The organism is Marinobacter zhanjiangensis, assembly GCF_014651935.1.
Taxonomy (GTDB): Bacteria; Pseudomonadota; Gammaproteobacteria; order Pseudomonadales; family Oleiphilaceae; genus Marinobacter; species Marinobacter zhanjiangensis.
This window is the reverse complement of the sequence record NZ_BMXV01000010.1, coordinates 1-57,025: the sequence shown is the minus strand read 5'-3', so window position 1 is coordinate 57,025 and position 57,025 is coordinate 1. Positions and strand designations below refer to the sequence as shown.

Genomic DNA, 57,025 nt, shown 5'->3' with positions numbered 1-57,025 from the left:
TTCCAGTGTCCTTCACAAGTATGTCTCCGGCGGCCTCAAGGACATCTCTGCTAACAAGTCAGGCCAGCGGACGCGCTGATGCGCGCCGCTGCCTTCTAAGTCCTTCTCGGCCTACTCGGGGTGAATTTAATTACGAAAGCCGAGAAGCGCGGATGTATGGCTTGGAGCTATTTGAGGGCTCCTGGTTTTTCATCATGGTATTGAGCACAAGGATGGCAACACCGGGCCCTGATCCCGACCCCGCCTGACAGTCTTCGGACGCAAGGCATAATTCAGGGCCCCCGGGCCATCTGACCGGTTCATTTCTGGCTCAGGGCACGTACAATACGGGGGATGCCATCAAGGAGCTCAAGAACTCCTTAACCATCAACACCTTCTTTACGTCACGGAACCCATAATGCGAGCTAGCCGTTACCTGATTGCCACCCTGAAGGAAAATCCCTCCGATGCCGAGATCGTCAGCCACCAACTGATGCTGCGAGCCGGCATGATCCGCAAACTGGCTTCAGGCCTGTACACGTGGCTGCCACTGGGCTTGCGGGTGCTGCGCAAGGTCGAGCGGATCGTGCGGGAAGAGATGGACCGCAGCGGTGGCCAGGAGGTGCTGATGCCCGCCATACAGCCGGCGGAACTGTGGCAGGAATCCGGCCGCTGGCAGCAGTATGGCGGTGAGCTGCTGCGCCTGAAGGACAGGCATGACCGGGACTTCTGTTTTGGCCCCACCCACGAGGAGGTCATTACCGACCTGATCCGTAACGAGCTCAAGAGCTACAAGGAACTGCCCGCCAACTTCTACCAGATCCAGACCAAGTTCCGGGACGAGCGCCGCCCCCGCTTCGGTGTGATGCGGGCGCGGGAGTTCCTGATGAAAGACGCCTACTCCTTCCACGTCGGCAGCGAATCGCTGAACGAGACCTATGAGGTGATGCACCGCACCTACTGCGCCATCTTTGACCGCCTGGGCCTGGACTACCGCCCGGTGGAGGCGGACTCCGGCGCCATCGGCGGCAGCGCGTCCCACGAATTCCATGTGCTGGCCTCGTCAGGTGAGGACGAGATCGCCTTCAGTACAGAAAGCGACTACGCCGCCAACCTCGAGAAGGCGGTGGCCCTGGCCCCCACCGATGACCGCCCGCAGCCGTCCGAGGACATGACGGAAGTGGCAACCCCGGGCCAGACCACCATTGCCGCCATCTCGGATTTCCTGAAAGTGCCCACAGAGAAGACGGTCAAGACCCTGCTGGTCAAGGCGGAAGCGGAAGACGGCGAGGAACGTGGCCTGGTGGCGCTGATCCTGCGCGGTGACCACACCCTCAACGATATCAAGGCGGAAAACCTGCCGGGTATTGCCGAACCGCTGACCATGGCCACCGACGAGGAAATCCGCAAGGCGACCGGTTGCCCTCCCGGCTCCATCGGGCCGGTCAAACTGCCGGTGCCGGTGATTGTCGACCGAGCTGCCGCGCATCTCGCGGACTTTGTCTGCGGGGCCAATCGTGAGGGTTATCACCTGACCGGCGTAAACTGGGAACGGGACCTTCCGCTGGGCCGTGTAGAGGACCTGCGCAATGTGGTGGAGGGTGACCTCAGCCCTGATGGCAAGGGTGTGCTGGAGATCCGTCGCGGCATCGAAGTGGGCCACATCTTCAAGCTGGGCAACAAGTATAGCAAGGCCATGGGCGCCACGGTGCTGGACGAGAATGGCAAGAGTGCCCTTCTGGAAATGGGCTGCTATGGCATCGGCGTGTCACGTATTGTGGCGGCGGCTATCGAGCAGAATCACGACGACCGGGGCATTATCTGGCCGGACGCCATTGCACCGTTCGAGGTAGCCGTTGTGACCCTCAACGGCCACAAGTCACCAGCCGTGCAGGAAGCCGGGGAGAAGCTGTACGAACAGCTGAGCCAGGCGGGCTTCGACGTGCTGCTGGATGACCGCAAAGAACGCCCGGGCGTGAAGTTCGCGGACCTGGAACTGACCGGCCTGCCCCACCGGGTGGTGGTTTCCGACCGCGGGCTGACTGCCGGCACCCTGGAGTACAAGGGGCGCCGGGATGCGGACAAGCAGGACCTGCCCATAGACGAGATTCTGCCGTTCCTGCAGAACGCTTCCCCCCGCCGGGGCCACTGACCCCGGCACTGGCAAGAGGCGGGCGACCGGGAACACCGTCTCCGGTCGCCCGCTTCAACAGCCTTGCCTCAGTCTCGCGGGGCCAGGCCACAGTCGGCAGGCACCACCCCGGGTTCCACTTCCAGGGTCACCCCATAAGAATCCTGAACATCGTCCCGGATACGCCTCGCCAGGGCCAGCACATCGGCACCGGTTCCCGAGGAATGATTCACCAGTACCAGCGCCTGCCGGTGATGGACGCCCACAGTCCGGTTGCGGTACCCCTTCCAGCCACACTGCTCGATCAGCCACCCGGCCGCCAGCTTGACGCCGTCGTCCATGGGATAGGCCACCATTTCCGGCCATTGCTCCTGCAGGGCCTGCCACTGCGCTCGGGGCACCACCGGATTCTTGAAGAAACTGCCGGTATTGGGCAGCTGCGACGGATCCGGCAGCTTGCGACGACGCAATGCCATGACCGCTTCCGCCACCGCCATGGGTGAGGATGGCTCTTTGTCGTCAAACCACTGGCTCAACTGGCCATAACCCAGCACATAGGGCCGGCTACGGCTCAGGGCAAGACGGATCTCCAGGATCAGGTAGCGGTCAGCTTCCTGTTTGAACAGGCTGTCCCGATAACCGAAACGGCAGTCTGCGGCGGTCAGGGATACTTCCTGCCCGGCCTGCCGGTCCCAGGCAGTCAGGCCGACGAAGGTATCGGACAGTTCCACCCCGTAGGCGCCGATATTCTGTACCGGGGCGGCCCCGGCGGTGCCGGGTATAAGCGCCAGGTTCTCCAGTCCACCGTAGCCCGCGGCGGCGGCATAGAGTACTGCCTGATGCCAGTTCTCACCGGCTGCAAGCACCAGCGTGGCTGAATCCCCTTCCACCGACGCCCAGTGGCGCCCCTTCAACGCCATGTGCAGCACCAGGCCGGGGAAGTCGTCGCAGAAGATCAGGTTGCTGCCACCGCCCACCAGCTGCACCGGAAGCCCTTGCTCCGACGCCCACTCCAAAGCATTCCTGGCCTCGCGGGCATCGCGGGCGGATACAAGGTAGCGTGCCACGGCAGGGGTCGCCATGGTGCTCAGGTTCTCCAGGGAGGCGTTTTCGATCAGGTTGCGGGGCCGCATCAGTCCAGACGTGTCCGGATATCGGCCAGCAGACCGTCACTGGCCTCGGTGATCATGTCCAGCACACGCTCGAAACCATCGTCGCCACCGTAGTAGGGGTCAGGCACCTCATCCTCGTGCTGGCGCGCCAGAAAATCGAGAAACAGCCGTGGCTCGGTGCCGCCCTGCTGATGCCAGATGTCCCGCACATCCGCCAGATTCTGCCGGTCCATGGTCAGGATGTAGTCAAACACCTCAAGATCTGCGGGCTGAAACTGGCGTGCCCGCAGGTGGCCGATATCAATGCCACGGCTGGCCGCAGCCTGCCGTGCCCGCTCGTCCGGCGCCTTGCCCACATGCCAGCTGCCGGTACCGCAGGAATCCACCTCAACATGGTCCGCCAGGCCATGGCGCTCCAGCTGTTGGCGGAACACACCTTCGGCGGTGGGTGATCGGCAGATATTGCCCAGGCATACGAACAGTACGCGAACTCGGTTGCTCATCGGGGTCTCCTCAATCCAGTTCTTCAAGCCAGCTGCCGGCGCACGCGCTCCAGGTCTTCCCGGGTATCCACGCCGGCCGGCGGTGTTTCGGACGCCTCACTGACGTGTATCCGTGCGCCGTTGTACAGGGCCCGCAACTGCTCAAGGCTCTCCATGGTCTCGGTGGGCGCAGGCGGCCAGCTGACAAAGCGATGCAGCAGGCTGACCCGGTACCCATAGATACCGATATGGCGCCACGCCCGGTAGTCATCCGGCAGGGTGTCGGGCATCGTCAGGGGCTGCCACTGGTCGCGCAGCCAGGGCATGGGTGCGCGGCTGAAATAATGGGCGTAGCCATCGTGGTCACGCACTACCTTGACCACGTTGGGGTTGAACAGGTCCGCCGGCCGGACAATACGTTCGCACAGGGTGGAAATGGCAGCCTCAGGATAATCATTCAGGGCGCCGGCCACCTGGTCGATCAGACCCGGCGGAATCAACGGCTCATCCCCCTGTACATTCACTACCCGGGCGTCATCCCCCAGCCCCAGCCTGGCCACCACCTCCTGCAGGCGGTCGGTGCCGCTGGCATGATCCGGGGAGGTCATCACCGCTTCCGCACCAAAGCCCCCACAAACCTCCGCAATACGCTCGTCATCGGTGGCCACCAGTACCCGGCTGGCGCTGCTGCGGCAGGCCTGCTCGTATACGTGACGGATCATCGGCGAGCCGTTGATGTCAGCCAGGGGCTTGCCTGGCAGGCGGGAGGAGGCGTATCTGGCCGGAATCACAACGGTAAAGGACATGGGCCTACCCCAGGGGCCGGTCGAGGCGCTCGTCGGTCGACAGGGTGCGGGCCTCGGTGGCCAGCATGACCGGAATGCCCTCGCGGATGGGGAAGGCCATGCCGTCGCCGTAGCACACCAGTTCGTTGCGATCCTTGTCGAGCTTGAGGTCGCCCTTGCATACCGGGCAGGCAAGCATGGCAATCAGTTTCTTGTCCATGTCAGGTCTCTCGTGAAGAAGAAGGTTGCAGGCCGCGATCAGCCAGTTTACGCCGGAGGGCCTCCGTTACTGCCGGCCCGAAGGTGGCAGGCAGGGTAGGCTCTACTTCCAGCACCCAGCACTGCTCGTGGGCGAATGGCCGGATCTTGACAGCGTCCTTGGCGGTCATCAACAGCGGCCGCTCATCGGCCATGGCGATATCGCCTTCAGTATATCGGTGATGGTCGGCGAATGCCCTACCTTCCACCGTCGCGCCGAGTGCCCGCAACTGGCCGAAAAATCGCTGCGGGTTACCGATACCCGCCAGCGCGATACAGTCAAGGCCGGACAGCCATGACGGTGGCTGACTGGCGCCGGTCGCCAGGTTGCGTACGCGGTGCGGCTCCAGGGTCATGATGAAGCGATGGGGGTGGTCCGGCACGGGGCCGGTGGCCTCGCCGTTGACCACCACGAAATCCACCTCCCGCAAACGCCCGGGCAATTCCCGTAACGGCCCCACCGGCAGGCTGGCACCATTGCCGATACCCCGGGCGCCATCAAAAACCGCCAGTTCCAGGTCGCGGGCCAGGTAGTAGTGCTGCAGGCCGTCATCGCAAAGGATAATATCCCCCAGGTCCTGCTCCATGGCCATACGGGCAGACTCAAGACGTTTGGGATGTACCACCACTGGGCAGCCGGTCTGACCGGCAAGCATTACCGGCTCATCGCCGGCACTGGCAGGGTCGCTCGCGGCTGTCACCAGCATCGGCCGATCAGCGGGCCGGTCAGAGCCGTAACCGCGGGACAGGATCACCGGCCGCCAGCCCTGTGCTGACAGGAAGTGTGCAAGCCAGGCGGTCAGGGGCGACTTGCCGGTGCCACCGGCGGTGATATTGCCCACCACAATCACCGGAACCGGCAAAGGCCGGGCCCGCGCCTGCAGGCGACGACGCCGGTTACGGGCAATACGCTGGTACAGCCAGGCCAGGGGCAGCAGTGGCCACAGCGGGCGTCGTTGCCCGTACCAGAGCTTCCCGGCCAGGTCCACCATTATCCTTCGCTGAACTGCATCTGGTGCAGTTGCGCGTAGGCGCCGCCGGCGTCCAGCAGTTGCTGGTGGTTACCGTCTTCCACAATGCGGCCGGATTCCATCACCAGGATACGGTCGGCCTGCTCGATGGTGGACAGGCGATGGGCGATCACCAGAGTGGTGCGCCCCTTCATGACGGTCTCCAGGGCTTCCTGGATGTAACGTTCGGACTCCGTGTCCAGGGCTGAGGTGGCCTCATCCAGGATCAGTACCGGGGCGTCCTTGAGCAGCGCCCGGGCAATAGCCAGACGCTGACGCTGACCACCGGAGAGCATCACACCATTGTCGCCCACCATGGTATCCAGCCCGTCCGGCATGCGTTCGATGAACTCCATGGCGTGGGCCTTGCGGGCGGCCTCCACAATCTCGTCCCGGGACCTTTCCCTCAGCGAGCCGTAGGCAATATTGGCGCCAATGGTATCGTTGAACAGCACCACGTTCTGGGTGACCAGGGCGATCTGGGCCCGCAGGGCGGTCAGGCTGAAGTCGGTGATGGGGTGATCATCCAGCCGGATCTCACCCTGCTGGTATTCGTAGAACCGTGGCAGCAGACTCACCAGTGTGGATTTGCCACTGCCGGAACGCCCCACCAGAGCCACACTCTGGCCGGCTGGAATCTCCAGACTGATCTGGTGCAACACGTCATCCAGGGTGTCCTGGTAGCGGAAGCTGACGTTGTCGAAGTTAATCGCTCCCCTGACCCGGTCCGGTGAATATCGCCCGGTATCCTGCTCCGGTTCTTCGTCCATGGTGCCAAATACGTCATGGGCGGCCGCAACCCCTTTCTGGATTTTGGCGTGCACCGAGGTGACCTGGCGGATCGGCTTGGCCATGGTAGCCGCCGCCGTGATGAAGGCGACCAACTCACCGGTGGTCATGCCGCCACGGATCTCCGGCGCCAGCATCACCCAGACCAGTGCGGCAAGGGCCAACGCCACGAACACCTGAACCACCGGCGTGGCGATGGCCTGGGTGGATGCCATTTTCAGGCCCTGACGCATGGTGCGGTCGGCCACCTTGCCAAAGCGCTTGCGCTCGTAGTCTTCACCGCCAAAGGTGCGAACCACCCGGTAGCCGGTAATGGACTCCGACGACACATGGGTGACATCCCCCATGGAGCTCTGGATACGGCGGCTGATCTTGCGGAAACGTTTGCTGGCGTAGCTCACCACAAGAGCGATCAGCGGCCCCAGGGCGACAAAGATCAGGGTGAGCTTCCAGTTGGTGTAGACCATGAAACCCAGCAGGCCGACGATCGTCAGCCCTTCCCGCAGGATGATGGTCACTGCGTTGGTGGTGGCGTCCGCTACCTGTTCCACATTGAAGGTGAGTTTGGACACCAGGCGACCCGAGGCATGGTTGTCGAAGTAGCGGGATGGCAACGTCAGCAGCCGGTCAAACAGTTGCTTGCGCAGGGCATTCACCACATGGCGCCCGACATAGGCGATGAAATACTGGCTCATGAAGGTGCCCACACCCCGGAACGCAAATACCCCCACGATCAGTCCCGTGATCAACATGCGATTTTCAGGCGTGGGATTCTCGATGGCCTGGATCACGAATTCCATCGCCGCGGCCATGCCTGTGGACGCGGCCGCATAGATCACGTTGCCCACTACGGCCAGGCTGAACGCCAGCCAGAACGGCTTGACGTACTTGAGCAGGCGACCGTAGGTCTGCCAGTTGGATGCTTCAGCTTGCTTCATTGCCCTGCCAGGTGTTTGCCGGATTCAGTGTACCGTCTGGTTGATTGGTCAGCCGGTTGCGTGACACTTGTGTCAAGGCGCACTAGGAGTCGTCCGATGTCGGATCGGTGGTGAACTTGATCTTCGTAAAGCCCAGTTTACCGGCAACATCCATCGCCCTGATCACAAACTCGTGGGCGGTGCGGGCGTCTGCGGTAATGACGAACGGCAGCTCATCATTGCCACCGGCTGTATCGCGGATGGCCTGTTCAAGCGTTTCCCGCCGATTATTGATCAGGGTACGACCGTTGACAATGTAGTGGCCCTCGGCGTTCACCACCAGGTCGATCAGCTCCACATCCGCCGTCACCGGCTCACCGTCGGCCTCGGGTAGCTGAATATTGAGGTGATTGTCGTCCGGCAGGGTGGTCGACACCATCAGGAAGATCAGCAGCAGGAACACCACATCAATGAGGGGTGTGAGATCCACCCCTACCTCTCGGCTACGCTGGCGTTGGAATTTCACGACCGTCAGACTCCCTCGACGTCAATTTCGCGATCGCCATGCACGACCTCCACCAGACGGATTGCCTCCTGCTCCATGTTCACCACCAGGGCCTCGATACGGCGAATCAGGTAACGATGGGCAATCAGTGCGGGAATGGCCACGGTCAGGCCGGCGGCGGTGGTCACCAGAGCTTCGGAAATACCCCCGGACAGAGTGGCGATGTTGGCCGCCCCTTCCGTGCCCTGCATCTTGGCGAAGACCTTGATCATGCCGATGACGGTACCGAGCAGACCCAGCAACGGGGAGATGGTGGCAATGGTACCAAGAGGGTTGAGAAAGCGCTCCAGGTCATGGATAACCTGGGTCGCTTCCTGCTCGATGCTTTCTTTCATGACCTCACGGCCATGCTTGGCGTTCATCAGGCCGCTGGCGAGGACCCGCCCGGTGGGAGACGACGCCTGCAGTGCCTTGAGCTTGCGGCCATTGAGCTCTCTGGCCTTGATCCAGCGCCACAACTCGGACATGACATCCGGCGGTGCCACCCGTGATGGCCTGAGGGTCCACAACCGCTCCAGAATAATGGCCAGCGCCAGAATGGAGCACAACACAATCGGCACCATCAGAATGCCACCCGCTTTCAGAAGCTCAAACACGCACAGTCTCCCCTGATCTGTTATAAGCGGCGCTACTTTAGCATAGCCACGAAATCAGACCACACCCGAAAGCGACGGATGGGAAGAGTTACTCACTACCGGCCGGCTCCGGCCCCCGGATCCAGAACGGGGCACCTTCCCGCCAGCGGACGACGTCAACCCGGCCAGGCCTCAGGTCCAGTCTCAGAGCACCCGAAGTGGCGGTGTTGAGCAGACTACTGCCAACCGCCCGGTATCGCGCCACCACATCCGGGTGCGGATGTCCGTAACGATGCCGATAGCCCGCCGTGAAGATCACCTTTTGCGGCGCCAGCCGGGCCACGAATGCCTCTCCCGAGGAGGTCTTGCTGCCGTGATGGGGCGCGATCAGGGTCAGGTCATGGTGCTCAGAGGTCATTACTGGCCAGCCCCTGAGCATCTCCTGCTCAGTGCGTCTGGAAATGTCACCGGGCAACAGGATCTGCTGACGGCCGTAGCGGATCAGCATCACACAGGACCGGTCATTGGCATCGTCGGTCACTGCCGGCTCGGCTTGCCAGAATGACACCGCCACCTCACCCACCGGGACCGGGCCATGGCGCTGGCAGGAAACCACCGCGCGCCCTCCGGTAGCCTCCTGCAGCCTGGCAGGCTCGCCCGAAATGATCCTCTCCGGGGAATAGCGACGAAACAGTACCGACAGGCCGCCGGCATGGTCCTGATCACCATGACTGAGCACCAGGGTGTCCAGGGACCGTACGCCGAGCCGGTCGAAGGACGGTATAAGCACGTCCGACACGGCGTTGTAGCCCGAGGCGGACTCAGGCCCGGTATCGTAAATCAGGGTCTCGTCCCGGTGACGGACCAGCACCGACAGGCCCTGCCCCACATCCCAGACCCAGACCTGGGGCGCTTCCTGCCAACGGTTGCCTTTGGGAATCCCCGCTCCCACCAGCATCAGCGCGACCACCAGGACGGCAGACCACCGGAACCGGCGATCCGGCACCCACAAGGCGGCCAGCACCACACAGGCCACCGCCACGGCCAGAAACACCGGAACCCGGCCCGCCGGGAGACCCACGGCCGCGAGATTTTCCAGCACCCACCACAAGGCACCGAGCACACCATCGAACAGCACACCGACCCACGCGCCGGCTTGCCCGGCCGTGACCAGCAGTATCAGACCGCCAATCATCAGCACCGGCATCACCACCAGCGACAGCCAGGGGATCGCCAGTATATTGGCCACCAGCCCTGCCCACGCAGCCCCCTGGTCAAGCACGGACAGCACCGGCCAGAGGCCGGCGAAGACGGCAGCCTGTGCCAGGACCAGTGCCCGCAAGGCACCGGGCTGACCCTGTCGCCGGCTGAATACCAGGATCAACACCGCCACCGCGCAGAATGACAGCCAGAACCCCTGATCCAGCGGTGAGACCGGATCCAGCAACAGCACCGCTCCCAGCGCCAGCAGCCAGCCATGCCAGGTCGTGGACAGGCGCCCCACCAGCAACAGCCAGCCGGCAACCACCACCATGACCAGTGCCCGCCGTGTCGGCACAGTAAACCCGGCAAGCAGTGCATAGCTGAGCGCCACCGTCGCCACTCCCAGCCAGAGCACCGCCCGCAGGCGCCGGGGCTGGGGCTCCCGACGCGGCAACCTGAGCGCAAGCCAGCGCAGCACGACAGCGGCCAGTGTGGCCACCAGCCCCAGGTGCAGGCCGGAAATAGCCACCAGGTGGATGGTGCCCGTGGCCTCCAACACTTGCCAGTGCCGGTTGGACAGCTCTCCGCGATAGCCAAGCAGCAGCGACAATGCCAGCCCGGTATACTCCATGCTGTCCAGCGAGTCATGACCCGCGAGCACCAGCCCCTGGCGCCAGCGATGATAGCGACATGGCAACCCGCAACCGTCACCGGGACGGGCAGTGACACTGCGAACCGAACCCGTGGCACCATACCCCTGACGGAAAAGCCAGGTCTCGTAGCGGAATCCACCGGGGTTCACGGCACCATGTGGGCGCTTGAGGACAACGGTGGCAGTCATCGGGCTCGGCAGGCTCAGAGTGGCCTCATCCCCATACCAGGCCAGTCGCAACCGGCGCGGCACACCCGCGGGTCGGCGGTCATCCAGGCACAGGCTGAAGCGGACACTGTCCCAGGCTCCGGGAGAAGGCGTGTCGCAGAGGTAGCCGGATACCGTCAGCTGGTCACCTTCCAGAGCGGGTGACAGGCGGTCATCCAGCCGCTGCTGGCTGACCAGCGCCGCACAGGCAAGGCCCACAAACAGGCAGATGGCCAGCCCTGCGCCACCGCGCCAGCGGCCCGCCCGGTGACCTGCCAGCAAAGCCCCCAGCAGAGTCACGCCAGCAACCGACACAACCAGCGCCCGAGGTGGCGTGAAAAGCCCTGAGTACAGTATGATGACGCCGCAGGCGAAGGCGGCGATCCGTGCGCCCATTGAGTCGACCGTCCTTATCCTTGAAAGGGCATTCCTGGTGCCCCATACCCTTGAGGAGCCCTGCTGACGACTGATAGCGGGGCGCCAACACCGGCGTTCCATCACCAGGCGTGCGGACCCCGGCTTGTCCCTGTCGGGCCATCCAGGCAACCAGGCGTTTCTTCGTTATGCCGAAGAAGTTCATGAAACGTTACATCCCGTCACCGGAGAGAGTCCGCGCCATCGAGTCGCTGCACTTCCTCGGGGATATCCTTCATGAACCCAACCTGTGGCACGTCAACCGGCACTGCATCGCGCGGGCGTTCCTGATTGGCGTTTTTCTTGCGTTCATTCCCATGCCGGCGCAGATGCTGGCGGCGGCCTTCGGTGCCATCTGGCTCAATGCCAACCTGCCATTGGCGGTGGCACTGGTATGGATCAGCAACCCGCTGACCATGCCTCCCATCTTCTACTTCAATTACAAGATAGGTGCCATGCTGCTGGATCGGCCGGTGATCACCTTCGAGTTCCAGCCATCGTGGCAGTGGCTCAGCGAGCGCATCGTGGAGATCGGCATTCCGCTGTACATCGGCTCGATAGCGGTGGCGACGATGCTGGCCTGCATCAGCTACCTGCTTATCCAGATCCTCTGGCGTCGCAGGGTGCGGTTGGACTGGCGCCAGCGCCGCCACCGGGTCTGACTGGCTCACCCAGCACAGCATCCGTTGCCGTCAGGCCGGGTGAAGCTTGCCCTGTTCCAGCTTCAGCACCCGGCCCATACTGCGGGCGATCACCATATCGTGGGTCACCACCACGAAGGCGATGCCAAGTCGGTCCCGCAGGCTCTCTATCAGCTTCTGGACGCTTTCTCCGGTCTGCTCGTCCAGGTTGCCGGTCGGTTCGTCCATCAATACGCACTCGGGTTCGTTTACCAGAGCGCGGGCAATGGCCACCCGCTGGCGCTCGCCACCGGAGAGCTCGCCGGGCTTGTGCTCCAGACGTTCCGCCAGCCCGACCTGCGCCAACATGTCGTCGGCCCTCTCCTTTGCCTCCCTGATCGCCATGCCCCCCAGGGTGCAGGCCAGCATCACGTTCTCGCGGGCGGAAAATTCCGGCAACAGGTGGTGAAACTGGTACACAAAGCCCAGGTGCCGATTGCGGAATCTGGCCCGCCGGGCCTCGCTCAGGCGATGGATCTCCTCGCCGCAGATGGCAATATGACCGGACGACGGGCGATCAAGACCGCCCAGCAGGTTCAGCAGGGTGGTCTTGCCGGCGCCACTGCTTCCCACAATGGCCACGGTTTCCCCCGCCCCGACGGTGAGAGAAATGTCGGAGAATATCGTCAGTGTGGCCGGGCCTTCCCGGTAGGTACGGGTGATGGTCCGGCATTCAATGACAGGCCGCTGGCTCGATTGCATGGATACATCCTCACTCATACCTGAGAGCCTCCGCCGGATCGACACGGGACGCCCGCCAGGCGGGATAAATGGTTGCCAGCAGACTCATGACCAGCCCTGCGGTGCTGATAATGGCCACGTCAGCCCACTGCAGGTGGGAAGGCAGATAGCTGATGAAATAGACATCGGCATTCAGGAACTGGTGGTTCAGCAGATTTTCCAGACCACTGATCAAGTCGCTGATGTACCAGGCCCCGAGCACCCCGAGGGTGGTCCCCACCAGTGTGCCGAAGACCCCGATCACGGCCCCCTGGACCATGAAGATCCGCATGATACGGCCCGGTGTCGCCCCCATGGTCCGCAGTATGGCGATATCCCCGGTCTTGTCGGTGACCACCATGACCAGGGTCGACACAATATTGAACGCCGCCACTGCCACGATGAACATCAGCAACAACCCGATAATGGTCTTTTCCATCTGGATGGCACTGAACAGGCTGCCATGGGTCCGGGTCCAGTCGGAGATGTAGTAGCGTCCACCAAGACTCAGGGCGGCCTGTTCCGCCACTGCCGGGGCCGCAAACAGATCATCCACCAGCAGGCGCACCCCTTCCGCGAGTCCACCGGTTCGCATCAGTTTGCCGGCATCCTCCATGTGGACCAGGGTGTAGTTACCATCGAGCTCCGCCCCCGTACTGAAAATCCCCGCGACGGTAAAGCGCTTGAGCCGGGGCATCACCCCTGCCGGGCTGACGGAAGCCTCCGGCAGCACGATGGTCAGGCGGTCGCCCACCTCCAGGCGCAGGCTGGCCGCCAGCGGGCGCCCCACGATAATACCGAACTCGCCGGCTTTCAGGTCATCCAGCTGCCCTTCGATCATCTGGCTGGATATGATGGAAACGGTGTCCTCTTCTTCAGGCACCACCCCCTTGATCAACACGCCGCGGACGTTGCCACCACCGGTGACCATGCCCTGCCCCTCGATAAAGGGAGCCGCGGCCAGCACCCGCGGATGCTCGGTAACCTTCTGATCCACCTCCTGCCAGTCCGCCAGGTAGGGGTCGCCCTTGACCACGGCGTGGGGCACCATGCCCAGCACCTTTTCTTTCAGTTCCCGGTCAAAGCCGTTCATCACTGACAGGACAATGATCAACACGGCGACGCCCAACATCAGGCCGATCATGGAAGTGAGGGAAATAAACGAGATAAAGTGGTTTCGTCGCTTGGCTGCGGTGTACCGCAAACCAATGTAAAACGAGAGAGGTCGAAACATACAGGTCGCCTGTCACTGCCGGAAGTCGGATCGAGTGCCCCCGCTTTCTTGCCACCGGGAAGCTGCTAAACTGTTCAAAAAACGGGTATTCTGTCGGTTTCAGGCCTGGTACCGGGTACTGCGGCCGGCACCACCTGCCCCCCATTGCTGCTCTGGAGCCCAGATGTCGTCAGATCAACACACGCCCGACCGCCGGGATTTCTTCCGCATCGAGGACCGGATCGGCCTGGAATACTGCCGGATTCACCCCGGCGACGCCGGGGCAGACAATCCTTTCGCCGAGGATCATCTGGACAGTCTCGAATCGGAGCTGAAACGTCTGGACCAGGAGTTCCGCAACCAGCTTCCTTTACTGGCGGAGCGGGACCGGCTGGCGGCTTCCGTGCTCAAGTCGCTGAACGGCAAGGTTGATACGCTGGCGCGCATTATGGCCTTTGAGCAAAATCCGTTGCAACCGGAACAGTGGCGGGACGTTACCCTGAGTGAAGGCGGCGTAAGCTTCACCGTGACCGCCAATGAATTGTCACCGGGCGATATCCTTGCACTGCGCCTGACACTTCCGCCCGAGCTTTACCGGCCTCAGGTAAAAGCGGAAGTCGTGGAGGTCACACCAATCGAGAGCCCGCGGGGCGCCAGCCGGGCACTTATACATACCTCATTTATTGACATACTGGACGCCGACCGCCAGCAGATTGCGAAACACGTCATGGCATGGCAGATCCGACAGAGACAGGGCAGCGAACCGTCGCAATAATGGTAATAATAGACCGGGCTGATTATTAAAGAAGTTTCAGGAGAACTGACAATGAACAAGCTGATGTCCGCAGCCATGGCTGCGAGTCTTGCCATGACGGCACTGGGAACCGGGTTCATCCCGCTGGCACAGGCCGAACAGGTCAAGGTGCCGGTCATGTCCCAGGGTGACCGTGAATCCATCAAGCTGCCAGACACCGGCCAGACCCGGGAAACCGTGCGCAAGCGCTTTGGTGACCCGGCCCGCACCTCCGGTCCGGTGGGTGATCCCCCCATTTCCCAGTGGCACTATGACGATTTCGTGGTCTACTTCGAATACAACCATGTCATTCATACCGTCGCCCGACACTCCCGCTGATAGTTGTGCGCGGGCCTGGTGTCTCGTTTGGCTAATTCGCTGATCTACTGCGAATTAGCCAAACGAGACACCAGGCCTGACGTTACGCCATCAAATGGGTAGAATGCGGCAAAACCCGACGCGGGACCCAGTAGCCGGTTCCAGACCGTGAACCTCTGACAGGATGGTTGCAACTTTGACCTCGACACGCGTGATGCCTGCCGAATGGGCACCCCAGAGTGCCGTCATGCTGACCTGGCCCCACCCCGGGACCGACTGGTTCAGCCGACTTGAAGAAGTGGAACCGGTGTTCCTCGCCATTGCCCGGGCGGTTCTGCAGTTCGAGAACCTGCTGGTGAGCTGTGAGCATGTGTTCCGGGCAGAGCAGCTCGAGAAGGAACTGAACAACTGGGCCCGCGAAAATGATCTACCGGGCAGGGCCCACTGTGTTCCCGCCCCTGCCAACGACACCTGGGCCAGGGACCACGGACCTGTTGCGGTACAGACCAGTGACGGCACCAGCCTGATCGATTTCCGCTTCAACGCCTGGGGCGGAAAGTTCCCCTGGGAGAAGGACAACGCCCTCAACCGGCATCTGGCCAATGCTGGCTGCTTCGGCGACACCCCATTGGAAACAGTAGATTTCGTTCTGGAGGGAGGCTCCATCGAATCCGATGGCCAGGGCACCGTTATGGTCACCAGCGAGTGCCTGATGACGCCAACCCGTAACCCGGATTATGATCGCGCTGCCATCGAAGCCCTGCTCGGCGAGACCATTGGTGCCAGGCGGGTACTCTGGCTCAACCACGGCTATCTGGCCGGCGATGATACCGACAGCCATATCGACACCCTGGCCCGCTTCTGTGGGCCGGACCGGATCTGCTATGTTCGCTGCGACGACCCCGAAGACGAGCATTATCCGGCCCTTGCCGCCATGGAAGAGGAATTGCGCCTGTTCCGCCAGGCTGACGGCTCGCCCTATCAGCTCGTCCCGCTGCCCTGGCCCGAGGCCATACTGGATGCTGATGGCGAGCGCCTGCCGGCAACCTACGCCAATTTCCTGATCATCAACGGCGCCGTGCTGATGCCCACCTACAACGTGGCCCAGGACGAGGCCGCACTGGCCACCTGCCGCGATCTGTTTCCGGACCGGGAGATCATCCCCATCCCCTGCCGCACCCTGGTGGAGCAACACGGCAGCCTGCACTGCGTCACCATGCAACTGCCCCGGGGTGTGGTGGAACTATGACCGGCAACCGGAATCTCAGGGTCGCGGCCATCCAGCAGACCTGCAGCGACGACAAGACCGCCAGCCTCGACACCTCGGAACGGCTGGTCAGGCAGGCCGCCAGTGAAGGTGCGCAACTGGTGGTATTACAGGAACTGCACGCTACCCTGTACTTCTGCCAGACAGAAGACACCTCGGTCTTTGACCTGGCGGAGCCCATTCCCGGCCCTACCACGGACCGGCTTTGCGCACTGGCAGGGGAACTGGGCATCGTTTTGGTGGGCTCGGTGTTCGAGCGCCGCATGAGCGGCGTATACCACAACACCGCCGTGGTGGTGGAAACCGACGGCTCCCTTGCCGGTATCTACCGCAAGATGCACATTCCGGACGACCCCGGGTTCTATGAGAAGTTCTACTTCACCCCCGGCGACGCCACCTGCAATGACGGCCGCAATGGCTTCACACCCATCGACACCTCCGTGGGCCGGCTCGGCGTTCTGGTCTGCTGGGACCAATGGTATCCGGAAGCCGCCCGCCTGATGGCCCTGGCCGGCGCCGATCTGCTGATCTATCCCACCGCCATCGGCTGGGATACCACCGATGACCCCGACGAGCAGGCCCGGCAACTGGACGCCTGGGTCACCGTGCAGCGTGGCCACGCGGTGGCCAATGGCCTGCCGGTGATCGCGCCCAACCGGGTGGGCACCGAACCCGACCCCTCCGGCCAGTCAGCCGGCATCCGCTTCTGGGGTAACAGCTTTATCTGCGGCCCCCAGGGCGAAGTGCTGAGCCGGGCGGAGGAGCACCAGGAAGCAGTTCTGACGGTGGATATCGACCAGCACCGCAGCGAGTCCGTTCGCCGCCTATGGCCGTACCTGAGAGACAGGCGTATCGACGCCTATAACGACATACTCAAACGGGTACGGGACTGACACACAAACAACGGGCCTTCCATGAAGAAACTGATCGACGCCGCGATCACCGAGCTTAACCACATTGTTCTTGGCAAGGAACCGCAGATCCGGCTTGCCCTGTGCGGGCTGCTGGCCCAGGGCCATTTGCTGATCGAGGACATCCCCGGCATGGGCAAGACCACGCTGTCCCATGCCCTTGCCAAGGTAATGGGGCTCAGTTACCAGCGCATCCAGTTCACCAACGACCTGCTGCCGGCAGACGTGCTGGGTTTTTCCATGTACGACCGTGAGGCCGGTTCGCTGGTGTTTCACCAGGGCCCGATCTTCGCCCAGGTGGTGCTGGCCGACGAGATCAACCGCGCCTCACCGCGAACCCAGAGCGCCCTGCTGGAAGCCATGGAAGAGCGCCAGGTGTCTATCGAAGGGGAAACACGCCCGCTACCGCTGCCATTCTTTGTGATTGCCACCCAGAACCCGGCGGAACAGGGCGGCACCTACCCTCTGCCGGAGTCCCAGCTCGACCGTTTCCTGATGCGGCTGCGGCTGGGCTACCCGGATCCGAAGGCAGAGCGTGAATTGCTGGAGGGGGAAGACCGGCGCCAGATGACCGAACGACTGCGGACCATGTTCCACATCGATGACCTCAAGACGCTGCAGGAAGGCGTGGCCAGGGTCAGCACCAGCCCGGCCCTGCTGGACTACATCCAGAGCCTGCTGGAAGAAAGCCGTCGGATGCCGGGGCTGCTTTATGGTCTTTCACCCCGGGCCGGACTCGGCCTGGTGCGGGCCTCACGGGCATGGGCGCTGATGCAGGGTCGTCACCATGTGCTGCCGGACGACGTGCAGACGGTGTTTCCTGCCATCGCCGCTCACCGGCTGGAACAGGGCGACAGTGGCAAGGGGGAGCAACGGGTAAGGCAGCTGCTGGACCAGGTACCGGTCATTGGTCGCGGCTGATAACGGCTACCGGGTCAGGAATAGTACCGCTCAATCGGCAGAATTGCGGCAATCAAATTCGCGTTTGGGGCGCACATTGGTATCCTCTCCGTCCTCGGAAAATCTGCAAACGACCCTGATGGACAGCCGGGTGCCCCGATACTCATAATGACCGGGATCTGACACCCTTGGGCACCCCGGGACCATCGTCACCGATAATCGAAGAGACTCGAGCAATGACCGACACCAAGCATTCCCGACTGATCATCCTGGGCTCCGGCCCGGCCGGTTACACGGCCGCAGTCTATGCGGCCCGCGCCAACCTGCAGCCTACCCTGATTACCGGCATTGAAGTGGGTGGCCAGCTCACCACTACCACCGATGTCGACAACTGGCCCGGTGACAATGACGGTGTGCAGGGACCGGAACTCATGCAGCGCATGCTCAAGCATGCCGAGCGTTTCGAGACACACGTGGTTTATGACACCATCAACGAGGCCGATCTGCGTAATCGCCCGTTCCGGCTCAAGGGTGACAGCGGAGAGTACACCTGCGATGCACTGATCATCGCCACTGGCGCCTCCGCCATGTACCTGGGCCTGGAGTCGGAGGAGAAGTTCAAGGGTCAGGGCGTATCCGCCTGCGCCACCTGTGATGGTTTTTTCTACAAGAAGCAGAAAGTTGCGGTAATCGGTGGCGGCAATACCGCCGTTGAGGAAGCGCTCTACCTCTCCAATATCGCCGATGAGGTAACCCTGGTCCATCGCCGTGACAAGCTCCGCGCCGAGAAGATTCTGCAGGACAAGCTGTTCGAAAAAGCCGAAAACGGCAACGTTAAGATTGTCTGGGATCACACCCTGGATGAAGTACTGGGTGACGGCACCGGCGTAACCGGTATGCGCATCCGCAACACCAAGGACGGCAGCACCGAGGAGCGGGACCTGGCCGGCGTGTTCATCGCCATTGGCCATCGCCCGAATACCGAGCTGTTCGAAGGCCAGCTGGACATGGAAGGCGGTTATATCCGCATTCGCAGCGGGCTCGAAGGCATGGCCACCCAGGCCAGCGTGCCCGGGGTTTTCGCGGCCGGCGATGTGGCGGACCACGTCTACCGTCAGGCGGTAACCTCGGCCGGCTTCGGCTGCATGGCGGCCCTGGATGCCGAGAAGTTCCTGGATCAGCAGGGCTGAATCTGACCCTGAAATCGCCTGCCCCGGCAGAAGCCGGGACAGGCAGTAAGAGGCAGACCCGATGAGCGCCCTGCCCTGGCTTGATCCGGATCAGCTGTGGTTTCCACCGGCGGAGGAAGCCCTTGACGAACCCGACGGCCTGCTTGCTATCGGGGGCGATTTGTCGCCCGCGCGCCTGCTGCTTGCCTACCGTCACGGTATCTTTCCCTGGTTCAGCGATGACCAGCCCATCCTCTGGTGGTCTCCGGACCCCCGCTGTGTACTCTTTCCCGACGACGTTCATGTGTCCCGCAGCCTGCGCCGGACCCTGAACCAGAAGCGCTTCCGGATCAGCACGGACCAAGCCTTCCGCCGTATTATCCACCTGTGCGGCTCCACGCGTCCGGAAGGCACCTGGATTACCGACGATATGGAGCAGGCCTATATCGAGCTCCACCGTCAGGGTCACGCCCATTCCATCGAGGCCTGGAACCAGCGGGACGAACTGGTAGGCGGCCTGTACGGGCTTGCTATCGGGCGCTGTTTTTTTGGCGAGTCCATGTTTTCCCTGGAGACCAACGCCTCCAAGGCGGTACTGGTGCATTTATGTGGACAACTGAAGCGCTCGGGCTACCGGCTGATGGACTGTCAGGTGGAAAGCCCGCATTTGCTGACAATGGGGGCACAAACTATTCCACGGCGGGCATTCCTGACTATACTGGGAGAAAATGTTGACCACCCACCCCGGGACACCCGCTGGAGACTGGACTGGACCTGGCAGGGCAAAAGTCCGGGACATGAAACCGGTGCCCTGTCATACCATTCAGGGACCACTGGTTAAGGGGCACTGAATGAGCAGCCTGAGAACACTGGTATTCTTCGCAACACCGGCCCATACCTGCAGCTACCTGCCGGGCCGTGAGGCCACCACCATGTTTGTGGACCCCAGGGCCAATGTGGACAAACGCCTCTACTCCCAACTGACCGCCCTGGGTTTTCGTCGCAGCGGCTCCCATTATTACCGGCCCCATTGCGAATACTGCAATGCCTGCGTCCCTGTTCGCCTGGACACCCGCGCCTTCCGGCCCGACCGGTCCCAGCGGCGGGTATGGAAACGCAATGAGGATGTCACCTTCAATCTTGTGCCCGCCCGGTTTTCCGAGCGCTTCTACCAGCTTTACGCCCGTTACATTAACGAACGCCACTCCGATGGTGACATGTACCCTCCGTCCCGGGACCAGTTCCAGTCATTCCTGGTGGAAGGCGCCACCAACAGCTGGTTTCTGGAAATGAGCGTCGGCGACGAACTCATCGGGCTTGCGGTCCTGGACGAACTGGAAGACGGCCTGTCTGCCATCTATACCATTTTCAGCCCGGATCACGACCAGCGTAGCCTGGGCACACTGGCCATTCTCTGGCAGATCCGCGAAGCCAGGGAGCGGGGTTTGCCGTGGCTGTATCTGGGCTACTGGATCCGTGAAAGCCGCAAAATGAACTACAAGACCCGCTACCGCCCCATTGAAGCACTCATCGATGGCTCGTGGCAGGAGTTTGATCCGGATTCGGACAAATCCTGATCCTAGTCTGCCTGAACACTAGCCTCTCGGTAATTCCATAGGAAAAAACTTACGCCGAATGGACGCTTTTTTTGCCAATCGCCTGCAAATGAGGCAGAATTGCGCCATTCCAGAATCAGGGAAACCCAATCAAGAGAGGTTCGTACTGAATGGCGAAATCAGATGTCATTGAAATGGAAGGCGTTATTGTTGATACGCTTCCGAATACCATGTTTCGTGTGGAGCTGAGCAACGGTCACGTTGTCACTGCCCACATCTCCGGCAAGATGCGCAAGAACTACATCCGCATCCTAACTGGCGACAAGGTCAAGGTCGAGCTGACCCCCTACGACCTGAGCAAGGGCCGTATCGTCTATCGCGCCCGTTAATGCCGTCAGTCTGCCGGGCCGACAGATCAGCGGCCTGACATCTGCACAAACAAAAGCCCCGCCATGGCGGGGCTTTTGTTGTTAATGACGACCGGGTTGCTGGTGGCCCCCTGAACCAGGGGGCCCACTGTCAGACCGCTTCGGCGGGCTCGTCCTCGTACTCGAACACCAGCTCCCCGTCCTTGAGGTGGACATTCACCTCGCCGCCGTTTTCGGACAGCGCACCAAACAGGATCTGCTCCGCCAGCGGACGCTTGATCTTGTCCTGGATCAGGCGCGCCATCGGGCGTGCGCCCATGGTCGGGTCGTATCCTTTCTCCGCCAGCCAGAGCTTGGCCTCATCATCCACATGCAGCACCACGTGTTTCTCGTCGAGCTGGGCCTGAAGTTCGGTCAGGAACTTGTCCACCACGTGGGTGATGATTTCCGGTGCCAGACCGCCGAACTGGATAATCGAATCCAGGCGGTTGCGGAATTCCGGAGTGAACATCTTGTTGATCACCTCCATGCCATCGGTGCTGTGGTCCTGCTCCTGGAAACCAATAGAGCGGCGACTGATATCCTCGGCCCCCGCGTTGGTGGTCATCACCAGGATGACATGACGGAAGTCTGCCTTGCGGCCATTATTGTCGGTCAGCGTGCCGTGATCCATTACCTGCAGCAGCAGGTTGAACACTTCCGGGTGTGCCTTCTCGATCTCGTCCAGCAGCAGCACGCAATGAGGGTGCTTGTTCACGGATTCGGTCAGCAGGCCACCCTGGTCGAAACCAACGTACCCCGGAGGCGCACCAATCAACCGTGACACGGTATGGCGCTCCATGTATTCCGACATGTCGAAGCGGACCAGCTCGATGCCCAGAACCTTCGCCAGCTGGCGCGTGACCTCGGTCTTGCCGACACCGGTGGGGCCGGCGAACAGGAAGGCACCCTCCGGCTTCTCCGGCGCCTTGAGTCCGGCCCGGGCCAGCTTGATGGCATTGGACAGGGACTCGATGGCCGGATCCTGGCCGAACACGGTCATCTTCAGGTCCCGCTCCAGATTGCGCAGCAGGTCCTTGTCGTTGCTGGACACACTCTTCGGTGGAATACGGGCGATGGTGGCCACCACATCTTCAATGGCGGATACGCCAATCACCTTACGACGCTTGGCTTCCGGCAACAGCCGCTGGCGCGCACCGGCCTCGTCGATCACGTCGATGGCCTTGTCCGGCAGATGGCGGTCGGAAATGTACCGGTCCGCCATTTCAGCCGCCACACGCAGGGCCTTGTCGGTGTACTTCAGATCATGGTGCTTCTCGAAGTGCGGCTTGAGCCCCTTGAGAATCTCATAAGTGTCGTCAACGCTGGGCTCGTTCACATCAATCTTCTGGAAACGACGGGCCAGCGCGCTGTCCTTCTCGAAAATCCCGCGGAACTCGGAGAAGGTGGTGGAGCCAATGCAGCGAATCTCACCGGAGCCGAGCATCGGCTTGAGCAGGTTGGAGGCGTCCATCACGCCACCGGAAGCCGAACCGGCGCCGATGATGGTGTGGATCTCGTCAATGAAGAGAATCGCCCGCTTTTCCTTCTTGAGTTCGGCAAGCAGACCTTTCAGCCGCTTCTCGAAATCGCCCCGGTACTTGGTGCCGGCAAGCAGCGCACCCAGATCGAGAGAGTAGACCACCGCATCGGAAATGATATCGGGCACCTGTCCGTCCACGATGCGTCTTGCCAGACCCTCTGCGATGGCGGTCTTGCCAACGCCGGCCTCACCCACCAGCAGCGGATTGTTCTTGCGGCGACGCACCAGGATCTGCACCACCCGTTCGACCTCATGTTCACGACCGATCAGCGGATCGATACGCCCCTGACGGGCCTGCTCGTTGAGGTTGGAGGCATAGGCTTCCAGTGGCTTGTTGGAGGAGCCCTCTTCGGCCCCTTCTTCCTGCGCGGCGGGATCCGGCGATTCCTGATCCTCGGCGCCCTGTACTCTCGAGATACCATGGGAAACAAAGTTGACCACATCAATGCGGGCAATGTTCTGTTTCTTGAGCAGGTAAACCGCCTGGCTCTCCTGTTCGCTGAAGATGGCCACCAGCACGTTGGCGCCGGTCACCTCCTTCTTGCCGGAAGACTGGACATGGAAGACCGCCCGCTGCAGGACACGCTGGAAGCCCAGAGTTGGCTGGGTCTCCCTTTCGTTATCAGTGCCGGGTATCAGCGGCGTGGTGGAGTCCACAAACTCGGTAAGGTCATCCTGCAGACGCTGGAGGTCTGCCCCGCAGGCTTTAAGGACGCCCACCGCTGAATCGTTGTCCAGCAATGCCAGCAACAGGTGCTCAACCGTCATGAATTCATGACGCTTGTCCCGGGCATTCCGGAACGCGGCATTCAGCGTAATTTCTAGATCTTTGCTCAGCATGGGCCACCCCGCATAAGGTCAGTCAGTCCGCACGTTCTATCTCGCACAGCAGCGGTTGCTCGCATTCGGAGGAATACTGGTTCACCTGCGCTGCTTTCGTTTCCGCGATGTCCCGGGTATACACCCCACATACGGCCTTTCCCTGCGTATGGACGAGCAGCATCACCTGCGTCGCCTTTTCTTCGTTCATGGCGAAGAATTTCATCAACACATCCACGACGAAATCCATGGGCGTGTAATCATCATTCAGGAGAACCACCTGGTATCGGGCGGGCCGTTTCAGGGCCGGCTTTTCCGGCGCCACACTGACGCTGTCTTCGCGACCGGGCTCGTCCTCGCCGTTTTGATCCCCCTGACTCAATACTAGTAGAGAATTTCTCAGAGTCCGCATGATTCTGTTACCGGATGTCGGTTTCTGTGACATAAGATGGGTGTCCGGAGGCGGGTTTTCAAGATCGGGAATGCTTTGCTGTGCCACTGGACGCCTTCTATGCCGCTATCCTGCCCGTCAGGATGCAGTGTGTTTGTCTGCCACACCACCATTCTCTGAACGAACAGGCAACCGACACAGTTACGACAGCAAAACCGCCACCGGGTTCAATCAATCATCATACCGCGTCGCCCCCCTCTTCAACCAGTGCGAAGCAATAGCAACCGGCAAGGCCGGCCGGGTGGTTTTCGCTTGCCTGCCGTACGGGGGTGGACAGCGGCCTTAGATCTGTCGCTTTTAACCATTCCCGGGCTATAACCCTGCGACACATAAACACACAAATCTGTCGATATCATTGGGGCATATACCTCCTTAACGAGGATGTAATGTGCACAATCAGTAATTCCCGCGACTTTGGTGTTGACTCGCAACGACGAATGATCAAAAGTAAATCCTGCAATGTAAAATTGTGTAAAACACCGTAATCGGGCGGTCTCCACCGAGGCCAACCGTTAAGACAGATAATGACGGGACAAGGGAGTTCATCATGCCAAGGGGCAAAGTAAAGTGGTTCAATAACGCCAAGGGTTATGGCTTCATTATCGAAGAGGGCTGCAGTGATGACCTGTTTGCACATTTCTCCTCGGTACAGATGGAAGGGTATAAAACCCTCAAAGCCGGGCAGCCGGTAACCTTTGAAAAGAAACCCAGCGACAAGGGTGTTCATGCCGTCAACATCGTCCCGGAACAGCAACCGGCGACAAAGGGCCAGGAGTCCCGGCCAGCCAGAGACGATGCCGGGCAGGAACGCACGAGTAACGTGGTTCGCATGGTCAACGGCTGACTTCGGGCCGGCAGCACCGCGATCACAAGCCATCCCTGACGGTCAACAGATGGAAGTCTGTTAACATGTCAGGATGGCTGCTCTTATCCTGCTCAACAAACCCTTCCATACCCTTTGCCAGTTCAGTGATGATCAGGGTCGGGCGACTCTGGGGGATTACGTCGATGTGCCCCATGTCTATCCCGCCGGCCGACTGGACTACGACTCTGAAGGCCTGGTCCTGCTGACAGACGACGGTGGACTGCAGCATCGCATTGCCTCACCACGCCAGAAGATGACCAAAACCTACCTGGTCCAGGTCGAAGGAAATATCAGCGACGAGGCGCTTGAACAGCTGCGGCGCGGACTGCATCTCAAGGATGGCGCCACCCGGCCGGCCAGTGCACGGCGCATTGATCCACCGGCACTCTGGCCCCGCAACCCGCCGGTACGGGAACGGGCCAGAATTCCCACGTCGTGGCTGGAACTGAAACTCACCGAGGGCCGCAACCGGCAGGTGCGCCGCATGACCGCAGCGACCGGGCACCCTACCCTGAGGCTGGTGCGCTGGCAGATCGGTGAGTGGAGTCTTGAAGGGCTTGCTCCGGGTGCCTACCGCAGTCTTACCATTCACTCACCCGCTTCCGCGCGCAGGCCGGGCAAGGCTCGGGCGCACCCCGGGAAAACGCCCGGCCAGCGCCAGCTCCGACGCAAACCTGAACGGAAATCCCCATGACCTGGAAACCACACGCTACCGTCGCCGTTATCGTGGAAGACGACCGCGGACGCTTTCTGCTGGTGGAAGAGCACATCAGCGGACAGATTGTTTTCAACCAGCCCGCCGGCCATATCGAGGAAGGCGAGGCCATCACCGAGGCCGCACGCCGGGAAGCACTCGAGGAAACGGGCTGGGAGGTCGAGCCCGAGGCCTTCCTGGGCATGTACCGTTACATTGCACCAGCCAACGGCGTCACCTACTTCCGCTTCTGTTTTGCCGCCCGCCCATTGCGCCACGTCACCGACCAGCTGGACGACGACATCGTGGCCGCCCACTGGCTGACCCTGGATGAAATCCGGGGTCTCGGCAGCCGCCTGCGCAGCCCCATGGTGCTCGACTGCATACTGGATTACCGGGATGGGCGACGATTTCCCCTGGATATCATCGTTGAGCCGGAAGCGAAGTAACCATGAACAATGTTACACTTCCGCTCCAGACATTCACCGGTAACCAGTACCCATTAGCACCATGAATCAGCCCGTTTCCAGCAAACCAGAAGATACCCGGGTCATTGTCGGCATGTCCGGCGGTGTGGACTCCTCCGTGGCGGCCTGGCTGCTGAAGGATCAGGGTTACCGGGTGGAAGGCCTGTTCATGAAGAACTGGGACGAGGATGACGGCACCGAATACTGCACCGCCATGACCGACCTCGCCGACGCTCAGGCGGTAGCGGACGCTATCGGCATTGCCCTGCACACTGCCAGCTTTGCCGCCGAATACTGGGACCGGGTGTTCGAGCACTTCCTGTCGGAATACAGTGCCGGCCGCACCCCCAACCCGGATATCCTGTGCAACAAGGAGGTGAAATTCCGGGCGTTCCTGGATTATGCGGTGACCCTGGGCGCCGACTTTATTGCCACCGGTCACTACACCCGCCAGCGCCCGGACCCGGATCACCCCGGCCGGGCCCAGCTGCTGAAAGGACTGGACAATAACAAGGACCAGAGTTATTTCCTGCATGCGGTATCCGGCGAAAGAGTCGCCCGCACCCTGTTCCCGGTGGGTGAGCTGGAAAAACCCGAGGTCCGGCGCATCGCCGCGGAACAGGGCTTCGTGACCCAGGACAAGAAGGACTCCACCGGTATCTGCTTCATTGGTGAACGCAAGTTCAGCGATTTCCTAAAGCAGTACCTGCCCGCGCAGCCCGGCGATATCCAGACCCCCGACGGCCACGTCATCGGTCGCCACCAGGGCCTGATGTACCACACTATTGGCCAGCGCCAGGGTCTGGGCATCGGTGGCCTGGCGGGTTTCAGTGACGACCCCTGGTACGTGGCGGAAAAGGACCTGGAGCGAAATGTGCTGATAGCCGTACAGGGTAAACATCATCCCCTGCTGCTTTCCCGCGGCCTGCTCAGCGGGCCGGTAGACTGGGTGGCGGGGGAGCCGCCGGCGCAACGTTTCCGCTGCAAGGCCAAGACCCGCTATCGCCAGCCGGACCAGGACTGTGAGGTCATCGTCACCGCCCACGGCACCCGGGTGATCTTCGACGAGGTGCAACGGGCCGTCACACCCGGCCAGTCCGTTGTCTTCTATCACGGCGAAGTCTGTCTTGGCGGTGCGGTGATCGAGACCACCTGGCGCGACGACCAGGCGGAACCTTCTGCGCCGGCCATGGCGACGGAGGCGTCTTGAGCAAATCCCTGACCGACCAGACCCTGGCCCTGGCCGGTGTTTTTCAGGCGGCCACCCTGGTCAGCCAGGTGGCTCACCAGGGACGCTGCGCCGAGTCCACCCTGGAAACCAGCCTGCGTTCGCTGTTCGTGACCAACCCCGACAACACCCTGGATGTCTATGGTGGCGAACTGATGAATCTGCGCGAGGGCCTGGATGCCCTTGCCAAGATCCTCAGCAACCAGACCCGCCAGCAGGACATGGACATCCTCCGCTACAGCCTGAACCTGATCCAGCTGGAATCCAGCCTCAATCGTAAACGTGACATGATGGGCGCCATCGGCGAACGCATCGATCAGGCCCGTCACACCGCCAATCATTTCGGCTATGTACACAGTAACCTGATCAGCAACCTGGCCTCGGTCTATACAGACACCATCAGCACCTTCCGCCTGCGCATCCAGGTCACGGGCGATCCGTCCGTGCTGCAGCGGGAGGAGAATGCTGCCAGGGTCCGCGCCCTGCTACTGGCGGGCATCCGCTCGGCGGTACTCTGGCGCCAGACCGGCGGGCGCCGCTGGCAGCTGATTTTCCGCCGCCGCAAGGTGGCTGCCATCGCCGGGGAACTGGCCGAGAAGGCCAACCAGTCGGTCTACCACTCCGAATAGTCTGCCCACCCTTGGCCTGCCACCCCTGACCACCAGCATCCCTGGCGCTGAATTGCGGCTCACGCTGGTGTATCATAAACGCCAGTTTTTTTTACCCGCAGGCCGTCGCAGCCTTCTGCGCCCTGCCCGATTCTGATGAGGTGTAAATCTGATGGAACTGACCAGCCTGACCGCCATTTCTCCGGTGGACGGCCGCTACGGCAATAAAGTTTCGGTATTCCGGGAAATTTTCAGCGAGTACGGGCTGATCCGTAACCGGGTCAAGGTGGAAGTGCGCTGGTTGCAGCAGCTGGCCGCTCACCCGGACATTACCGAAGTACCCCCGTTGAGCGCCAGCGCCACAGATGCCCTGGATCACATGATCGACAATTTCAGCCTGGTGGATGCCGAGGCCATCAAGGCCATCGAGCGCACCACCAACCACGACGTCAAGGCAGTGGAATACTTCATCAAGGAAAAGATCGCCCCGATTCCGGAACTTCACGCTGTCACCGAGTTCGTTCACTTCGCCTGCACGTCGGAAGACATCAACAACCTGTCCCACGCGCTGATGCTGCGGGAAGGTCTGGACGACGGCCTGCTGCCCGCCATGGACCGGATCGTCCAGCGCCTGGAGGCGCTCTCACTGGAGCATGCAGAACAGCCCATGCTGTCCCGCACTCATGGTCAGACCGCCTCCCCCAGCACCGTAGGCAAGGAGCTGGCCAACGTGGTCTACCGCCTGCGCCGACAGCTCGGTCAGATCCGCAAGGTGGAACTGATGGGCAAGATCAATGGCGCCGTGGGCAACTACAACGCCCATCTTTCCGCCTACCCGTCCGTGGACTGGGCCGCCAGCGCCAAAGACTTTGTGGAAGGGCTGGGCCTCTCCTGGAACCCTTACACCACCCAGATCGAACCCCACGACTATATTGCCGAGCTGTTTGATGCCGTGGCGCGCTTCAACACTATCCTGATTGATCTCAACCGGGACCTGTGGGGCTACATTTCCCTCGGCTACTTCAAGCAGAAGACCGTGGAAGGGGAAATCGGCTCATCCACCATGCCCCACAAGGTCAACCCCATCGACTTCGAGAACTCCGAAGGCAACCTGGGCATCGCCAACGCCCTCATGGCACACCTGGGCAGCAAGCTGCCGATTTCCCGCTGGCAGCGGGACCTGACCGACTCCACCGTGCTGCGCAACCTGGGCGTGGGTTTTGCCCACAGCCTGATCGCCTACGAGTCGACCCTCAAGGGCCTGGGCAAGCTGGAAGTGAACCCGGCACGCCTGGCCGCAGACCTGGATAACGCCTGGGAAGTACTGGCGGAGCCCATCCAGACGGTGATGCGTCGCTACAACATCGAAAAACCCTATGAAAAACTCAAGGAACTGACCCGGGGCAAGGACATGAGTCCGGAGCTGATCCAGAATTTCGTACAGAACCTGGACATCCCCCAGGCAGCGAAAGATGAACTCATGGCGCTGACGCCGGCCCGCTATACCGGCAATGCCGCCCAACAAGCTGGTGATATCGGATCATGACCGTACCTGACCGACTGCCCGGCGGCATGCCCGCCGAAACTTTCCTGCGGGAGTACTGGCAGAAAAAGCCATTGGTTATCCGCCAGGCGTTTCCTGATGGCGTCGGATGCCCGGTGGACGCCGACGAACTGGCCGGGCTGGCCTGCGAACAGGCGGTGGAGTCGCGGATTGTTGTGGAACAGGAGAACGGCAACCCCTGGCAACTTCATAACGGCCCGTTCAGCACGGATCGCTTCACCTCCCCGCCGACGGGCAACTGGACCCTGCTGGTGCAGGGGCTGGACCACTGGGTGCCGGAAGTGGCTGATATTCTGGATCACTTCCGTTTCATACCCAACTGGCGGCTGGATGACATCATGGCCAGCTATGCCCCGCCCGGCGGCAGTGTCGGCCCCCACTATGACCAGTACGATGTCTTCCTGGTGCAGGCAGAAGGCCACCGGCGCTGGCAGTTTGGCGGCCAGTGCAGCGAACAGTCGCCAAGGGTCGAAGGTACCCCGTTGCGCATCCTGAAAGACTGGCAGCCGCAGGAGGATGTCCTGCTGGAACCCGGCGACATGCTCTACCTGCCGCCGGGCATCGGTCATCACGGCGTGGCCGAGGATGACTGCATTACCCTGTCCGTGGGCTTCCGTGCGCCCACGGTGGATGACCTGCTGACCAGCTTCACGGACTTTCTCTGTTCGGAGACCGACGTATCGGCCCATCTCCCCGACAGCCATCCGGCCCTGCCCGACAATCCCGGCACTATCGGCCAGGGTGTTCTGGACCAGCTTGAGGCGGAGATCCGGTCGCGCCTGTCCGACCGCCGCCAGCTTGCCCTGTGGTTCGGACAGTTCAGCACCGCCCCCAAGAACAGTGATATCGTGATTCCCGCCGAGCCCCAGGCCACCACCGACGATCTCGTTGGCGCCCTGTCGGACGCCGGCAGACTGCGCTGGAACGAGGGTTCCCGCTTCGCCTACACGGAGTTGGATGATCAGACCGCCCTGTTCGTCGACGGCGAACGCTACCTGCTCAGCGGCGATGCCCGCCCATTGGCACCGCTGCTGTGCGCGTCCAGCCGGCCCGATACGGCGAAAATCGCACACCTGTGCCAGGACCCGGCCCTCGCCGAGTTGATGACCGTACTCTACAACCAGGGAAGCCTTTATTTCGAATGACCGTGAGATTCCGCAAGTACAGCTGGCAGCTGGCGCCCCAGGATCTCGGCAACATCCGCCAGACTGTCTTCATCGATGAACAGGGCGTGCCCCCCGAACTGGAGTGGGACGACACCGACGAGATCGCCGATCATTTCCTGGCGGTGCTGCCGGACAACACGCCGGTGGCCACCGCGCGACTGTTCTACACTCTCGATGACAGCGCCCATATCGGTCGCATGGCGGTACTGCCTGAACACCGCGGCCGCGGGCTGGGCGAGAAGTTACTCAGACATCTGATGGCAGAGGCCGCCGACCAGGTAAAAGACCTGCACCTGTCTGCCCAGGAACACGCAGTCCCCTTTTACCAGCGCAGCGGCTTCCATGTATGCACGGAGCCCTACGATGACGCCGGCATCCCCCACTACGGCATGCGCTGCCTGGCACCGACACTGGCCACCAGACATTTTGGCGAAGACAGCCAGCGACAACAGCCACTGATACTGGGTAGCGACGACAAAAGCTGGCTGATTGACGGCGACCACCCGTTACCCGAACTGATAGACAGCCTGGTCGGACAGGCCCGCCAGCGACTCTGGCTGTACGACCGCGTGCTGGACCACGAGCTCTTTGACCGCCAGCGGCTGCGGGATCTTGTGTCCTGGCTCGCCCGCCATCATCGCAATAGCGAGATCCGCCTGCTGGTCCATGACGACGCCCTGCTGGTGAAACGCCGCCACCGGCTGGTGGAACTGATGCGGCGGCTGCCCAGCGCGATCGACCTGCGCCTGGTCAACGACGCCTACCCACCGGTGGAACATCCCTTCCTTTTGGTGGATCGTGAGGGAGCCCTGGTCCGGCACCGGTTTGATCGGCCGGAGGGTTTCGCCAACTTTGCCGACAGTGGCCGGGTCAAGCTGTTGGCGGAAGCATTCCAGCGCATGTGGGATACCGCCCGACCCTCGCTCGAACTGCGGGAGCTACCGCTCTGAGCGGTGGGGACCATCTGGCTCCCGCGCCTCGAACTGGCGCCCGAAATCGGCAAACTCCTCATCCACCTCTTCCGCCACGGCAGCCACCAGCCGGCGAAGCCACTGGTGGTCCGCGTTGTGCTGCAGCAACGGGCTCCAGGCCATCTTCAGCTCGAACGGCGGGATATCGAAGGGTGGCGGCTTGATCACCAGCTGCGGATTGTCCTTCTGCAGCCAGGCGGCCCGGCTGGGCAATGTGGCAATCAGGTCGTGTTGCTCGGCGAGCAGCATGGCCACCTGGTAATGTCGGGTAAACACGGATATGTGCCGCTTGCGCTCCATCAGACCCAGGGCCTCGTCGACCCAGCCCAGGCGCTGCACATCTTTCGGGTTGACGCCCACGCCCACACCGAACCCGGTCTTGCTGACCCAGATGTGGCTGGCCTCCAGGTAACTGTCGAGGGTGAACGGATCCTGCAGAATCGGGTTGCGGACGTTCATCAGACACGCAAAATACTCGGTCCACAGGGTTTTCTGGTGGAATGACTGGGGAATCTTGTCGAACCGGTTGATCGCCATATCCAGACGCCCCTGCTCCACATCCTCGAAGCTGACATCGCTGGGCGTGAGTACGTCGAGAATCACATTGGGGGCTTCCTGACGGATCCGTCGCAATACCCGGGGCATCAGGCAGGACTCGGCATAGTCACTGGCCATGATGCGGAATACCCGCTGGCTTTCATGGGCCGAGAACGAGGTTTTCTGCTGCACCGCCTGCTCGATCTCGGAGAGGATACTGCGCACCATCGGCTGCAGTTCCGTCGCCCGCTCGGTTGCCGTCATGCCTTCGCTGGTACGCACCAGCAAGGGGTCATCGAACAGGTCACGCAATCGACGCAAACCGTTGCTCATGGCCGGCTGGGTAATGCCCAGGTGATTGGCAGCCTTGGTGACGTTCTTTTCCCGCAGCAACACATCCAGGTATACCAGCAGATTCAGGTCAACGCGGGAAATATCCATGACAGGCGGGGCCTCCAGTACTCGGTAACTGCGACTATTCTATCACCTGTAACAAGATGGAACGGAATCGATTAGACTTTTCCGCTAGTCTGCCAGATACTTGCGATAGCTCAGGCACCCCGGAACAGGCTTTGACGAGCCAGAATGAGACCTGTTCCGGGGCCGCCATTCCCAAATCAGAAAGATAATCAGGGAGCGTCCCCGGGATACATGAATACCATCACCATTGTCCTGCTGTTGCTGACGGTTGTTGTCATCTCGATCGTCATTGTCGTGGTCAGTCAGATGCGCGAACGCGCCCGTATAGAGCGTGCCCGTCGGGTCGCCTCTCTCGAGGATGCCTATAACCGGGCCTTTCGCATCTATGACGAGCTGCCGGGCCAGTACCTGACCCGGGATATCAAACTGCTTCTGCTGCGCCGCATGGAGGAAGCCTGCGAAGGACTCCGCCAGGAAAGCACCGAGCTGCCGGTGAAAGAATGGCTGGCCACAGTCCGGGAAAACAAACAGATGGTGATGGACGGTACCGATGAGCATCCCAAGGTGATCATCGACTCCCCGGAAAAATCGAATTACGTCAAGGAATTGTTGCAGAGCCTTTTCAAGCTGATTGAATTCCTGCACAAGTCCGGCAAGATCAACGCCTCCACCGCCAAGGCCAACCTGCGCCATGTGCTGTTTACCATTCACAAGACCCATGCGGACCTGTTCGTTTTCCAGGCCCGGGATCATGTCAAACAGAACGAGTTGCGCAAGGCTATCCACGCCTATCACCTGGCAGCCTCGGAAATGGCCAAGTCCCGGGGCAATGACATGGCAGCCAAGGCTGTCGCGGCGTTCAAGGCACGGATCCATGAACTGGAACAGGAACTGAGCAGCGGCGACCGGAGCCACTCTGCCGAGCAGCAGACCAAGCTGGACAAGCAGTGGGACACTTTCCTCCATGACGATTCATGGAAGAAGAAAGCCGACTACGACGACTGAGACGCAACCCCGGGTACCCGGGCCACACAGGGAACAGAGTGACAAACCTTTTCAGGAACCGCCTGTCATACCGCCTCACCCGCAACACCGTGTTGCTGGCCATGGCCGTGGGGCTCGTTCTTAACCTGATTCAGGTCACGGTGGAATACCACAGCACCCGTGACTACATGAATCAGGATATCGAGGCGCTGATGGAGATCAGCCACAGCCCCGCGTCCCAGATTGCCTACAACATCGATACCCGTCTGGCCGGCGAGCTGCTCGACGGCATGCTCCAGCACCCGGCGGTGATCGATGCCCGCCTGCTGGACCCCGGTAACCGTACCCTGTCCGCCGCCAGCCGCGGCAGCCTTGATGGCAACTACCGGTGGATCAGTGATCTGCTGTTCGGGGAAACCCGCCGTTACTCGAAGGAGCTGGAAGTTCCGGACCTGCCGGAGGTGGAACTGGGTGAACTGGTCATTACCATTTCCACCAACCATTACGGCAACCTGTTCCTGTCCCGCGCCACTTTCACACTGATCAGCGGTGTACTCAAGAGCCTGGTATTGTCAGCCATGCTGCTGGTGGTGTTCTATTTCGTGCTGACCAAACCCATGATGCGGGTAATCAGCAGCCTTCAGGATGTACCGGAGGCACCGGAAAAGGCCCGCCTACCCGTACCACCCTCCCACGAGCATGACGAGATTGGCAGCATGGTGGCGATCATCAACCGCCACTTGCAGACGGTGGACACCTCCCTGAGCCAGTTGCGGGAGGTCGAAAGCCAGATGAAGGACTATTCCGGCAAGCTCGAGCGGGAGGTGGAGGACCGCACCCGGGAGATTTCCGAGAAAAACGAAGCCCTGCAACGGGGTAACCGGGCACTGATCCGTGCCAAGGAAGATGCCGTCCGGCGCGCCCAGACCCGTGCCCGCTTTCTTGCCAGCATGAGCCACGAAATACGCACACCCCTGAACGGCGTTCTGGGCATGCTTGAGCTGGCCCTGGAAAGCGACCTGGAGCCCTCACAGCGCCATCAACTGGAAATTGCACACCGGGCCGGCCAGAGCCTGCTGAGCCTGCTCAACGACATTCTCGATATCTCCAAGGTGGAAGCCGGCAAGCTGGACCTGGAAGTCATCTCCTTCGACCTGCGCTCGCTCATCAACGAATGCGCCACCATCCACGGGGAACAGGCCCGCCGCAAGGGGCTGGAGTTCGTCACCCACCTGGAGACAGATCTTGCGCCCCGTTACCTGGGCGACCCGACCCGGCTGCGTCAGGTGACCAACAACCTGCTCTCCAACGCCATCAAGTTCACCGATGAAGGCAAGGTTGCCATTCACCTGGCCCAGACCCCGGAAGGTATCCGCCTGGAGGTCAGGGACACGGGCATTGGTATGTCGCGCCAGGAGCTTAACCGGATCTTTTCACCCTTTTCCCAGGCTGCCACCGATACCACCCGCCGTTACGGTGGCACGGGGCTTGGGCTGGCATTGTGCCAGCAACTGGTTGAGCGCATGCACGGGCAGATCCGGGTGGACTCACGGGAGCACGAAGGCACCTGGTTCACGGTCACCCTGCCCCTGCCGGTGGACGACAGCGCCGGCAAACCTGAACCGGAGAGGGCACAGGTCCCGGAAACGGGTGCCAGCAGACGCCATTGCCGGATCCTGTTGGTGGAAGACAACCGGGTCAATCAGATTGTGGCCTCGGGCCTGCTGCACAAGCTCGGCCATGAGGTGGATCACGCCGAAAACGGCGAACGGGCGCTGGCTGCGCTGGCACTGAAACCCTATGACCTGGTGCTGATGGACTGCCAGATGCCGGTCATGGACGGTTACGAAGCGACGCGACGGATTCGCCAGAACCCGGAATGGAAGCATCTGCCAGTAATTGCGGTAACTGCCAATGTCATGTCCGGCGACCGCGAGGACTGCCTGGCCGCTGGCATGGACGACTACATCACCAAACCCTACCACCGCGAGGTGCTGGACCAGATGATCCAGCGCTGGGCGACCGGCGGGCAGGACGCTAGCGGTCACCCTCCACGCGGCTGAGCAGATCCCTCAGATCTTCCCGCAACTGCACCGCCTGCTCCGGGCCCACCCCAAGGTCACACAGCAGGCGCAGTGGCACATCGGATGCCTTTTCACGCATGGCCCGGCCCTCGTCGGTCAACGCCACGGTCACCACACGTTCATCCTCACTGGACCGTTGGCGCGTCAGCAGTCCACGCTGCTCCAGGCGCCGCAGTAATGGAGTCAGGGTGCCCGAATCCAGTCGCAGGCGCTCCCCGATGGACGACACCCGGGGGCTATCGCCCTTGCGGTCCGCCTCCCACATCACCAGCATCACCAGGTATTGGGGATAGGTCAGGTCCAGTTCCGCCAGCAATGGCCGGTAACGACCGGTGATGGCCCGGTTAACCGCATAGAGGGCGAAACACAGCTGATTATCGAGAGCCAGCAGGTTGTTGATATCTTCTTCACTGTCCAATGCTTTGCGTTCCTTCACTTACAGGAGCTCCACAATATCATCGCGGATGGTTTCGGGCTTTGCTGTGGGCGGATAGCGCCGGACCACCTGGCCATCCCGGTTTACCAGAAACTTGGTAAAGTTCCACTTCACTTTCTTCGATCCCATCATACCCGGCGCTTCCTCTTTCAGCAGCCGGAAGAGCGGGTGTGTTTCCGGCCCGTTGACCTGCAGCTTGGCAAACATGGGAAAGCTGACGCCATAGTTGAGTGAACAGAATTCGCTGATCTCGCTGTTGTCAGCGGGATCCTGGTTCATGAACTGGTTGCAGGGAAACCCCAGCACTGCAAGCCCCCGGTCCCCCAGCTCGCTGTACAACGACTGCAGGCCTTCAAGCTGCGGGGTAAAACCGCATTTTGAAGCCGTATTCACGATCAGCAAAACCTTGCCGGCATAGTTCGCCAGGGTTCGGGTCTGACCCTTGATGTCTGTTACTTCAATGTCGTAGAGCGGGGCGGTCGTCATGTGTCAGAACTCCTGTATTTTTAACAACTATATTGTGCACAACATGTTATCCGGAAGCCAGCATGAGAAATACTCTCCAACTTGCGGTGAGCTTTGCCATTTTTCATCACAATTGCGCCCTGTCCGGACTGTTTTTTACGTCGCCGGCTCCGCTAGAATGGTGGACCTGTTTATATCCTGCCGCCTGTTACGGCGGGTACGCACAACCATCGGGAAGATGCCTTCTATGCAGAACTACAGAAAATCCGCAAAACTGGACAACGTCTGTTACGAAATCCGTGGCCCGGTTCTGCGTGAAGCGCGTCGTCTCGAAGAAGAAGGCCATCGGGTGCTCAAGCTCAATATCGGCAACCCCGCCGCCTTTGAGCTGGACGTACCGGAAGAAATACAGCAGGACGTGATCTACAACCTCCACACGGCCCAGGGCTATGTGGAATCCAAGGGCCTGTTCTCCGCCCGCAAGGCGGTGATGCACTATTGCCAGGAGCGGGGCATCGACAAGGTTGATATCGACGATATCTACCTGGGCAATGGCGTCAGTGAGCTGATTGTCATGTCCATGCAGGCGCTGCTCAATACCGGTGACGAAGTGCTGATACCCGCGCCGGACTATCCCCTGTGGACGGCGGCCGTCACCCTGTCCAGCGGCAAGGCCGTGCACTACCACTGTGATGAACAGCAGGACTGGTTTCCGGACCTGGACGATATCCGCCGCAAGATCACCAGTCGCACCAAGGCTATTGTGCTGATCAATCCAAATAACCCCACCGGGGCTGTTTACCCGAAGGAGTTGCTGGAAGATGTGATCGAACTGGCCCGGCAGCACAACCTCATCATTCTGTCCGATGAGATCTACGACAAGATCCTGTACGACGGCGTTGAGCACGTTTCCACCGCATCCCTCGCCGACGACGTACTGTTCTTCACCTTCAACGGACTGTCCAAGAACTACCGGGCTGCCGGCTATCGCTCCGGCTGGCTGATCATCAGTGGCGCCAAGCACAAGGCCAGTGACCTGATCGAGGGCATCGACATGCTGGCCTCCATGCGCCTGTGCGCCAATGTGCCGGCGCAGCTTGCCATCCAGACCGCCCTTGGCGGTTACCAGTCCATCGACGACCTGGTGGCTCCCGGCGGACGGCTTTACGAACAGCGGGAGACCGCCTGGCGACTGCTCAATGACATTCCCGGCATCAGCTGTGTAAAGCCCAAGGGGGCGCTGTACCTGTTTCCGAAACTGGACCCCGAGCTCTACCCCATCGACAACGACGAGCAGTTCGTGATGGACCTGCTACAGCAGGAGCGCATTCTGCTGGTGCAGGGGTCGGGCTTCAATATAGACGACCGCCAGCACTTCCGGGTGGTATTCCTGCCCCGGGTGGACGCCCTGGAAGACGCCATCGGTCGTCTTGAGCGCTTCCTGACTACCTGGCGCTAGTGTCCCGTCTGGGTAATTCGTTAACCTACTGCGTGACGCTGAGTCTTCTGGCCAAGGCGCCAGTCCGAAGGTGTGGTGGTTCCACATCAAGGGCTGGCAACACCGGCCAGAAGCCTCAGCGTCACGCCCTTCGGGAGCCACTGAGGACTTTGATAGCCGCGTTGCGTTGACTCGATTTGGAACCACCAAACCTTCGCCAACGCGCCTTGCTCTCAAAGTCCTCAGTGGCTCAGTAGGTCAACGAATTACCCAGACGGGACACTAGTCCCGCGAATCAACCTGCAGGACAACCTATGGCCGATATCCATATCGAGGAGTTCTACCGGGATTCCGCCATTGCCCTGGTTCAGCTTTACAGCGTGTTTCCCAGGCGCATCAACCTGTTCGTGGAGGACATTGCCGGGCCAGACGAGCCGGATGAGTTCGGCCTGCACAGCCCCCGGCATATGGCGTGCTTCGGCGCCCTGCTATGGCTGGAGGAGGAAGGCCTGCTGCGCTATATCGACACCATTCGTCAGGAGGCTCTGGACCAGGCCGTGCTGACCCGCAACGCGTTTATCCGCCTGAGCACACCGGCCCCCTACGATCTGGTAGCCGCCCTCGACCTTCCCGAACCCGGCGTGCCGGCTCCCGATGACGATTCCCTGCCACGCTCGGTGCGGCAGGATCGCTCTACCTGGGTGCATGTGCTGCGACAGTCCATAAAGGGGGGGCATTCTCCCACCCTCAATCGCGCCATGCAGGCAGCTTTCTTCGCGCCTGCGGGGAACTGACAACGCGACCCATTGTCTTTCTCATCCGCTGAACGCGGTATAGGCCACCGGCCATTGAAATGGCCGTGCAAGGCCCGATATCCGAAATCAGACACTGTTCTTCCGGAGTGAGAGAGAATGAGAATACTGCTGTTCCTTGCCACCAACCTGGCGGTGATCCTGGTGGCCAGCGTCACCCTGAGCCTGCTCGGGGTTGATGGCTATCTGCAACAGAACGGAATCAACTACAGTTCCCTGCTGATTTTTGCGGCCGTGTTCGGCTTTGCCGGCTCGTTCGTTTCGCTGCTGATGTCCAAGTTCATGGCCAAGCGAGCCACCGGCGCCCGGGTCATCGAGTCACCCCGCACCCCGGCGGAACGCTGGCTGGTGGATACGGTGGCGGAACTCGCCAAAAACGCCGGCATCGGCATGCCTGAGGTGGCGATTTTCCCTGCCACCCAGTCGAACGCCTTTGCCACCGGCTGGAAAAAGAACGACGCGCTGGTGGCGGTCAGTGAGGGCCTGCTGCAACGCTTCAACAAGGAGGAAATCCGCGCGGTACTGGGCCACGAAATCGGCCACGTGGCGAACGGGGACATGATCACCCTGGCCCTGATCCAGGGGGTGGTGAACACGTTCGTGATTTTCGCCGCGCGGGTCATCGGCTCGCTGGTGGACCGGGTGGTCTTCCGGAATGAGAGTGGACACGGCCTGGGCTTCTTCGTGGTGACCATTGTGGCGGAAATCGTACTCGGCATCCTGGCCAGCACCATCGTCTTCTGGTTTTCCAGACGGCGGGAATTCCGGGCGGATATCGCCGGTGCCCAACTGGCCGGAACGGCTGCCATGATCAGCGCTCTGGCCCGCTTAAAGCAGGAAAGCGAGATGCCCGACCAGATGCCCGACAGCCTGCAGGCCTTCGGCATCAACCGGGGCGCCAGGGGTGGCCTGAGCGCCCTGTTCATGACCCACCCGCCCCTTGAGGATCGTATTGCGGCCCTGAAACAGGCCCAGGTCGGGTAAAGGAGAGAGAACCATTGAAGCGTCCGGGGCTTATACCCCGGACGCTTCAACGACCCGGAAGCCACAGTGCGACAGGGTCCGCTGTACTGCAGTGTCGGGCGGCATGGCTATCGTCAGACTGGAGGGCTCACGCCGGACCGGATAACGTTTCCGCAGTTCATCAAAGACAGGCCCCCTCGGCACGCCAGCAGCATCCCCCCGGGCAAACGCACCCCGCAGGCGACTATCGTCGTCCCGGGGGTCATAGCAGGCCATCAGTGCCCGGTGCAGGGCGTCCATGGGCGTCGCATGATCGGTGACGTGGAGTTCTGAAAGCGGAGGCGGCGGCAGGACCGAGGCCAGGCGGGCGTGAAATTCCGCGCCGGCCCACTGATGCAGAGCATGGGCTATCATTTCCGTGCCGCGACTCTTGCCCTCCAGGCTGTAGCCGGCAATGTGAGGCGTGGCGAGCCAGCACTCATCCACCAGTTCCGCCGATGGCTCCGGCTCATTTTCCCACACATCCAGCGCCACCAGGGGAGCATCCGGGGCCTGCAGACGCGCCAGCAGCGCCCGGTTGTCGATGACGGGGCCACGACCACTGTTGACCAGCAACTGTCCCGCCCCGAGCCGGGACAGCCGCGCGGCGTCCAGCAGGTGTGCGGTGGCATGGGGACCTTCTGGAATCAGGGGGGTATTCAGTGACACCACATCGCACTGCAGGACGTCATCCAGGGAGGCAAACGGCAGGTCGGCGCCCTGCTCCTGTCGCGGCGGATCACTGACCCTGACGCTGGCACCAAGATCCAGCAGGCGCTGAACCAGTGCGCCACCCACATTCCCCGCACCAATGACGCCAACGGTCAGGCCGTCAAAACCCGAACGCTGCTGGCGAACCATGAACAGGGAAAGTACCGACAGCACGTATTGCACGACGCTGCTGGCATTGCAGCCGGGCGCGGAGAAAAAGGCGATGCCCTGACGGGCCAGCCAATGGGTGTCCACATGGTCAGTACCGATGGTGGCGGTGCCGACAAACCTCACCTTCGTGCCGGCCAGCAGATCGGCATTGACCCGGGTCACGGACCTTACCAGCAGCACGTCGGCATCCGCCAGCTGACCCGGGCCCAGCGTTCGGCCATCAACCCGGGTCAGACGCCCGAGCCCCCCGCAGAAAGCATCCAGCAACGGAATGTTTTCATCGGCGACGATATGCATGGTGGCCGCCGGGCAGCTGTTAGCGGGAGCCGGAGGACCGGGGACGACCGCCCTGCCGACCGCGATTGCCTCCACCGGCACGGCGCCCACCACGACGACGCTGGATCGGCGGTTTCTCAAGCGGCTGAAGCAACTCCTCCTCCGGCACCGACGTGGTCAGCTTCTGGCTGATGTAGGTTTCGATTGACGGCAGTGTAAAGGCATCGTCTTCGCTGGCGAAGCTGATGGAAATCCCATGCTCCCCCGCCCGACCAGTGCGGCCGATTCGATGCACGTAATCCTCGGCATTCTCCGGCAGGTTGTAGTTGAACACATGGGTAACGCCGTCCACGTGGATACCACGGCCGGCCACATCGGTGGCAACCAGCACCTGGATCTCGCCGTTCTTGAACTGATCCAGGGTTTTCAGGCGCTTGCTCTGGGGGATCTCGCCGGACATCAATGAAACCTTCACATCCTGATTTTTCAGGTCCTCTTCCAGATCACGGCACTGGTCACGACGGTTGGCGAAGACAAGGGCCTTCTCGACCCCCGGCTGCTTCAGCGAGTTCACCAGAACCGGCAGTTTCTGGTCTTCGGATACCAGATACACCGTCTGTTTTACCCGCTCGGCGGTTTTCTGTTGCGGCTCGATCTCGATGAATTCCGCACCGTGGGTCCACATCGACGCCAGGTTCAGCACGTCCTGATTGAAGGTGGCACTGAACAACAGGGTCTGCCGGTCATCCTTGGGCGGACAGCGGCGGATGATGCGCTTGACGTCGGGAATGAAGCCCATGTCCAGCATCCGGTCCGCTTCGTCCAGAATCAGCAGGTCGATCTGGTCCAGGAACACATCCTGGGAACCCAGGAAATCGATCAGCCGTCCCGGAGTGGCCACCAGAATGTCGACAATCTCGTTCTGCAGCACTTCCCGCTGCTTGTCATAGTTCATGCCACCCACCACGGACACCACTCGGTGGCCGGTGCGGGCACATAACTCCTCGGCATCCTTGGCAATCTGCATGGCCAGTTCCCGGGTGGGCGCCAGCACCAACACACGGGGTTCGGACGCAAACCGGTCCTTGTCATCCACCGGCGTTTCCAGCATTGCCTGTATGGCCGTGATCAGGAAGGCGGCGGTCTTGCCGGTACCGGTCTGGGCCTGACCGATCAGGTCGTGGCAGGCCAGAGTATAAGGCAGGGTCTCCGCCTGGATCGGCGTGCAGTACTCAAACCCGATGTCGGCAATGGCGTCCAACACCGGCTTGTGGAGACCAAGCTCGGCGAAACGGGTGCCGCTTTGCTTCACGTCACCGCTCTGTGGCGCTTCAGCTGCATTGTCGTGTGTACTATCGGATTCAGGAGATTGCGTCATAGGCTTCGCTTACTGTTGTTAAAGAGTGTGCTGCCCCGGCTGGCCCGGTGGCCAGGCAGGCATGTCGTTCGCGCCACCGGCGAAAATGATCGGGGCCGGTACCATAAAATGCTGTCAGGGCATCCAGAAACTGCCCGGCACGGGCCGGCAACCCCTCGTCCAGGTAGCGACAGGCCTGTTGAATGACCCGCTGCCGGAAGCCGGCCTCATCGATCGCGCCTCCGCCGTCCAGGTTATCAACGCTGATGTGGAAGCGACTGCCACAGGCCACCGAAAACAGCCATTCCAGAGCCTGGGGCTTTACCTCAACCCGCTCGAAGGCCTGCTGCTGTTCGCGGCTGCGCCCGTCCGGGCAGTACCAGTAACCATAGTCCGTCAACCGGCGTCGCTGCTCACCGGCGATGCACCAGTGACTGATCTCATGAAGGGCGCTGGCGAAATAGCCGTGGGCGAAAATCACCCGGGCATAATCACCGGCAACGCCTGCGGGGAGGTACTCCGGCTCATCGTCGCCGCGAACCAGTTCCGTTCCCCGGGATTTCAGGAACAATGTATTGAACAGTGTGACAAGGTCTTCTGGACGGTGATTCATGGGTTCGTTATTGTGCGGCTTTACTGGCAAAAATTCCAGCAGGATCTTCCCGATGAATGGACATATCCCCAAGAGCCCCGGGAACTTTCCGGGCGGAGCTGAGTCTCTCCTTCCACTCGATCACCCGCTTACCCGGTAACCGACAGATACTGAGCCCCATGCCACTGAAAACCGTTGTTCCTGCTTCGCTGTTACGGCTACTTCTGCTGACCCTGTTCACCCTGATGCCCACCGGGGCCGTACAGGCAGCCCTTGGCGACAACAACAGCCTTGGGGGCCAGGATTTCCTGCCGGTGGACGAGGCGCTGCCCTTCAGCTCCACCACCACAGAAACCGGCGTACTCTTACGCTGGGATACCGCCCCCGACCATTACCTTTACCGGGAGCGCATCTCCATTGAGCCGGTTTCGGATGACGTCCAGGTGTCGGAACCGGCCTTTTCCGAACCCGGCGTGGAAACCGAAGACCCCTACTTCGGAACCGTCAACGTCTTCTACGAGCCGGTCGAGGCCCGCGTAGACCTGACCCTGCCGGAAGGCACCCGGGAAGCTACCCTGAAGGTCACTTATCAGGGCTGTGCCAAGGCGGGCCTGTGCTACCCGCCACAGACACGGGATGTACTGTACTACGCCAGCAAGGGAGAGCAGCCAGCAGCACCTTCTTCCTCCGCTAGCGGTACAACTGGCTCCGGTGGCGGCGCAACCGGCCAGACGCCCGCCCCCGGCACGGCAAGCAACCTGGAGAGCGCCACCGGCCTGGCAGGCTTTCTTTCCGAGCAGTCCCTGGCCATCATCGCGCTGGTATTTCTGGCCCTGGGCCTGGGCCTGACCTTCACGCCCTGTGTACTGCCAATGGTACCGATCATTTCCACGCTGGTATCCAGCCACAATACCCGCAGCACCGCACAGGCGCTGGCACTGGCTTTCAGCTATGTATTCGGGATGGCGCTGACCTATGCCGCTGCCGGGGTCATTACCGGGCTGCTCGGCGCCAGCTTCAACCTGCAGGCGCAACTGCAGTCTCCCTGGGTGCTGGGCACCTTTGCGGCACTGTTCGTAATCTTTGCCCTGGCCATGTTCAACGTGTTTGACCTGCGGCTACCCCATGCCATCCAGAATCGCCTCAATCAGGCCAGCGAGAACCTGAGCGGGGGTCGTCTGGCGAGTGTTTTCGGCATCGGCGCATTATCCGCCCTGGTCGTATCCCCCTGCGTGTCGGCGCCGCTGGCTGGCAGCCTGCTCTACATCAGCACCACCCAGGATGCGGTAGTCGGCGGGGTCGCGCTGTTTTCCCTCGGGCTGGGCATGGGTGTTCCGCTTATCCTGGTCGCGGTGGGTGGCCGTCACCTGCTGCCCAAAACCGGCTCCTGGATGAATGTGGTCAAGGCCTTCTACGGGGTCATGCTTCTGGCGGTCGCCATCTGGCTGCTGGAGCGGCTGGTTCCGGGCTGGGTCGCACTGACCCTCTGGGGCATATTGGCGGCCATCACCGGCGTGCAGCTGGGCGCCTTTGACCAGGCCCGGGCGGGTTGGCAGCGAACCTGGAAAGGCGCCGGACTGGTGCTGTTTGCCTGGGGCCTGGCGCTGCTTGCCGGGGCACTCTCCGGCGCATCAGACCCCCTGAGACCCCTGGCACCTTTTATGGCGTCGGCCAGTAGCGATGGTAGCGTCAGTGTGACCGAGCATGCCCCGTTCGAGCGAATGGAAGATCCGGACGCTATCCGGGAGCGGCTGACCGAAGCCAGCAATCAGGGGCGCGCGGTGATCCTCGACTTCTACGCCGACTGGTGCATTTCGTGCAAGATCATGGAACGGGAAGTGTTCAGCAAACCGGCGGTGATCAGCGCCATGGAACCTTACACACTGCTGCAGATTGACCTGACCGACAATACGCCGGCGCAACAGGCACTGCTGAACGATCTCGGCCTGTTCGGACCTCCAGCGATTCTGTTCTACGATGGCGAAGGGCAGGAAGCCGAGGACCTGAGAGTCCTTGGGGAAATGGATCTGGACCAGTTCATGAATCACCTGAACCGGGCCAGTGCTGTGCTTTAAGCCCCCCGGCGTATCCAGAACAGGTATTCGCCGCCGGTCTCTTCCTGTTGCATCAGCTCGTGATCCAGGAACTGACAGAAACGGGGGATATCCCTCGTTGTGGACGGGTCCGTTGCCACTACCCGGAGCACGCCCCCCACCGGCACGTCCGCTATCCGGTTGTGCAGCATCATGACCGGTTCGGGACACACCAGTCCCCGGGCGTCCAGTTCGGCATCCTGATTCGGTGATTCGGCCATTGTCATCTCCCGGGATTGGCCCCGGCCAGGCAGGTTACTTGAGACAACACGATAAAGTGTGCCCTCAATAACTCTGTGAAAACTCCCGGTCCAGGTGCTAAATTACTGTTCATGTGGCCCATTTTAGACCACATTGTCCGTGGAACGGTATAGCATCGAGGTACCCATGATTCGTGTCATCATTGAACGCCATATCGCCGAATCCCTGGAATCCGCCTATGAGGAGCGCTCCCGCAGTATCCTGCAGAGCGCGGTGGCTGCCGCCGGATTTGTGTCCGGCGAGACCCTGGTGGACGCCAGGGACCGGAATCACCGCTTCACTCTGGCCAACTGGCGCTCCGAGGCTGACTGGGACCGCTGGTACAACTCCGAGGAGCGGAGGCGGCTGTTGAGCGAAGTCAAACCGATGATGGATCAGGACGAGAGGATTACCATCCTGGAGCAATGCTGAACGGCCGGATCATCAGTCCGTCCGCTCCAGAAAACAGGTTATCTCCTCCCGGTCATGGTACAGCTGCCTGGCCCGCAACTCGACCGCGAAGGGGGCGTCGGCCAGCCGGTCTGCCAGTAATTCCCGGCAGATTTGCCACTCTTCGTAACGCTGCTTCATGGGCAGCTTGAGGTTGAACACACTGTATCGGCACAGCTGTGCATTGAACCAGTCAGCAACCATGGCGGCCGTGCGCCGGGGTTTGTCCACGATATCGCAGACCATCCAGTCAACCGCCCGCCTGGGCCGCCACTGGTAACCATCAGCCTGCACATGGGTCACCATACCGGACGCCATCAGTTGCTCGTCCATGGGCCCGTTGTCTACCGCCGTTACGGTCATGCCCTGATGCACCAGTTGCGAGGTCCAGCCCCCCGGCGCCGCGCCAAGATCAACGGCCGTTTTGCCACCCCCGAGATAGTCGAGCGCCCTGCCTTCCGGCAACAGTACTCGCCAGGCTTCCTCCAGCTTCAGGGCCGAACGGCTGGGTGCGGAGGCCGGTAACCTGAGGCGAGGAATGCCCATGGCCCAGCGAGCACGATTGCTGACCGGGCTGACGCCTGCCACCACCCGGGCAAAGTCCACCAGCAGCAGCTCCAGCCGGTCCGCATTGTTGCCCCGGTTACCGTCGCCTATCAGGCCGGCACCCCGAAGCGCCCTGGACAGGGGTGCGACCCATTTGCGGGCGAACCGGCTCAGGTCGGCATCACTGTTATTTTCCGGAACCCGCACCTCCACACGGTCACAGCCGGAAAGGGCACCAGAGCTGCCATCGCGCAGCGCATCAATGACTGCCCCGACGCGGTCTGACGCCGGCAGGGTTACCTCCGCAACAACAATCAGCCAGTCCCGCACGAACACCATCGAGTCCAGCGGCAGTTCGCCAAGCAGCGTCGGCGCATCCATGCCACCGGCAAGGGTAAACGGCAGCCAGCCGGTACCTTCCGCGGGTTCGAAATAACCCCAGGCCCCCAGGGCGGCCGCAGCATCGGTGAGCTCCCGTCCGGCTTCCGCCTCGAACCCGGGGCGACAGAACAACAGCAGTCGATTAAGGGAAGAATTCATAAAAGGATCCTGTAAAGTCAGAGAAGCACGGACTCCGGGCGCAAGGAGTGCAGGAAGCTGGCCGCCAGCCGGGCGGACTCGTCAATCAGGGCATCCGGGTCCAGGCCCTGCCTTTTCAGTGGGCGGAGGTCATGATTACCGCCTTCCAGCCAGTGAAGCTCAATCCGGGACGGCAGCGACGGCTGGTCATCAAGCTCTTCCGGCTTGCCGAACGGATCCCGCGTACCCTGGAAAATCGCCATGGGTACCCGTATGTCCCCGAAATGCCCGGTTCGCCACTGATCGGGCTTGCCCGGCGGGTGAAAAGGATACCCGAAACAGGTCACCGCGTGGACCTCCGTCATCTCCGGGCGGGCGGCCAGCAATGATGCCATGCGCCCACCCATGGACTTGCCTGCCAATACCAGAAGCCGGTCACTGCCAACTTCGGATCGGCACCAGCGGACCAACTCGATGAAATGCTCGAGCAATACCGGCTGGCGATCAGGCGGTCGCCTGCGGCCATCGTTACGGGACCGTTGCATATAGGGGAACTCGAAACGCACCACACTGACACCGTGAATCGCAAGCGCGCGGGCAAGCCGCTCCATAAAGGGGCTGTCGTAGCCGACACCGGCTCCGTGGGACAACAGCATGACCGGTGCCCGCTCCGGGTTATTGACCGCCTTATCAAAAAGCAACTCTGTCATTTTGCAAGCTCCATAAGAGAAGCTAGGCTCCTGTTTCAGGGGTTCTATCCGCAGCCCCCGCGAACCAGCATCCATTGAACATCCGGCAGCTTGCGGGAACTATTGATGAATATCGAAAATCCCGCGAATTGTACATCACTCCCACATTGAACAGATTCGCCATCACACTGATTTAAACGAAATTACGGAGTCAGGCGGAGTTGATCTGAGTCATTGCAAACGGATTAGCGTTTCTCCATACTTGCGCCGATTTCTTTCCCCACCCTTGAATCCATTGGTAAGGCTATGAGCACAGTGAATGCAAACCTGACATACAACTACAAGGTGGTGAGGCAATTCGCCATCATGACGGTGGTATGGGGCATTGTGGGCATGGCGCTGGGTGTGCTGATTGCAGCGCAACTGGTGTGGCCGGCATTGAACCTCGATCTGCCCTGGACCCACTTCGGCCGTTTGCGGCCGTTGCATACCAATGCCGTCATCTTCGGCTTTGGTGGTAGTGCCCTGTTTGCAACGTCTTATTACGTTGTTCAGCGCACCTGTCAGGCGCGCCTGTTCTCGGATGGCATGGCAGCCTTTACCTTCTGGGGGTGGCAGGCCATTATCGTGTCTGCCGCCATCACTCTGCCGCTGGGCCTTACCTCTTCCAAGGAGTATGCAGAGCTGGAGTGGCCTATCGATATCGCCATCGCGGTAGTCTGGGTCACCTACGCCATCGTCTTCTTCGCTACGATCACCAAGCGCAGCGCACCGCATATCTATGTGGCGAACTGGTTCTATGGTGCGTTCATCCTGACGATCGCGGTTCTGCATATTGGCAACAGCCTGGCGTTGCCGGCAAGCGCATTCAAGTCCTACTCTGCGTATGCGGGCGTCACCGACGCCATGATGCAGTGGTGGTACGGGCATAACGCAGTAGGCTTCTTCCTGACCGCCGGCTTCCTGGGCATGATGTACTACTTCGTTCCCAAGCAGGCCGATCGCCCGGTTTACTCCTACCGGCTGTCCATTGTTCACTTCTGGGCACTGATCGCCACCTACGTATGGGCCGGCGGCCACCACCTGCACTACTCCGCTCTGCCAGACTGGGCCCAGACTGCCGGTATGGTGATGTCACTGATCCTGCTGGCACCCTCCTGGGGTGGCATGATCAACGGCATGATGACCCTGTCCGGCGCATGGCACAAGCTGCGTACCGACCCGATTCTGCGCTTCCTGGTGGTTTCCCTGTCGTTTTACGGCATGTCCACCTTTGAAGGTCCGATGATGTCCATCAAGACCGTCAACGCCCTGTCCCACAACACGGACTGGACCATCGGCCATGTGCACTCCGGTGCCCTGGGCTGGGTAGCCATGATCAGCATCGGTGCCATCTATCACCTGATTCCGAAACTCTGGGGCATCAAGGCGATGTACAGCGTCAGCATGATCAACGTGCATTTCTGGCTGGCAACCGTCGGTACCGTGCTTTACATCGTGGCCATGTGGGTCAACGGCATCATGCAGGGCCTGATGTGGCGCGCGGTCAACGAAGACGGCACCCTGACCTACAGCTTCGTGCAGGCACTGGAGGCCTCCTGGCCCGGTTACCTGGTACGCCTCATCGGTGGTGTCATCTTCCTTGCCGGCATGATTGTCATGGCATGGAACGTATGGATGACCATCCGCCAGAAAGATGCGGTTGCTGCCGACAACGTCGCAGCTCAGCCGGCCTGATCAGGAGCATAACGCAAGATGAAACACGAAATTGTCGAAAAGAACCTTGGCCTGATGTCCGTGCTGATCCTGCTCGTGATCAGCGGCGGCTTCCTGGCCGAGATCGTGCCACTGTTCTTTATTGAGGAAACCAACGAACCCGTGGCCGGGCTCGAGCCGCTGGATCCACTGGAACTGGAAGGTCGTGATATCTACATCCGGGAAGGCTGTCATGTCTGCCACACCCAGATGATCCGCCCCTTCCGGGCCGAGACCGAGCGCTATGGCCACTACTCCGTTGCGGGCGAGTTCGTTTATGACCGTCCGTTCCTGTGGGGCTCCAAGCGGACCGGTCCTGATCTGGCCCGGGTTGGTGGTCGCTACTCCGACTCCTGGCAGCGCATGCACCTGTACGATCCGCGCAGCGTGGTACCGGAATCCAACATGCCAGCGTTCCCCTGGCTGTTCGAAGACCGTGTCGACCACACCAAAACAGCCGGAAAGCTGGAGACTCTGCAGACCCTGGGCGTGCCTTATACCGATGAACAGATCGAGGGTGCAGCGGAAGAAGTGCGTGGCGAGTTCGAGATCGATGCTCTGGTCGCCTATCTTCAGCAGCTGGGCACTGTCATCTCTGACAAACGGTGATTGCGATGGATATCAACGATTTAAGAGGCATCCAGACGCTCCTGGTAATGATCGCCTTCTTCGGCATTGTCTGGTGGGCCTATAGCGCCCACCGGAAAAAGTCCAACGATGAGGCAGCTCATCTGCCCTTTGATGACGACGAAATCGCCGAGCGAACGGTGAAACAGGATAAAGAGACGGCAGTGAAACAGGACAAAACGGAGAAGAAACAATGAGTACCTTCTGGAGCATCTGGATCAGTGTGATCGTGCTCGGTACTATTTTTGGCTGCTGGTGGCTGCTGTTTGCCACCCGCAAGAGCCAGACCACCGATACCGAAACCGAGAAAACCATGGGGCACTCCTTTGATGGCATCGAGGAGTACGACAACCCGCTGCCCAAGTGGTGGTTCTACCTGTTCGTCGCCACATGCATCTTCGGGCTTGTCTATCTGGCACTGTATCCTGGCCTGGGCAACTGGCAGGGGCTGCTGGGCTGGACTCAGGAGAAGCAGTGGGAACAGGAAGTTCAGCAAGCGGAAGCCCGCTATGGCGAAATCTATGCCCAGTATGGCAGCACGCCCATTCCGGAACTGTCACAGAACGGCGACGCCATGGAAATGGGACAACGGCTGTTTGCCAACAACTGCTCGGTCTGCCACGGCTCTGCGGGCCGCGGTTCTGTTGGCTTTCCGAACCTGACCGATGATGCCTGGCTATACGGTGGTGACCCGGATACCATCCTGGAAACCCTGCATAATGGTCGCCAGGGCAACATGCCGGCCAAGGGCACCATGCCCAACATGACGGCTGATCAGGTTGACCAGGTGGTAAACTATGTCCTCAGCTTCAGCAATCGGGCGCAGGACGAACAGGCAGCCGAAGCTGGTGCTGAAGTTTACGCCCAGGCGTGCGTCGCCTGTCATGGCGCGGATGGCACCGGTAACCAGGCATTGGGTGCGCCGAACCTTACCGATGATTCCTGGCTGTATGGCAGCACTTACGAATGGATCGAAGAAACCGTGCTCTACGGCCGTCAGAACGTAATGCCGGCACAAGGTGACCGGCTGAGTGATGATCAGATTCATATCCTGGCGGGCTACGTTTACAGCCTGTCCAACGACTGAAGATACCGGCGCCGCTCTGGCGGTGCCTGGTCTTTTCAACTCTGGGCCTGCCCTTTGCGGACCCAGGCTTGAGAGGATCCCCGAGGTACGCACAGCCCATCCCCGCCGTGCACCTTACATCATCAGGAGGTAGCGATGAGCAGTCAGATTCCGGTCAGACAAGTAGACCCGAACACTGACGGCCCCTCCGACAACAAAAAAAACAAGCCGGAAACCGTCGAGCTTTACGCCAGCCGCAAGAAGATTTATGTGCGCGAGGTGAAGGGCCTGTTCCAGCGCATCCGTAACGTCAGCCTGACCGCCCTGATGGGCATGTACTTCCTGTTCGTATGGATTACGGTGGACGGCGATCCACTGATTCACTTCGATCTGCCCGCCAGGGAATTCCACCTTTTCACCATGACATTCTTCCCGCAGGACTTTTTCCTGCTGGCGGCCATGCTGATCATCTGTGCCTTCGGTCTGTTCTTCATCACCACCCTGTTTGGCCGGGTCTGGTGTGGCTACACCTGCCCGCAAACCGTCTGGACCTTCATTTTCATGTGGGTGGAAGAGCGCATTGAGGGCAGCCGCAACAAGCGCATGAAGCTGGACAGAGCGCCCAACTCCCCCGAGAAGATGGCGCGTAAATCCGCCAAGCACGCGGCCTGGCTGCTGATTGCCCTGGCCACCGGTGTCACGTTTGTGGGTTACTTCTACCCGATCCGCGACCTCCTGGGCGACCTGGCGACGTTGAATGCCAATGGCTGGGCCTATTTCTGGGTCGGCTTCTTTACGGTTGCCACCTACCTGAACGCCGGCTGGATGCGCGAGCAGGTTTGCCTGTACATGTGCCCCTACGCCCGCTTCCAGTCGGTAATGTTCGATCGCAATACACGGATTGTTTCTTACGATCCCAACCGGGGGGAGCCACGGGGTAGCCGCAAGAAGTCAGCTGATCCGGAGGAGCTTGGTCTGGGTGACTGTATCGATTGTGGCCTTTGCGTGCAGGTTTGCCCTACCGGTATCGATATCCGGGACGGATTGCAGTATGAATGCATCGGCTGCGCCCTGTGTATCGATGCCTGTGACAGCGTCATGGACAAGATGGATTACCCCCGCGGTCTTATCCGCTACACCACCGAAAACGAACTGGAAGGCCGGCCGTCGAAACTGCTACGCCCGAGAACCTTCGGGTACGGGGCATTGCTGATGCTCATGATCGGCGCAGTTGTGATTACCATTGCCACCCGGGTACCGGTCGAGCTGGATGTCATCCGGGATCGTGGTGCCCTGTTCAGTTATAACAACAACGGCTGGATCGAGAACACCTACACCCTGAAGATCAACAATATGGCGGAGGTTCCCAGGGATTTCCGCATTGAGTTGGGGGGCATTGATTCAGCCCGACTGCTGAGAGGGCAAGAACCCGTCCAGGTGGATCCGACAGCACAGAGGTCCGTTCCCGTTGTGGTGGAGGTGAACCCGGAAGATCTCAGCGACATCAATACCGCCATCATCTTCCGTATCGAAGCGTTGGACAACGCAGAGATTACCGATGAAACCGACAGCCGCTTCGTTGGTCCAAGACCCCGATAGCACATTTTCCAGGCCCGCCTGGCGGGCCTTTTCGATTTTCCGATAACGAGTCAGACATGTCAGAAACCGTAAGCAACTATGATGACGAAGCCTCCCGCCCCTGGTACCGTCAGCCCTGGCTGTGGTTCCTGCTGCTATTCCCGGGCGCATCCATAACCTATTGTGCCGTCGCCATTACCCTCGCTCTCAACACACATCCCTCGATGGTGGTCGATGACTATTCCAAGGAGGGCCGGGGCATTAATCAGTCTATCGCTCGTGAGGCCCTGGCCGCCGAGCTCGGGCTCGAAGCCCGGATCGTGCAGAATAACCGCAACCTTGAGGTCACTCTGGACAGCACTGGCGGCAGCGCCGGGGTAGCACCGGAATACCTGCTCCTGCAACTTTTCCATCCCACCATAGGGGGCAGGGACCGGGTGATTCAGCTCAGTGCTGTCTCTCCTGGCGTCTACCGGGGCCAGATTGCCGGAAACATTGACGGTCGCTGGTATTTCGACCTGAGCGGTCCGACCAAAGACTGGCGCATCAAGGGCGAAGGCCGTTTCCCTGCAGACTCCGATATTGTCGTACGCCCGACCAACGCCGCAAGTGGCTGAAACAGTCCCCTGCTTTCATTGCAGTGAGCCGGTCCGCCCTGATAGTGCGATCGTGCCCGACCCGGACCACCCGGAGCGGGCCTTTTGTTGTCATGGCTGCAAAGCGGTCTTCGAGACCATCCACAGCGAGGGGCTCGACAACTTCTATGACTTTCGCACTGCTGCGGCCGTAACGCCACGCTCGCTGTCCCGTGCCGACATTGAACGGCTGCGAGAACTGGACCACCCTGTGGCCCAGGAAGAATTTGTTGCCCCCGTCAAGGGCGGGCTGGAAGCCCAGCTGCTCATTGGTGGCATTACTTGTGCCGCCTGCATCTGGCTATTGGAACAGCATCTTGGCCGGCACTCCGGCGTACAAAGCTTTACCGTCAACCATACCACCCAGCGCGCCCGGTTGGTCTGGTCACCTGATCAGACACACCTCAGTGATCTGTTGATTGCCATACATGAGCTGGGATACACCGCGTCCCCCTACCATACAGACGAAGCCGAACTGGCCCTGAAAGCGGAAAACCGTTCAGCCATTATCCGGTTACTGGTCGCAGGCATCGGCACCATGCAGAGCATGATGCTTGCCGTCCCCCTGTATTTTGAAGTGCTCAGTGATATGTCGCCGGAGTTCGTCCAGCTGTTCCGGTGGTTCAGTCTGCTGGTGGCTACCCCTGTGGTCGCGTACAGCGCCCGGCCGTTTTTCAGTAACGCCATCCGGGACCTGCGCTCCCGACACCTGACCATGGACGTTCCGGTGGCTACCGCCATCGGCCTGGCCTATGTCGCCAGTGCCTGGGTGACATTCTTCGGCGGCGAGGAAGTCTATTTCGAGTCTGTCTGCATGTTCACCTTCTTCCTGTCACTGGGCAGATTCATCGAAACCCGCGCCCGTTATCGCGCCGGACTGACCGGGGCCGCCATGGGAAGCTACCAGCCCCGGGTGGCCACCCGCCTCCAGGGTGAGGAATCGGAAGTGGTCGCCGCACACCAGCTGCGGCCCGGGGACCGGATACGGGTCAAACCCGGTGAAACACTTGCCGTGGACGGCGTGATTGTTGCCGGGCAGTCCACATTGAACGAGGCAGCCCTGACCGGGGAATACCTTCCCGAATCCCATGGTCCGGGGGAGGAGATATTTGCCGGCAGTATCAACGGCGAGAGCCCTCTCGAAGTTCAGGTCCGGCAGACCGGCAGCCGCACCCGGCTGTCAGGCATTCTGCGCATACTCGATCGGGTGCAGGCGGAAAAGCCCCACATCGCCCGTATGGCCGACCGCATTGCCGGCGTCTTCGTCAGCCGGGTTCTGATCATCGCGCCACTGGTCTGGATCGGCTGGTGGCTTGCCGGCGCTGACAATGCCTTCGACATCACACTCTCGGTGCTGGTAGTAACCTGCCCATGCGCCCTGTCACTGGCGACCCCGACAGCGCTTACCAGTGCCACCCTGCGACTGCGGAAACTGGGTTTCCTGCCCACCCGGGGGCATACCCTGGAAACACTTGGCGACATTGACACGGTGGTATTCGACAAGACCGGTACCCTGACGGAAGGCCGGCTCCACCTGTTGAACGTGGCACCCGAGGGCGACCTGTCCGAACAACAGGTACTCGCCATTGCCGCCGGCCTTGAGCGACACTCCGAGCACCCGATCGCCGGAGTCTTCAAAGGCATGGCGGAAGAGCCCGTCGAGCAGGTCAACAACCATCTTGGCCAGGGGCTGACCGGTTCGTGGCGCGGGAAGCCTGCCGTCATCGGCCACCGGGAGTTCGTGTCAGAGCATGTCGGGCGTGCCCTGACGCCACCGGAAGATGCTCAGGGTATCGACCTCTGGCTCGCCATCGATGGGCAGGTACAGGCCTGCCTGCTGATTGATGACCGGGTTCGCGCCGATGCCTACGACGCGATTCGTACGCTGCAGGCAAGGAACATAAGTACCGTGATGCTCAGCGGCGACCGGTCCAGCCATGTCGAGCGGGTAGCGCGTGAGCTGGGTATCGACGAGGCCATCGGGGGCGCCTCACCCGAAGACAAGCTTGCGCGCCTGCAGTCCCTTGCCGAAGGCGACCACAAAATCATGATGGTTGGCGACGGGCTCAACGATCTCCCATCCATGGCAGGAGCTTCCGTATCGGTTGCCATGGGTTCAGCCACCGACCTCACCCAACTGCGGGCAGACGCGATACTGCTCAGTGGTAACCTCCAGCTACTGGTAAAGGCCATTGACGCCAGCCGGGAAACCCGGCGTATCATTCGTCAGAACATGATGTGGGCCCTGGGTTACAACCTGCTGGCTCTGCCTCTGGCCGCAGCCGGCCTGGTACCCCCCTGGCTTGCAGCCATTGGCATGTCGGCGAGCTCTCTGGTCGTGGTGCTGAACGCCCTCAGGCTGAGCCATGGACATGCTGACCCTGCCCCGGCCGACAACCCACAACAGACTACCAGTGACGGCAAGACCGCCACCGTCACATGATGATCAAGGTGATTAACCCGTGAATATTCTGCTTATATTGATCCCGATTACGCTGATGCTGGTCACCATTGGCGTACTGGTCTTCAACTGGGCCGTCAAAAGTGGCCAGTACGACGACCTGGAAGGACCCGCCCACCGCATTCTTTACGATGATGACCGCGACATGATTCCGGATGATGCCAAGCAGCCCCATCAGAAAGAGGGCCGGCCAGCCTCCGGCAAGCAGGATCGGAACGCAGGGAACCGTTCCGATAACGACCAGAGCGGAGCCTGAACTTGCAGGAACTGGCCCTGAGTTATCCTGCTGCCTTTGTGATTGGACTACTGGGCAGCACCCATTGCCTGGGCATGTGCGGTGGTATCAGTGCGTCACTGTCCATGGCGCTACCCGTGGGACGTGGCTACCGGTTCCGTCAGATGGCGATGTTGCTGGCCTTCAACGGTGGCCGTATCGGGTCGTATGTTCTCATTGCCACCCTGATTGCTTGGCTCAGCATCAGTGCAACCAGTTCCTGGAGTGCACTTGGCCCCCTGCTGCGAACTCTCGCCGGGGTTCTGCTCATACTCATGGGGCTTTCCATGGGCCAGTGGTGGAACGGAATCCGTCATGTCGAACGTATCGGCGGGCCAGTATGGAAGCGACTTCAGCCATTGACCGGTAAACTGTTGCCGGTACGACATCCCCGCCAGGCACTTCTGCTGGGCGCACTCTGGGGCTGGCTGCCCTGCGGTCTGGTCTACAGCACCCTGGGGTGGGCTGCGCTGCAACCGACGACCACTGCCGCCGCCGGCACCATGCTGTTCTTCGGTCTCGGCACCTTGCCCTCCATGCTCGGCACCGGCCTCGCGGCCACCCGGATTCAGGCACTTCGCACCAACCGGTGGTTCCGTCAGATTGCCGGGGCTGCAATGATTGGCTTTGGGCTCTGGACGATTCCGTGGATGGCTGTTGTTTGAGGGCTATACCCAGGATTGACTCCTTCCACTGCTACCCATGCTCCTGGTCTGGTTTGTTACCCATGTTGCCGGTTTGCACAGCACCTCCCCCTTTCCCCTTGCGAGAGAGGGCCGGGGTGAGGGGGTGGCGCCCGCAGGGCGCCTGTATCAGCAAGAGGCTGGCCTTGTACGGGCGCAATGATGTCGCTGTAGATCCAGGCTGAATGAGTGATCCCCGTGACTTTCTTCCGGGCTTGCCGCGGGCCCGGACGGGCCTAAAGGCCGTGCTACGCACGGCGACGATTCCCGGCCCTTCGCGGGGACGCTCCGGGCGTCCTTACCCTGAGCGAGCGGTGCTCGCTCTGCCTGCGGCACCGGGACGGACACTATCGTAGGTTATCGTCACCCTCACGAGGGCACGGGCTCATAATCCCATAAAAAAACCCCGGCAGCTTTCGCTGTCGGCGGAGTTGCCTGAGACTGGCCGTGCGTTGCACGACGACGATTCCCGGCCCTTCGCGGGGACGCTCCGGGCGTCCTTACCCTGAGCGAGCGGTGCTCGCTCTGCCTGCGGCACCGGGACGGACACTATCGTAGGTCATCGTCAGGCTCATAATCCCATAAAAAAACCCCGGCAGCTTTCGCTGTCGGGGTTTTGGGATTAGGAGCCTGACGATGACCTACTCTCGCATGGGCAAATGCCACACTACCATCGGCGCTGCTCTGTTTCACTGCTGAGTTCGGGATGGGATCAGGTGGTTCCAGAACGCTATT

At 61.1% G+C, this 57,025-nt stretch carries 58 protein-coding genes and 1 rRNA gene (1 of these 59 cut by a window edge); 36 read left to right on the top strand and 23 right to left on the bottom strand.

Going from position 1 to position 57,025, the window contains the following annotated elements; all coding sequences use genetic code 11:
- Both IE079_RS17705 and IE079_RS17700 read left to right on the top strand, forming a co-directional pair.
- Positions 1-79 carry the 3' end of a CopG family antitoxin gene (locus IE079_RS17705; RefSeq protein ID WP_189578219.1) on the top strand. It extends 224 nt beyond the left edge of the window, so the window shows 79 of its 303 coding nt (coding positions 225-303); its start codon lies beyond the left edge, outside the window; it ends in the stop codon at positions 77-79.
- Between the two features lie 318 nt (positions 80-397).
- A complete protein-coding gene (locus tag IE079_RS17700) occupies positions 398-2,131 on the top strand; it encodes a proline--tRNA ligase (protein WP_189578217.1) in 1,734 nt (577 codons plus the stop codon).
- A gap of 68 nt (positions 2,132-2,199) precedes the next feature.
- On the opposite strand, the gene murB is transcribed toward IE079_RS17700, so the two are convergent.
- From murB to IE079_RS17655, 9 genes are all read right to left on the bottom strand, one after another.
- Positions 2,200-3,246 carry a UDP-N-acetylmuramate dehydrogenase gene (gene murB, locus IE079_RS17695; RefSeq protein WP_373296226.1) on the bottom strand — a complete coding sequence of 349 codons (1,047 nt, stop codon included), beginning with the start codon at positions 3,244-3,246 and terminating at the stop codon, positions 2,200-2,202.
- Entirely contained in the window at positions 3,243-3,725 is a 483-nt protein-coding gene (locus IE079_RS17690; protein WP_189578213.1) for a low molecular weight protein-tyrosine-phosphatase, read from the bottom strand. Before IE079_RS17690 ends, murB begins: the two co-directional genes overlap by 4 nt.
- 23 nt (positions 3,726-3,748) lie before the next feature.
- The gene (gene kdsB, locus IE079_RS17685) at positions 3,749-4,510 is read right to left on the bottom strand and encodes a 3-deoxy-manno-octulosonate cytidylyltransferase (protein ID WP_189578211.1); all 762 of its coding nucleotides are present in this window, start codon (positions 4,508-4,510) and stop codon (positions 3,749-3,751) included.
- A 4-nt stretch (positions 4,511-4,514) separates the two neighbouring features.
- Complete coding sequence (locus IE079_RS17680; RefSeq protein ID WP_189578209.1) at positions 4,515-4,709, bottom strand: Trm112 family protein; 195 nt, start codon at positions 4,707-4,709, stop codon at positions 4,515-4,517.
- Position 4,710: 1 nt separating this feature from the next.
- Positions 4,711-5,739, bottom strand: a complete 1,029-nt coding sequence (gene lpxK, locus IE079_RS17675) for a tetraacyldisaccharide 4'-kinase (protein WP_189578207.1) — start codon at positions 5,737-5,739, stop codon at positions 4,711-4,713.
- A complete protein-coding gene (gene msbA / locus IE079_RS17670) occupies positions 5,739-7,484 on the bottom strand; it encodes a lipid A export permease/ATP-binding protein MsbA (RefSeq protein ID WP_189578205.1) in 1,746 nt (581 codons plus the stop codon). Before msbA ends, lpxK begins: the two co-directional genes overlap by 1 nt.
- 82 nt (positions 7,485-7,566) lie before the next feature.
- Positions 7,567-7,989: an ExbD/TolR family protein gene (locus IE079_RS17665; RefSeq protein ID WP_189578203.1), complete on the bottom strand. Its 423-nt coding sequence runs from the start codon at positions 7,987-7,989 to the stop codon at positions 7,567-7,569.
- 5 nt (positions 7,990-7,994) lie between these two features.
- Positions 7,995-8,624, bottom strand: a complete 630-nt coding sequence (pocA, locus tag IE079_RS17660) for a flagellar polar localization protein PocA (protein ID WP_189578201.1) — start codon at positions 8,622-8,624, stop codon at positions 7,995-7,997.
- Positions 8,625-8,712: 88 nt separating this feature from the next.
- Positions 8,713-11,061: a DNA internalization-related competence protein ComEC/Rec2 gene (locus IE079_RS17655; RefSeq protein WP_189578199.1), complete on the bottom strand. Its 2,349-nt coding sequence runs from the start codon at positions 11,059-11,061 to the stop codon at positions 8,713-8,715.
- Between the two features lie 167 nt (positions 11,062-11,228).
- Between IE079_RS17655 and IE079_RS17650 the strand changes: the two genes are divergently transcribed.
- Entirely contained in the window at positions 11,229-11,741 is a 513-nt protein-coding gene (locus tag IE079_RS17650) for a DUF2062 domain-containing protein (RefSeq protein ID WP_189578197.1), read from the top strand.
- 30 nt (positions 11,742-11,771) lie between these two features.
- Here the strand turns inward: IE079_RS17650 and IE079_RS17645 are convergent, their stop codons facing one another.
- Positions 11,772-12,479: an ABC transporter ATP-binding protein gene (locus IE079_RS17645; protein WP_189578195.1), complete on the bottom strand. Its 708-nt coding sequence runs from the start codon at positions 12,477-12,479 to the stop codon at positions 11,772-11,774.
- Positions 12,472-13,713: a lipoprotein-releasing ABC transporter permease subunit gene (locus IE079_RS17640; protein WP_189578193.1), complete on the bottom strand. Its 1,242-nt coding sequence runs from the start codon at positions 13,711-13,713 to the stop codon at positions 12,472-12,474. The genes IE079_RS17645 and IE079_RS17640 overlap by 8 nt, the downstream gene beginning before the upstream one ends.
- A gap of 163 nt (positions 13,714-13,876) precedes the next feature.
- On the opposite strand from IE079_RS17640, the gene IE079_RS17635 reads away from it, so the two are divergent.
- From IE079_RS17635 to infA, 9 genes are all read left to right on the top strand, one after another.
- Entirely contained in the window at positions 13,877-14,467 is a 591-nt protein-coding gene (locus IE079_RS17635) for a PilZ domain-containing protein (protein ID WP_189578191.1), read from the top strand.
- Between the two features lie 51 nt (positions 14,468-14,518).
- Positions 14,519-14,824, top strand: a complete 306-nt coding sequence (locus tag IE079_RS17630) for a phosphodiesterase (protein ID WP_227712587.1) — start codon at positions 14,519-14,521, stop codon at positions 14,822-14,824.
- A gap of 193 nt (positions 14,825-15,017) precedes the next feature.
- Complete coding sequence (locus IE079_RS17625; protein ID WP_189578353.1) at positions 15,018-16,052, top strand: agmatine deiminase family protein; 1,035 nt, start codon at positions 15,018-15,020, stop codon at positions 16,050-16,052.
- Complete coding sequence (locus IE079_RS17620; protein WP_189578189.1) at positions 16,049-16,963, top strand: carbon-nitrogen hydrolase; 915 nt, start codon at positions 16,049-16,051, stop codon at positions 16,961-16,963. The genes IE079_RS17625 and IE079_RS17620 overlap by 4 nt, the downstream gene beginning before the upstream one ends.
- 21 nt (positions 16,964-16,984) lie before the next feature.
- Positions 16,985-17,902 carry an AAA family ATPase gene (locus IE079_RS17615; protein ID WP_189578187.1) on the top strand — a complete coding sequence of 306 codons (918 nt, stop codon included), beginning with the start codon at positions 16,985-16,987 and terminating at the stop codon, positions 17,900-17,902.
- A gap of 215 nt (positions 17,903-18,117) precedes the next feature.
- On the top strand, positions 18,118-19,071 hold the full coding sequence (gene trxB, locus IE079_RS17610) for a thioredoxin-disulfide reductase (RefSeq protein WP_189578184.1): 954 nt from the start codon (positions 18,118-18,120) through the stop codon (positions 19,069-19,071).
- A 61-nt stretch (positions 19,072-19,132) separates the two neighbouring features.
- Positions 19,133-19,891: a leucyl/phenylalanyl-tRNA--protein transferase gene (gene aat, locus IE079_RS17605; protein WP_189578182.1), complete on the top strand. Its 759-nt coding sequence runs from the start codon at positions 19,133-19,135 to the stop codon at positions 19,889-19,891.
- A 10-nt stretch (positions 19,892-19,901) separates the two neighbouring features.
- On the top strand, positions 19,902-20,627 hold the full coding sequence (locus tag IE079_RS17600; protein WP_189578180.1) for an arginyltransferase: 726 nt from the start codon (positions 19,902-19,904) through the stop codon (positions 20,625-20,627).
- Positions 20,628-20,776: 149 nt separating this feature from the next.
- A complete protein-coding gene (gene infA / locus IE079_RS17595; protein WP_008938619.1) occupies positions 20,777-20,995 on the top strand; it encodes a translation initiation factor IF-1 in 219 nt (72 codons plus the stop codon).
- 130 nt (positions 20,996-21,125) lie between these two features.
- On the opposite strand, the gene clpA is transcribed toward infA, so the two are convergent.
- Together clpA and clpS are read right to left on the bottom strand one after the other, a co-directional pair.
- A complete protein-coding gene (gene clpA, locus IE079_RS17590) occupies positions 21,126-23,396 on the bottom strand; it encodes an ATP-dependent Clp protease ATP-binding subunit ClpA (protein WP_189578178.1) in 2,271 nt (756 codons plus the stop codon).
- 22 nt (positions 23,397-23,418) lie between these two features.
- Positions 23,419-23,787 carry an ATP-dependent Clp protease adapter ClpS gene (clpS, locus tag IE079_RS17585; protein ID WP_189578350.1) on the bottom strand — a complete coding sequence of 123 codons (369 nt, stop codon included), beginning with the start codon at positions 23,785-23,787 and terminating at the stop codon, positions 23,419-23,421.
- A gap of 586 nt (positions 23,788-24,373) precedes the next feature.
- Between clpS and IE079_RS17580 the strand changes: the two genes are divergently transcribed.
- The 8 genes from IE079_RS17580 (at position 24,374) to IE079_RS17545 (ending at position 31,368) form a co-directional block, all read left to right on the top strand.
- Positions 24,374-24,670, top strand: a complete 297-nt coding sequence (locus IE079_RS17580) for a cold shock domain-containing protein (RefSeq protein ID WP_308427791.1) — start codon at positions 24,374-24,376, stop codon at positions 24,668-24,670.
- A gap of 73 nt (positions 24,671-24,743) precedes the next feature.
- Positions 24,744-25,385: a pseudouridine synthase gene (locus tag IE079_RS17575; RefSeq protein ID WP_189578176.1), complete on the top strand. Its 642-nt coding sequence runs from the start codon at positions 24,744-24,746 to the stop codon at positions 25,383-25,385.
- Positions 25,382-25,834 (top strand): NUDIX hydrolase, encoded by a 453-nt coding sequence (locus IE079_RS17570; RefSeq protein WP_189578174.1) that lies wholly within the window; start codon positions 25,382-25,384, stop codon positions 25,832-25,834. Before IE079_RS17575 ends, IE079_RS17570 begins: the two co-directional genes overlap by 4 nt.
- Positions 25,835-25,895: 61 nt before the next feature.
- On the top strand, positions 25,896-27,062 hold the full coding sequence (gene mnmA / locus IE079_RS17565) for a tRNA 2-thiouridine(34) synthase MnmA (protein ID WP_189578172.1): 1,167 nt from the start codon (positions 25,896-25,898) through the stop codon (positions 27,060-27,062).
- Positions 27,059-27,709, top strand: coding sequence for a high frequency lysogenization protein HflD (gene hflD / locus IE079_RS17560; protein ID WP_189578169.1), 651 nt, complete (start codon positions 27,059-27,061; stop codon positions 27,707-27,709). Before mnmA ends, hflD begins: the two co-directional genes overlap by 4 nt.
- Before the next feature lie 151 nt (positions 27,710-27,860).
- Positions 27,861-29,234, top strand: a complete 1,374-nt coding sequence (gene purB, locus IE079_RS17555) for an adenylosuccinate lyase (RefSeq protein WP_189578167.1) — start codon at positions 27,861-27,863, stop codon at positions 29,232-29,234.
- The gene (locus IE079_RS17550; RefSeq protein WP_189578165.1) at positions 29,231-30,397 is read left to right on the top strand and encodes a cupin domain-containing protein; all 1,167 of its coding nucleotides are present in this window, start codon (positions 29,231-29,233) and stop codon (positions 30,395-30,397) included. Before purB ends, IE079_RS17550 begins: the two co-directional genes overlap by 4 nt.
- Entirely contained in the window at positions 30,394-31,368 is a 975-nt protein-coding gene (locus IE079_RS17545) for a GNAT family N-acetyltransferase (RefSeq protein ID WP_189578163.1), read from the top strand. Before IE079_RS17550 ends, IE079_RS17545 begins: the two co-directional genes overlap by 4 nt.
- On the opposite strand, the gene IE079_RS17540 is transcribed toward IE079_RS17545, so the two are convergent.
- Entirely contained in the window at positions 31,357-32,367 is a 1,011-nt protein-coding gene (locus tag IE079_RS17540; protein ID WP_189578161.1) for a LysR family transcriptional regulator, read from the bottom strand. The two genes, IE079_RS17545 and IE079_RS17540, sit on opposite strands and share 12 nt — an antisense overlap.
- A gap of 210 nt (positions 32,368-32,577) precedes the next feature.
- On the opposite strand from IE079_RS17540, the gene IE079_RS17535 reads away from it, so the two are divergent.
- Both IE079_RS17535 and IE079_RS17530 read left to right on the top strand, forming a co-directional pair.
- Entirely contained in the window at positions 32,578-33,351 is a 774-nt protein-coding gene (locus tag IE079_RS17535) for a hypothetical protein (protein WP_189578159.1), read from the top strand.
- 38 nt (positions 33,352-33,389) lie between these two features.
- A complete protein-coding gene (locus tag IE079_RS17530; protein WP_189578158.1) occupies positions 33,390-35,393 on the top strand; it encodes an ATP-binding protein in 2,004 nt (667 codons plus the stop codon).
- Here the strand turns inward: IE079_RS17530 and IE079_RS17525 are convergent.
- Together IE079_RS17525 and IE079_RS17520 are read right to left on the bottom strand one after the other, a co-directional pair.
- A complete protein-coding gene (locus tag IE079_RS17525; RefSeq protein WP_308427789.1) occupies positions 35,368-35,850 on the bottom strand; it encodes a MarR family winged helix-turn-helix transcriptional regulator in 483 nt (160 codons plus the stop codon). The two genes, IE079_RS17530 and IE079_RS17525, sit on opposite strands and share 26 nt — an antisense overlap.
- Positions 35,851-36,336, bottom strand: a complete 486-nt coding sequence (locus IE079_RS17520; protein ID WP_189578157.1) for a glutathione peroxidase — start codon at positions 36,334-36,336, stop codon at positions 35,851-35,853.
- A 226-nt stretch (positions 36,337-36,562) separates the two neighbouring features.
- Here IE079_RS17520 and IE079_RS17515 point away from each other — a divergent pair, with 226 nt between their 5' ends.
- The 3 genes from IE079_RS17515 (at position 36,563) to htpX (ending at position 39,549) form a co-directional block, all read left to right on the top strand.
- Positions 36,563-37,774: a pyridoxal phosphate-dependent aminotransferase gene (locus IE079_RS17515; protein WP_189578156.1), complete on the top strand. Its 1,212-nt coding sequence runs from the start codon at positions 36,563-36,565 to the stop codon at positions 37,772-37,774.
- 293 nt (positions 37,775-38,067) lie between these two features.
- Positions 38,068-38,547 carry a hypothetical protein gene (locus IE079_RS17510; protein ID WP_189578155.1) on the top strand — a complete coding sequence of 160 codons (480 nt, stop codon included), beginning with the start codon at positions 38,068-38,070 and terminating at the stop codon, positions 38,545-38,547.
- 117 nt (positions 38,548-38,664) lie between these two features.
- A complete protein-coding gene (gene htpX, locus IE079_RS17505) occupies positions 38,665-39,549 on the top strand; it encodes a protease HtpX (protein ID WP_189578154.1) in 885 nt (294 codons plus the stop codon).
- 30 nt (positions 39,550-39,579) lie between these two features.
- On the opposite strand, the gene IE079_RS17500 is transcribed toward htpX, so the two are convergent.
- The 3 genes from IE079_RS17500 to IE079_RS17490 are packed head-to-tail and all read right to left on the bottom strand — an operon-like array spanning position 39,580 to position 42,695.
- Positions 39,580-40,746: a 4-phosphoerythronate dehydrogenase gene (locus tag IE079_RS17500; RefSeq protein ID WP_189578153.1), complete on the bottom strand. Its 1,167-nt coding sequence runs from the start codon at positions 40,744-40,746 to the stop codon at positions 39,580-39,582.
- A 19-nt stretch (positions 40,747-40,765) separates the two neighbouring features.
- A complete protein-coding gene (locus IE079_RS17495; RefSeq protein ID WP_189578152.1) occupies positions 40,766-42,103 on the bottom strand; it encodes a DEAD/DEAH box helicase in 1,338 nt (445 codons plus the stop codon).
- Positions 42,087-42,695 carry an elongation factor P hydroxylase gene (locus IE079_RS17490; protein ID WP_189578151.1) on the bottom strand — a complete coding sequence of 203 codons (609 nt, stop codon included), beginning with the start codon at positions 42,693-42,695 and terminating at the stop codon, positions 42,087-42,089. The genes IE079_RS17495 and IE079_RS17490 overlap by 17 nt, the downstream gene beginning before the upstream one ends.
- Before the next feature lie 158 nt (positions 42,696-42,853).
- Between IE079_RS17490 and dsbD the strand changes: the two genes are divergently transcribed.
- On the top strand, positions 42,854-44,749 hold the full coding sequence (gene dsbD / locus IE079_RS17485; protein ID WP_189578346.1) for a protein-disulfide reductase DsbD: 1,896 nt from the start codon (positions 42,854-42,856) through the stop codon (positions 44,747-44,749).
- Here dsbD and tusA read toward each other — a convergent pair.
- Entirely contained in the window at positions 44,746-44,994 is a 249-nt protein-coding gene (gene tusA, locus IE079_RS17480) for a sulfurtransferase TusA (protein WP_189578150.1), read from the bottom strand. The genes dsbD and tusA overlap by 4 nt on opposite strands.
- Positions 44,995-45,154: 160 nt before the next feature.
- On the opposite strand from tusA, the gene IE079_RS17475 reads away from it, so the two are divergent.
- Positions 45,155-45,439, top strand: a complete 285-nt coding sequence (locus IE079_RS17475) for an antibiotic biosynthesis monooxygenase family protein (protein ID WP_189578149.1) — start codon at positions 45,155-45,157, stop codon at positions 45,437-45,439.
- 12 nt (positions 45,440-45,451) lie between these two features.
- Here IE079_RS17475 and rlmM read toward each other — a convergent pair whose 3' ends face one another.
- Complete coding sequence (rlmM, locus tag IE079_RS17470; protein WP_189578148.1) at positions 45,452-46,543, bottom strand: 23S rRNA (cytidine(2498)-2'-O)-methyltransferase RlmM; 1,092 nt, start codon at positions 46,541-46,543, stop codon at positions 45,452-45,454.
- Positions 46,544-46,560: 17 nt separating this feature from the next.
- Positions 46,561-47,232 (bottom strand): alpha/beta family hydrolase, encoded by a 672-nt coding sequence (locus IE079_RS17465; RefSeq protein WP_189578147.1) that lies wholly within the window; start codon positions 47,230-47,232, stop codon positions 46,561-46,563.
- Positions 47,233-47,517: 285 nt separating this feature from the next.
- On the opposite strand from IE079_RS17465, the gene ccoN reads away from it, so the two are divergent.
- The 9 genes from ccoN (at position 47,518) to IE079_RS17420 (ending at position 56,272) form a co-directional block, all read left to right on the top strand.
- Positions 47,518-48,948, top strand: coding sequence for a cytochrome-c oxidase, cbb3-type subunit I (gene ccoN / locus IE079_RS17460; RefSeq protein WP_189578146.1), 1,431 nt, complete (start codon positions 47,518-47,520; stop codon positions 48,946-48,948).
- An 18-nt stretch (positions 48,949-48,966) separates the two neighbouring features.
- On the top strand, positions 48,967-49,575 hold the full coding sequence (gene ccoO, locus IE079_RS17455; RefSeq protein ID WP_189578145.1) for a cytochrome-c oxidase, cbb3-type subunit II: 609 nt from the start codon (positions 48,967-48,969) through the stop codon (positions 49,573-49,575).
- A 5-nt stretch (positions 49,576-49,580) separates the two neighbouring features.
- A complete protein-coding gene (locus IE079_RS17450) occupies positions 49,581-49,790 on the top strand; it encodes a cbb3-type cytochrome oxidase subunit 3 (RefSeq protein ID WP_189578144.1) in 210 nt (69 codons plus the stop codon).
- On the top strand, positions 49,787-50,680 hold the full coding sequence (gene ccoP / locus IE079_RS17445) for a cytochrome-c oxidase, cbb3-type subunit III (protein ID WP_189578143.1): 894 nt from the start codon (positions 49,787-49,789) through the stop codon (positions 50,678-50,680). The genes IE079_RS17450 and ccoP overlap by 4 nt, the downstream gene beginning before the upstream one ends.
- A 135-nt stretch (positions 50,681-50,815) precedes the next feature.
- The gene (gene ccoG, locus IE079_RS17440) at positions 50,816-52,258 is read left to right on the top strand and encodes a cytochrome c oxidase accessory protein CcoG (protein ID WP_189578142.1); all 1,443 of its coding nucleotides are present in this window, start codon (positions 50,816-50,818) and stop codon (positions 52,256-52,258) included.
- Between the two features lie 56 nt (positions 52,259-52,314).
- The gene (locus IE079_RS17435) at positions 52,315-52,854 is read left to right on the top strand and encodes a FixH family protein (RefSeq protein ID WP_189578141.1); all 540 of its coding nucleotides are present in this window, start codon (positions 52,315-52,317) and stop codon (positions 52,852-52,854) included.
- On the top strand, positions 52,847-55,315 hold the full coding sequence (locus IE079_RS17430) for a heavy metal translocating P-type ATPase (protein WP_189578140.1): 2,469 nt from the start codon (positions 52,847-52,849) through the stop codon (positions 55,313-55,315). Before IE079_RS17435 ends, IE079_RS17430 begins: the two co-directional genes overlap by 8 nt.
- 19 nt (positions 55,316-55,334) lie before the next feature.
- Positions 55,335-55,589 carry a cbb3-type cytochrome oxidase assembly protein CcoS gene (gene ccoS, locus IE079_RS17425; RefSeq protein ID WP_189578139.1) on the top strand — a complete coding sequence of 85 codons (255 nt, stop codon included), beginning with the start codon at positions 55,335-55,337 and terminating at the stop codon, positions 55,587-55,589.
- A gap of 2 nt (positions 55,590-55,591) precedes the next feature.
- Positions 55,592-56,272: a sulfite exporter TauE/SafE family protein gene (locus IE079_RS17420; protein ID WP_189578138.1), complete on the top strand. Its 681-nt coding sequence runs from the start codon at positions 55,592-55,594 to the stop codon at positions 56,270-56,272.
- Between the two features lie 646 nt (positions 56,273-56,918).
- Here IE079_RS17420 and rrf read toward each other — a convergent pair.
- A 5S ribosomal RNA gene (rrf, locus tag IE079_RS17415) occupies positions 56,919-57,025 on the bottom strand; the annotation flags it as partial.

Bases quoted from the DNA above. Each gene is read 5' to 3' on its own strand.
- htpX (WP_189578154.1), top strand. From the start codon at position 38,665: ATGAGAATACTGCTGTTCCTTGCCACCAACCTGGCGGTGATCCTGGTG.
- IE079_RS17640 (WP_189578193.1), bottom strand. From the start codon at position 13,713: ATGTTTCGACCTCTCTCGTTTTACATTGGTTTGCGGTACACCGCAGCC.
- ccoP (WP_189578143.1), top strand. From the start codon at position 49,787: ATGAGTACCTTCTGGAGCATCTGGATCAGTGTGATCGTGCTCGGTACT.
- IE079_RS17630 (WP_227712587.1), top strand. From the start codon at position 14,519: ATGAACAAGCTGATGTCCGCAGCCATGGCTGCGAGTCTTGCCATGACG.
- IE079_RS17615 (WP_189578187.1), top strand. From the start codon at position 16,985: ATGAAGAAACTGATCGACGCCGCGATCACCGAGCTTAACCACATTGTT.
- aat (WP_189578182.1), top strand. From the start codon at position 19,133: ATGAGCGCCCTGCCCTGGCTTGATCCGGATCAGCTGTGGTTTCCACCG.
- IE079_RS17545 (WP_189578163.1), top strand. From the start codon at position 30,394: ATGACCGTGAGATTCCGCAAGTACAGCTGGCAGCTGGCGCCCCAGGAT.
- IE079_RS17600 (WP_189578180.1), top strand. From the start codon at position 19,902: ATGAGCAGCCTGAGAACACTGGTATTCTTCGCAACACCGGCCCATACC.
- IE079_RS17475 (WP_189578149.1), top strand. From the start codon at position 45,155: ATGATTCGTGTCATCATTGAACGCCATATCGCCGAATCCCTGGAATCC.
- ccoG (WP_189578142.1), top strand. From the start codon at position 50,816: ATGAGCAGTCAGATTCCGGTCAGACAAGTAGACCCGAACACTGACGGC.
- IE079_RS17535 (WP_189578159.1), top strand. From the start codon at position 32,578: ATGAATACCATCACCATTGTCCTGCTGTTGCTGACGGTTGTTGTCATC.
- IE079_RS17500 (WP_189578153.1), bottom strand. From the start codon at position 40,746: ATGCATATCGTCGCCGATGAAAACATTCCGTTGCTGGATGCTTTCTGC.
- IE079_RS17495 (WP_189578152.1), bottom strand. From the start codon at position 42,103: ATGACGCAATCTCCTGAATCCGATAGTACACACGACAATGCAGCTGAA.
- lpxK (WP_189578207.1), bottom strand. From the start codon at position 5,739: ATGGTGGACCTGGCCGGGAAGCTCTGGTACGGGCAACGACGCCCGCTG.
- dsbD (WP_189578346.1), top strand. From the start codon at position 42,854: ATGCCACTGAAAACCGTTGTTCCTGCTTCGCTGTTACGGCTACTTCTG.
- ccoN (WP_189578146.1), top strand. From the start codon at position 47,518: ATGAGCACAGTGAATGCAAACCTGACATACAACTACAAGGTGGTGAGG.
- IE079_RS17435 (WP_189578141.1), top strand. From the start codon at position 52,315: ATGTCAGAAACCGTAAGCAACTATGATGACGAAGCCTCCCGCCCCTGG.
- kdsB (WP_189578211.1), bottom strand. From the start codon at position 4,510: ATGTCCTTTACCGTTGTGATTCCGGCCAGATACGCCTCCTCCCGCCTG.
- clpS (WP_189578350.1), bottom strand. From the start codon at position 23,787: ATGCGGACTCTGAGAAATTCTCTACTAGTATTGAGTCAGGGGGATCAA.
- IE079_RS17655 (WP_189578199.1), bottom strand. From the start codon at position 11,061: ATGGGCGCACGGATCGCCGCCTTCGCCTGCGGCGTCATCATACTGTAC.
- tusA (WP_189578150.1), bottom strand. From the start codon at position 44,994: ATGACAATGGCCGAATCACCGAATCAGGATGCCGAACTGGACGCCCGG.
- IE079_RS17620 (WP_189578189.1), top strand. From the start codon at position 16,049: ATGACCGGCAACCGGAATCTCAGGGTCGCGGCCATCCAGCAGACCTGC.
- ccoO (WP_189578145.1), top strand. From the start codon at position 48,967: ATGAAACACGAAATTGTCGAAAAGAACCTTGGCCTGATGTCCGTGCTG.
- IE079_RS17625 (WP_189578353.1), top strand. From the start codon at position 15,018: ATGCCTGCCGAATGGGCACCCCAGAGTGCCGTCATGCTGACCTGGCCC.
- IE079_RS17635 (WP_189578191.1), top strand. From the start codon at position 13,877: ATGTCGTCAGATCAACACACGCCCGACCGCCGGGATTTCTTCCGCATC.
- IE079_RS17580 (WP_308427791.1), top strand. From the start codon at position 24,374: ATGCCAAGGGGCAAAGTAAAGTGGTTCAATAACGCCAAGGGTTATGGC.
- IE079_RS17450 (WP_189578144.1), top strand. From the start codon at position 49,581: ATGGATATCAACGATTTAAGAGGCATCCAGACGCTCCTGGTAATGATC.
- IE079_RS17575 (WP_189578176.1), top strand. From the start codon at position 24,744: ATGGCTGCTCTTATCCTGCTCAACAAACCCTTCCATACCCTTTGCCAG.
- IE079_RS17650 (WP_189578197.1), top strand. From the start codon at position 11,229: ATGCCGAAGAAGTTCATGAAACGTTACATCCCGTCACCGGAGAGAGTC.
- IE079_RS17540 (WP_189578161.1), bottom strand. From the start codon at position 32,367: ATGGATATTTCCCGCGTTGACCTGAATCTGCTGGTATACCTGGATGTG.
- IE079_RS17490 (WP_189578151.1), bottom strand. From the start codon at position 42,695: ATGAATCACCGTCCAGAAGACCTTGTCACACTGTTCAATACATTGTTC.
- IE079_RS17645 (WP_189578195.1), bottom strand. From the start codon at position 12,479: ATGAGTGAGGATGTATCCATGCAATCGAGCCAGCGGCCTGTCATTGAA.
- IE079_RS17700 (WP_189578217.1), top strand. From the start codon at position 398: ATGCGAGCTAGCCGTTACCTGATTGCCACCCTGAAGGAAAATCCCTCC.
- IE079_RS17550 (WP_189578165.1), top strand. From the start codon at position 29,231: ATGACCGTACCTGACCGACTGCCCGGCGGCATGCCCGCCGAAACTTTC.
- purB (WP_189578167.1), top strand. From the start codon at position 27,861: ATGGAACTGACCAGCCTGACCGCCATTTCTCCGGTGGACGGCCGCTAC.
- rlmM (WP_189578148.1), bottom strand. From the start codon at position 46,543: ATGAATTCTTCCCTTAATCGACTGCTGTTGTTCTGTCGCCCCGGGTTC.
- IE079_RS17690 (WP_189578213.1), bottom strand. From the start codon at position 3,725: ATGAGCAACCGAGTTCGCGTACTGTTCGTATGCCTGGGCAATATCTGC.
- IE079_RS17510 (WP_189578155.1), top strand. From the start codon at position 38,068: ATGGCCGATATCCATATCGAGGAGTTCTACCGGGATTCCGCCATTGCC.
- IE079_RS17465 (WP_189578147.1), bottom strand. From the start codon at position 47,232: ATGACAGAGTTGCTTTTTGATAAGGCGGTCAATAACCCGGAGCGGGCA.
- mnmA (WP_189578172.1), top strand. From the start codon at position 25,896: ATGAATCAGCCCGTTTCCAGCAAACCAGAAGATACCCGGGTCATTGTC.
- IE079_RS17520 (WP_189578157.1), bottom strand. From the start codon at position 36,336: ATGACGACCGCCCCGCTCTACGACATTGAAGTAACAGACATCAAGGGT.
- IE079_RS17570 (WP_189578174.1), top strand. From the start codon at position 25,382: ATGACCTGGAAACCACACGCTACCGTCGCCGTTATCGTGGAAGACGAC.
- infA (WP_008938619.1), top strand. From the start codon at position 20,777: ATGGCGAAATCAGATGTCATTGAAATGGAAGGCGTTATTGTTGATACG.
- IE079_RS17515 (WP_189578156.1), top strand. From the start codon at position 36,563: ATGCAGAACTACAGAAAATCCGCAAAACTGGACAACGTCTGTTACGAA.
- trxB (WP_189578184.1), top strand. From the start codon at position 18,118: ATGACCGACACCAAGCATTCCCGACTGATCATCCTGGGCTCCGGCCCG.
- clpA (WP_189578178.1), bottom strand. From the start codon at position 23,396: ATGCTGAGCAAAGATCTAGAAATTACGCTGAATGCCGCGTTCCGGAAT.
- msbA (WP_189578205.1), bottom strand. From the start codon at position 7,484: ATGAAGCAAGCTGAAGCATCCAACTGGCAGACCTACGGTCGCCTGCTC.
- IE079_RS17680 (WP_189578209.1), bottom strand. From the start codon at position 4,709: ATGGACAAGAAACTGATTGCCATGCTTGCCTGCCCGGTATGCAAGGGC.